Source organism: Streptomyces sp. NPDC029956 (genome assembly GCF_055574655.1).
In genome coordinates this window covers 2,326-49,817 of the sequence record NZ_JBVHZJ010000030.1, presented here as the reverse complement: position 1 = coordinate 49,817, position 47,492 = coordinate 2,326, and the positions used below count along the sequence as shown (strand labels likewise).

Here is a 47,492-nt window from a genome sequence, read left to right as displayed (position 1 = left end):
AAGAAAGAGACACACGCGGCAGACAAAACACCCCCCCCCCCCCCCGCCCCCCCCCCCCCCCCCCCCCCCCCCCCCCGCGTCGTGTTTTCCGGGTGGTCCGGGTGTCCGGGTTTACGGGTTTACGGGTTCCCGGGTTTGCGGGTCTCCGGTCTTCTGGCTCTCAGCCCGCCGCGGGCGTGCGGTGGCGGCCCGCTGCCGCGGCCGCCAGACGGCCCAGGGCCTCCGGCTTGGCGCAGGGGTGGGCGCCCAGTGCCGACTGGCGGGCGACGATCGCCCGCTCCGCGCGCATCAGACGCCAGCCGCGACGCAGCAGGAACGGGACGGACTTGCGGCCCTCGCGCAGGTCGCGGGCGAGCCGGCGGCGGAAGGTCGTCGAGGGGCGGCCGCGCAGGCAGAGCGCGTCGGCGAGGACGTCGAGCTCACGGCAGCGGGCCACGATCTCGGCCGCGAAGATCCCCTCCGCCACGAAGAGCGGCGTCCGCCCGATGTCCAGCCGCTCGCGGTCCACGCGGGAGCTGGTGGCGAGGTCGTACACGGGGACGTCGGTCCGCCCCGTGCGGCACAGTTCGACGATGGCGGCGACGGCCTCGTCCGCGTCCCAGGACCCCGGGGAGTCCCAGTCGATGTCCGAGCTTCCCTCGACGAGAGGGAGGGTCGGGTCGTCGGCCTCCTTGTAGAAGTCGTCGAGGCGCAGGACCGGGAGACCGGTGACGGCGGCGAGGGACGACTTGCCGGAGCCTGAGGGGCCCGCGAGCAGGACGACACGGGTCGGAATCGGTTGGGAACTCACGGGACACCAGTGTGAACCATTCCCCCGTGCAGGGGACCCCCGAGGAAGGCCGTTGGTATCGAGCATCACACCTCAACTACTGTCGGTGTCCGATCGGTTACCCCGTGAAAAGCTCGGAAGGATCATCATGGCGCGTCACGCACAATCCCGGAGCCCCCGTCGCAGCGCCCTGCTCTCGGCAGGTCTCACCGTCACGGCGGCGGGCGCGGCGGTGCTCGGCGCCGGTGCGGCGGCGCAGGCCGTGGCCCCGGTGCCGCTGCCCGTCGACTCGCTGACCAGGACGGACGCCGCCGCGGCCGGTGCGGGTGCGCTGTCCGGTGTCACCCACGGGATCGGCCCGCTGACCAAGCTCCAGCTCGACCCGCTGGCCAACACCGGCGTCGACCCGCTCGACAACGGCCTCGGCACCCAGGTCGCCGACTTCAAGCCGGTGGGCACCAACCTGGTGACCGACCACGTCACGAAGGGCGGGGCAGTGGCCGATCTGCCGGTGGCCGGTCCGCTGACGCGGGGGCTGCTTCCGTAGCGGAGCCGGCTTCGGGCCGCAGCGGGGTGTCCCGTACGAGCCAGGCCACGGCGAAGGCCAGGGCGGCGAGCAGTGCCGTGCCGAGCAGCACCCCGTGCACCCCGCTCGTCACCGCCGCCCCCAGGCCCTCCCGTACCGGCTCCGGCAGTCGCAGGGCCTGTGCCGGGGTCAGGTGGGTGTCGGCCCCGTCGAGGCGTGCGGTGAACACCGCGCCGAGGACGGCCACGCCGAGTGAGCCGCCGAGTGTCCGTACGAGTGTGACGGTGCCGCTCGCCGCGCCCATGTCGCGCGGCTCGGCGCCGTACATCGTGACGAGCAGTGTGGCCTGCATGAGGAAGCCCATGCCCGCGCCGACGACCACGGTGAGCCCGGAGGCGACGGCGACGGGGGTGTCCATGTCGAGCAGCAGCAGGGCGAGCGCGCCCGCCGTCATCAGCGCACCGCCGAGGACGGGGTACATCCGGTAGCGGCCGGTACGGGCGATGATCCGGCCCGAGGCCAGCTGCGCGGCGACCATGGCGAGCATCAGCGGGAGCAGCAGCAGCCCGCTCGCCGTGGACGACTGTCCACGGGCGAACTGCAGGTACTGCGGCAGATAGTTCAGGGCGGCGATCATGCCCGCGCCGACCAGGAAGCTCAGGATCTGCGCCAGCGTGAAGTTGCGGGTGCGGAAGAGCCGGGGCGGGATCACGGGCTCCTCGGCCCGCCGCTCGACCCGGACGAACCAGGCGAGCGCCACGGCCGCGATCGTGCCCAGGGCCAGGATCCGGGGTGAGGTCCAGGCGTGTGCGGTGCCGGCCCAGCCGGCGAGCAGGGTCAGTGCGAGGACCCCGGTGGTCAGCAGCAGGGCTCCCGCCCAGTCGACGCGGGCTCGGACGCGCGGGGTCCGTACGCGCAGGCCGAGCGAGACGATCAGCAGGGCGGCGAGGCCGACGGGCAGATTGACGTAGAAGGCCCAGCGCCAGTTCAGGTGGTCGGTGAGGAGGCCGCCGAGGAGCGGGCCGCCGGCGAAGGCCACCGGCAGCATCGTCCCGGTGATGCCCTGGACCCGGGCGCTGTCCTTCGGGGCCACCAGGGTGCCGATGAGTGCGAAGGCGCCCACCATCAGACCGCCGGCGCCGATGCCCTGGAGGGCGCGGAAGGCGATGAGCTGCCCCATGCTCTGCGCGAGGCCGGAGAGGATCGACCCGGCGAGGAAGACGCCGACGGCGGAGAGATAGCTGCCCTTGCGGCCGTAGAGGTCGCCGAGCTTGCCCCAGAGCGGGGTGGCGACGGCGGCGGTGAGGAGATAGGCGGTGACGACCCAGGACAGCCGGTCGAGGCCGCCGAGTTCGCCCGCGATGGTGGGGAGGGCGGTGCCGACGATCGTGCCGTCGAGGGTCGCGAGGACGATGCCGAGCATGAGCCCGGTGACGCCCAGGTAGGGGATGCGGGTCTCGGGCGCGGAGGTCTGATCGGTCGTCATGGCTCAGGCGGAGTAGGGCTTGTTGGCGCGGGCATTGCGAAGTGCCTCGCCCCACCAGGCGAGTTGGTCGAGCATCGCCTTCGCGGCGGTGTCGGTGGCGGTGTCGACGGCCCGGCCGTCCTCGTCGAACTGCCCCCAGATGCCCTGGAGTCCGACCGCCTCGCGCACGGTGACGGCGTGCAGCTCGGCGAAGACGCCCCGCAGGTGCTCGACGGCGCGAAGGCCGCCGGAGAAGCCGCCGTAGGAGACGAAGCCGACGGGCTTGGCATGCCATTCCTTGTGGTGCCAGTCGATCGCGTTCTTCAGGGAGGCCGGGTAGCTGTGGTTGTACTCGGGGGTCACCACGACGAAGGCGTCGGCGGCGGCCAGACGCGGTGACACGGCGGCGAGCAGCGCGCGGTCCTCGGCGCGCTCGGGGGCCTGGCCGAGCTGCGGGAAGACGGTCGGCAGCGGGGTCTCGGCCAGGTCGATCAGGTCGGTGGTCAGATCCGGGCGGTCGGCGGCCTGGGTGAGCAGCCAGTTCGCGACGGTGGGGCCGAGGCGGCCGTCGCGGGTCGAGCCCTGGATCACGGTGAGGTGGAGCGGAGCGGTCATGGGTTCCCCCTGGAACGTCGATGTGTACGTCGTATACCGACTGGTGTACAACGTACACATCGATGTGTACGTCGTCCACAAGGCATACGCTGTACGCGAGAGAGGGAGATCCGAGTGGCGAAGAAGGAAGAGGCTGACGACGTCTCGCTGTGGGAGCGCCTGGAGCGGCCCGCGGCGGCACCGCGGGCGTCCCTCAGCGCGGGGAGGATCGCCGAGGTCGCGATCGGCATCGCGGACCGCGAGGGTTTCGCCGCCGTGACGATGCGGAAGGTCGCCACCGAACTGGGCGTCGCGCCCATGGCCGCCTATCGGCACGTCAACGGCAAGGACGAGCTGTGGGCGCTCATGATCGACCGGGTCTCCGGCGAGCTGGCCCCGGTGGACGAGGTCTCCGGCTGGCGGGAGACGCTCCGCGCGTACGCGCTGCGGACCCGGGAGATGATGCTGCGCCACCCCTGGCTGGCCCGCATGCCGGCGCCGCTCTTTGCGCTCACCCCGACCCGGATGGCGGCGGCCGAGCGCCAGCTGGCTTCGCTCGACGGGCTCGGGCTCGGCGTCGACACGATGATGGCCGCGTTCCGGGCGGTCAACGCGTACGTCCACGGGGCCACGCAGTCCGAGGCCGCGCTGCGCCAGTACATGGAGGAGCAGGGCTGGCAGAGCGCCGACGAGACGCGGCGGGGGCTCGCCCCGCAGATGTCGTACCTGATGGAGACCGGGCGCTACCCGACCTACCGGCGGTACACCCGGGGGGCGGCGCGCAAGGACGACGCGGCCTGGCAGTTCGAGACGGGACTCGACTGCGTGCTCGACGGCGTGGCGGGGCTCGTGGAACGCGGCCGGGCATGACGACGGGCCCCCGGGATCACCCGGGGGCCCGTCGGACCGGACAGGCGCGCCTGCCGGAGCGGTCCGGTGCCTAGTACGAAGAGCCGCTCGCGCCCAGCGAACCCGTCGGGTGCCAGACGGTCTTCGTCTCCAGGAAGGCGGTCATGCGGTCCGTGCCCGGGGACTCCGTGAAGTCCTCGGTACGCGGGCGCAGGACGCGCTTCAGGTTGTCCGCCGCCGCGATCTCCAGGTCGCGGGCGAGGTCGCCCTCGGTCGCGCCCGTCAGGTCGATCGCGTTGACGTCCTGGTGGGCCGCCAGGTGCGGGCCCATCTCGGAGGCCTTGCCGGAGAGGATGTTCACGACACCGCCCGGCAGGTCGGAGGTCGCGAGCACCTCGCCCAGGGAGAGGGCGGGGAGCGGGGCCTTCTCCGAGGCGATCACGACCGCCGTGTTGCCCGTCGCGATCACCGGGGCGATCACGGAGACCAGCCCGAGGAAGGACGAGTCCTGCGGGGCCACGACCGTGACGACACCGGTCGGCTCGGGCGTGGACAGGTTGAAGTACGGGCCCGCCACCGGGTTGGCACCGCCGACGACCTGGGCGATCTTGTCCGTCCAGCCCGCGTACCAGACCCAGCGGTCGATCGCCGCTTCGACGACCACGGCCGCCTTCGACTTCGACAGGCCCTCCGCCTCGGCGACCTCGCGGACGAACTGGTCCCGGCGGCCCTCCAGCATCTCGGCGACACGGTAGAGGACCTGGCCGCGGTTGTACGCGGTCGCGCCGGCCCAGCCGCCGAAGGCCTTGCGGGCGGCGACGACCGCGTCACGGGCGTCCTTGCGGGAGGACAGCGGTACGTTCGCCAGCCACTTGCCCTTGGAGTCCGTCACCTCGTACACCCGGCCGCTCTCGGAGCGGGGGAACTTGCCCCCGACGTACAGCTTGTAGGTCTTGAAGACGCTCAGCCGCGTCGCCGACTCAGACATCGAGGTAGGCCTCCAGACCATGACGGCCGCCCTCGCGGCCGAAGCCCGACTCCTTGTATCCGCCGAACGGCGAGGTCGGGTCGAACTTGTTGAACGTGTTGGCCCAGACGACACCCGCGCGGAGCTTGTTGGCGACCGCGAGGATGCGCGAGCCCTTCTCCGACCAGATGCCGGCGGACAGGCCGTACTGGCTGTTGTTGGCCTTCGCGACCGCCTCGTCGGGCGTACGGAAGGTCAGCACCGACAGGACCGGGCCGAAGATCTCGTCGCGGGCGACCGTGTGCGCCTGCGTGACGTTCGTGAAGAGCGTCGGGGCGAACCAGTAACCGGCCTCGGGGATGTCGCAGGCGGCGGTCCAGCGCTCGGCGCCCTCCGCCTCGCCCTGCTCGACCAGCGAGGTGATACGGGCCAGCTGCTCCGAGGAGTTGATGGCGCCGATGTCGGTGTTCTTGTCCAGCGGGTCGCCGAGGCGCAGGGTGCTCAGACGGCGCTTGAGCGAGTCGAGCAGCTCGTCCTGGATCGACTCCTGGACCAGGAGGCGCGAGCCCGCGCAGCAGACCTGGCCCTGGTTGAAGAAGATGCCGTTGACGATGCCCTCGACGGCCTGGTCGATGGGTGCGTCGTCGAAGACGATGTTCGCGCCCTTGCCGCCCAGCTCCAGGGTGGCCTTCTTGTCCGTGCCCGCGATCGACCGGGCGATGGCCTTGCCGACGGCGGTCGAACCGGTGAAGGCGACCTTGTTCACGTCCGGGTGCGCGACCAGCGCGGCGCCCGTCTCCCCGTACCCGGGAAGGATGTTGACGACGCCCTTCGGCAGCCCGGCCTGGCGGCAGATGTCCGCGAAGAACAGGGCGGTCAGCGGGGTCGTCTCGGCCGGCTTCAGGACGACCGTGTTGCCGGTCGCGAGCGCCGGGGCGATCTTCCACGCCAGCATGAGCAGCGGGAAGTTCCACGGGATGACCTGACCGGCCACGCCCAGCGGCTTCGGGTTCGCCCCGTAGCCCGCGTGGTCGAGCTTGTCGGCCCAGCCCGCGTAGTAGAAGAAGTGCGCGGCGACCAGGGGGAGGTCCGCGTCGCGGGTCTCCTTGATCGGCTTGCCGTTGTCCAGGGTCTCCAGGACGGCCAGCTCGCGGCTGCGCTCCTGGATGATCCGGGCGATGCGGAAGAGGTACTTGGCGCGCTCGGAGCCGGGCAGCGCCGACCACTTCTCGAAGGCCTTGCGGGCCGCCTTCACCGCGCGGTCGACGTCCTCGGTGCCCGCCTGGGCGATCTCGGCGAGGACCTCCTCGGAGGAGGGGGAGACGGTCTTGAAGACCTTGCCGTCGGCCGCCTCGACGAACTCGCCGTCGATGAACAGGCCGTAGTTGGGTGCGATGTCGACGACGGACCGGGACTCGGGCGCCGGTGCGTACTCGAATGCAGATGCCATGTTGATCAGTCCACCGTCACGTAATCGGGGCCGGAGTAACGGCCGGTCGCCAGCTTCTGGCGCTGCATCAGCAGGTCGTTGAGCAGGCTGGAAGCGCCGAAGCGGAACCAGTGGTTGTCCAGCCAGTCCTCGCCCACGGTCTCGTTGACGAGGACCAGGAACTTGATGGCTTCCTTGGTGTTGCGGATGCCGCCGGCCGGCTTCACGCCGATCTGCACGCCGGTCTGGGCGCGGAAGTCGCGCACGGCCTCCAGCATGAGCAGGGTGTTGGCCGGGGTGGCGTTGACCGCGACCTTGCCGGTCGAGGTCTTGATGAAGTCCGCGCCGGCCATCATGCCGAGCCAGGAGGCGCGGCGGATGTTGTCGTACGTGGACAGCTCGCCGGTCTCGAAGATCACCTTGAGGCGGGCGCGGTCGCCGCACTCCGCCTTGATCGCGGCGATCTGCTCGAAGACCTGGAGGTAGTGGCCGGCGAGGAAGGCGCCACGGTCGATGACCATGTCGATCTCGTCGGCGCCCGCGGCGATGGCGTCCGCCGTGTCGGCGAGCTTCACGGGGAGGGCCGCGCGGCCGGCCGGGAAGGCGGTGGCGACCGAGGCGACCTTGACGCCGGAGCCCGCGAGGGCGGCCTTGGCGGTGGCCACCATGTCCGGATAGACACAGACGGCGGCGGTCGTCGGGGTCGTGCGGTCGGTCGGATCGGGACGGACGGCCTTGGCGGCGAGCGCCCGGACCTTGCCCGGGGTGTCCGCGCCTTCGAGCGTCGTCAGGTCGATCATGGAAATGGCCAGGTCGATGGCGTACGCCTTGGACGTGGTCTTGATCGAGCGGGTGCCGAGGGACGCGGCGCGCGCCTCCAGGCCGACGGCGTCGACGCCGGGCAGCCCGTGGAGGAAGCGGCGCAGCGCACCGTCGGACGCGGTCACGTCGGCGAATGCGGATGCTGCGGATGCAGTGGTGGGCATGGTCACCAGTCGAGCATATCTACGCGCGTAGCGACCTGTACAGGGGACGGGCTTCGCAGAGCCCGAGGTCACAGCCGGGCGGTCGGCGTGGTGGCGTGCGCCGGGAGGGCGGGTGAGCCCTGTCACAGGCCCGTGACAGGGAGTGGACAAGTCCTGAATACAAGATCAATAGATTTTCATCAGCAGCCGGCCAGACCTCGCCGAACCCCGAACGGACTGAGAAAAAGCGGCATGCGACTCACTCGTCCACCTGCCTGATCTCCAGGAGTCGTTATGCGCACCGCCCTTCGCACCGCGATCACCACCGCCCTCGTCGCGGGCGTCGCGATCACTGCCCCGGCGCTCACCGCCGGGGCCGCCTTCGCCGCCGCCGGACCGGCCACCGCCGCCCCGGCGGCCACCTCGCCGGCGTCGTCCGGCGCGAGGTCCGCCGACGTCAAGCCGTCCGACGAGGTTCCGGCCGAGGCCGGCACGGACACCCCGGACACGGGGAAGGCCGGGAAGGGCGGGAAGGCCGGAGGCGCTGAGAAGGCCGGGAAGGGCGGGAAGGCCGGAGGCGCTGAGAAGGCCGGGAAGGGCGGGAAGGCCGGAGGCGCCGAGAAGGCCGGGAACGCGGCGAAGACCCCGAAGGCCGGGACCACCGCTCCCGCCGCTTCCGCTGCTTCCGCGAAGGGCACCCTCGTCCGTACCGAGACCCTCGTGACGGGCACCGTCGCCAAGATCTACAAGGTCGACGAGCAGAACCACCGCGCCGAGCTGTTCCGCGAGGGCCACCCGGTCGGGGTCCTGGAGGCGGTCACCCGCTCCGTCGCCGGCCAGGACAACGGCGAGTTCTTCGTCCTCGACCCGAACGGCACCACCCACAACTGGGCCGGCAACATCGCGGGCCCCGAGGCCGGCGCCTACCGGCTCGCCGACGGCACCGTCCTCCAGCTCGGCAGGAAGGACGGCCGCTTCGGCCTCCAGCTGATCGAGAACGGCAAGGGCCGCGGCTACACCTACGTGGCCGGCGTCCGCTCCGTGTGGACCTTCGGCAGGGCCGTCGTCGTCCTGGAGCGGGACGGCCGGTTCGCCGCGTACATCCCCGGTTCGGCGAAGCAGGGCGCCCCGCAGCCGGTCGCCACGGGCGGCACGCGGGCCAAGCCCTCCACCGGGAGCGTCGTCGTCCTCGGCGCGTGCACCGCAAGCCGGACCGTCTCCATCGGCGCGGGCACCAAGGCCGAGCTGTTCATGACCCGGCAGGGTCCGCTGGCCGAGTTCAGCACCGCCGACGACAACGGCCGGGACCAGGTCTTCGCGGTGGTCGACCGGGCGCACCCCTCGCTGCCGAAGAGCGTCGGCATCGTCGGCCGGATCATCGACCCGAAGAGCGCCACGCCGTCGCTCCACACCCAGGTCGAGGGCGGTCAGGGCGCCAAGGGCGCCACCCACGCCTTCCCGAAGCTGCCGAAGGGCTGCACGTTCGAGACGGCCCCGGTCGGTGCGTCGAAGGGCGCCGCGGCCACCGGCACGGGCACCGGCATCACCACCCACGCCGGCCAGACCTCCGTCATCCCGAAGGGCGCGGTCGCCGCCGGTGCCGAGCTCGGCACCGAGGACGACAGCACCGCCCTGCTCGCGGCCGGTGCCGGGGCCTCGCTCGCCGCCGCGGGCCTGGGCTTCCTGGTCCTGCGCCGCCGGTCCGCCGCCGCCCGCGGCTGAGGCCGTACCCCGCGCGAGGCCTGAACCAACCACATCCGGGCGCCACAGGCCTCGCGCGCCCTGTCCGGCGCCACAGGCCTCGCGCGCCCTGTCCGGGCGCCACCGCGCCTCGCACCACAAGACTCCCTGCCCCTTGACCCGAGCGGGAGCGACACCCCACCCCCGGCCGGTCGCCGCGTCCCACGCGGCGCCCGGCCGGACCCCGTCCGCCGCCCCAGCCCCGCTTCCCGCCGCCGCCCCAGCCCCGCTTCCCGCCGCCGCCCCAGCCCCGCTTCCCGTCCGCCGCCCCCGGCCTCCCGCCCGCCGTCTGCCCGGAGCCCGCCCGTGAACCGCCGCCGCCACCCCGCCCGTATCGCCGTCCCCGTCCTCCTGTGCGCCGTCCTCGCCGCGCTCACCGGCTGCTCGGCCGGGGACGGGCCGCAGGCCGTCACCCCGCCCGCGCGGATCTCCGAGGCCACCGCCGCCCCCGCGCCGACCGCGGGCTCCGCCTCCGTCCGCCCGCTCGCCCGCTCCCTGCCCGTGCGCGTCCGGGTCCCCGCCGCCGGGGTCGACACCGGCCCCACCGGGCCCGTCCTGGAACTCGGGCTCACCGCCGACGGCACCGTCGAGGTGCCCTCGGTCGCGGACGCCGACCGGATCGGCTGGTACGGCAAGGGCGTCACGCCCGGGCAGACCGGCCCCGCCGTCCTCATCGGGCACTTCGACACCGCCCGCGGCCCCGCCGTGCTGAAGAACGTCTCCGAGGTCGCGGTCGGCGACGAGATCACCGTGACGCGGGCCGACGGCACCACCGCGGTCTTTCGCGTCAGGGAGCTGGAACAGGTCGACAAGGACGCCTTCCCGACGGCCAAGGTGTACGGCGACACCGACCGCCCCGAGCTGCGCCTGGTCACCTGCGGCGGCGAGCTGGTCGACGGCCACCGCCCCGACAACATCATTCTGTACGCGGATCTCGTGGCCACGCGGGCCGCCTGAGCCCCCACCGGCCCACTGAGGCACAATCGGCCCCATGACGACCCCCGAGCCGACCCCCGAGCCCAGCCACGAGCCGAGCCGCGAGTCGACCCCCGAGCAGCCGGCCGCCGGTAAGAAGCCTGCCGGGAAGAGGCCCGCGGGGAAGAAGCCCGCCGGGCAGCCGTCCGCAGGGCAGCAGTCCTCGGGTCAGGAGTCCCCCGACCGCGTCTTCCGGTCGCCGCTCGGGATCGCGAGCGGGGTGTTCCTGCTGATCCTCGCGGCCCTGTTCGCCGGTGACGTGCTGTTCCGCGGCGAGGGCCGGTCGCCCTGGCTCGCGCTCGCGGGCCTCCTCCTCGCCGTGCCGCTGATCGTCGCCTTCACGATCCGGCCCGCCGTGTACGCCAACGACGACCGGCTCCGGATCCGCAACCCGTTCCGGTCGATCACGCTGCCCTGGGCCGCGGTCGCCGACATCCGCGCCGGCTACTCCAGCGAGGTCTTTACCCAGGACGGCGCCAAGTACCAGCTCTGGGCCATCCCCGTCTCGCTGCGACAGCGCAAGAAGGCGGCCCGTCGCGCCTCCCGTGCCTCCCAGGACGACCCGCACGGCCGCACGTCGGTCAGCGCCGACGTCCGGGACAGCGCGTCGCGCACCGCGCCCACCGACCAGACCGTCGCCGATCTGCGCGAGCTAGCCGAGCGCCGCGCCGGCGCCCCGGGCGCGCGGGGCGAGGCGCGGGTGCGCTGGGCGTACGAGATCGTCGGCCCCGCGGCGGCCGGGCTGCTGCTCCTCGTGATCCTTCTCGCGACGGGCTGACCCTTCGCGGAACCCGACGGGCCGCCATTTCGCGGAACCCGGTGGCCCGAGCGATGCGGAACCCGACGGGCCGCCCGGCCCCTTCGCGGAACCCGGCGGCCCGACCTTCGCGGAATCGCCACGTCCGCAGCCGCCGCGGGGCGCTGATCCGGTCGGACCGTCCTGTTCCCCATGGGTCGTGCGCGCCGCCGGTGTCCTAGGGGCAACCTCCCGGTGAAGCGTGCGACCCGGCCATTGGTTTAGCACCCGGCAGTCACCCCGGTCTCAATAGATTGCGCTTGCCGAGACTGTGGGGGTGGGGGCGATGACCAAGGACACCGGTGTGTCCGGGACGCGTTGTCTGGTCGACATGGGGGCCGACGGACGCTACGGATGGCGACTCGTCGCGCAGAACGGGAGGGTCGTCGCGCGTTCGGGGGTCTGCTACGACGACCACGTCCGGTGCCGGGAGGCGTTCACGGCCCTCTGCGCCGGGCACGCGGACCTCGCCGGCGGCGTGCAGCACACCGCCGGCGGCAACGGCTGGGTGTGGGTGCTGCGCGATGCCGAGGGGCGTACCGCCGCCCTCTCGGGACGCTCCTACGAGCGTCATTCCACCTGTCGCACCGCCTATGCGCGGTTCCGTGCGCTGATCGCGTCCGAGGGGCCCAGATGGGCCTCGACTGTCTTACGGTGAACGGAAGTTGCCCCGCGCACGCCCCTCGTTCACATCGAGGGGAACACATGTCCACCGGGCGGGACTTACGTCCTTCCCGTGACGACCGAGACCCTTGACCCGCCGCCCGACACGCCGCGTCGGCTCCACGCCGACCCCGGCCTTCCCGACCGGGTCTTCCGCGCCGTCGCCCGCACCGGCGGCGGCTTCGTCCTCGCGGTCATGCTCCTCGTCGGCGGCTTCCTGCTCCTCCGCGCCTGGCAGGCCCTCGACCGCGCCGGGCCCTCCTTCCTCACCACCGAGAACTGGGAGCCCGACGCCGGACGGTTCGGCATCGCGGCCGTCCTCCTCGGCACCGTCCTGATCGCCCTCGTCGCGATCGTCGTGGCCGTGCCGCTGGCCACCGGAGCCGCGCTCTACATCTCCGAGTACGCGGCGCCCCGGCTGCGCCGCACCCTGATCTCCACGGTCGACCTGATGGCCGCCGTTCCCTCCGTCGTCTACGGCCTGTGGGGGGTCTTCTGGCTGGAGGAGTCGATCCTCCCGATCGCCCGCTGGATCGCCACGTACTTCGGCTGGATCCCTTTCCTGCGCGTCGACGGCGCCGACCCCGACGACCCGCTGGCCCCGCCGACCGTCTACACCTCGTCGACCTTCGTCGCCGGTCTCGTCGTCGCGATGATGGTCGCGCCGATCATCTGCTCGATCATGCGCGAGGTGTTCTCCCAGGCCCCCGCGGGCGAACGCGAGGGCGCGTACGCGCTCGGTGCCACCCGCTGGGGCATGATCCGCAGCGTCGTCCTGCCCTTCGGCAAGGGCGGCATGATCGGCGGCACCATGCTCGGCCTCGGCCGCGCCCTCGGCGAGACCATCGCCGTCTACATGGTCATCTCGCAGGTCTTCACCCTCCAGTGGCACGTCCTGCAGACCGGCACCAGCTCGGTGTCCTCCCTCATCGCCCTGCGCTACGGCGAGGCCACTCCCTTCGGCATGTCCGCCCTGATGGCGGCCGGCTTCGCCCTCTTCGTCATGACCCTGATCGTCAACTTCGCCGCTTCGTCCATCGTCGCGCGCAGTCGCTCCGGCGCCACCAGCGACGCCTAGCCCGTGTGCTCCTCAAGGGGGACCCGAACCCGATGACCATCGCCCCGGAGCGGCCGAGGCTGCGACCGCCCACCGAGAAGGCCCCGCCGCCTCCCGGCCCCGAACGCCGCCGCACCACCGGCACCACGCGCGCCTCCGACGTGTACGCGCTGCTCGGCGCCGCGGCCGCCTCGCTCGCCCTCACCTGGCTCCTCTTCGCCCGCCTGCTGCCCTTCAGCGGCGCCGTCGGCTTCGTGATCGTCGCGTACCTCCTCTTCCTCGGGCTGTACGCGCTCCTCGTCTCCTTCGACGAGGACGGGCCCGCCGTACGGGACCGGATCGCCGGAGTCGTCGTCCGCAGCCTCGGCCTGCTGCTCCTCGCCGTCCTCGTCTTCGTCGTCGCCTTCACCCTCTGGGAGGGCCGCACGGCCCTCGTCCACCTCAACTTCTTCACCGAGGACATGAGCCTGGCGGGACCCCTCGAACCGCTCGACGTCGGCGGCATCCTGCACGCCGTCGTCGGCACCCTCGAACAGGTCGGCATCGCGCTCGCGATCACCGTGCCCACCGGCATCGTCTGCGCCGTCTTCCTCACCGAGGTGCCCGGCCCCTTCGCGCGCCTGGTCCGCACGATCGTCGAGGCCATGACGGCGCTGCCCTCGATCGTCGCGGGACTCTTCGTCTACGCGACCGTCATCCTGGCCCTGGGCACCGAGCGTTCCGGCCTCGCCGCCTCGCTCGCCCTCGCCGTGATGATGCTCCCGATCATCATCCGAGCCTCCGACGTCGTCATCCGACTCGTCCCGGGCACGCTGCGGGAGGCCTCGTACGCCATGGGGTCCTCCCGCTGGCGCACGGTCTGGCACGTCGTCCTGCCGACCGCCCGCTCGGGGCTGACCACGGCCGTGATCCTCGGCACCGCGCGCGGGGTGGGGGAGACCTCGCCCGTGCTGCTGACGGCCGGGTTCACCGCCGAGCTGAACGCCCTGCCGACCTCAGGCGCGCAGGTCTCCCTGCCGCTCGCCACCTTCGAGCTCGTCAAGTCGCCCGAACCGAACATGATCGCCCGCGGTTTCGGCACCGCCGCCGTCCTCATGCTGCTCGTCCTGCTCCTCTTCGTCCTCGCGCGGATCGCGGGCGGGCGCGGACCGGGGCAGCTGACGAAGCGCCAGGAGCGGCGCAGGGCCCGCGCGTCACGGCAGGACGCGGCCCGGTGGGCCTCCGTCACCTCAGGGACCGCGCCGGCCTCCAGGACGACCCCGGCCTCCGGGGCCGCTTCCGCCCCCGGGGCCGCTTCCGCCCCCGGGGCCGCCGCCGCGCCCGCCGACCGATCCGTACCTCCGAGGAGTACGCCGTGAGATCCGCCGCCCCGCTCACCCGCACCGCCCTGGGGCTCGCCGCAGCCCTGTGCGCGCTGCTCGCCCTGCTCGCCCGCCCGCCCGCCGCGCAGGCCGCCGGATACACCAAGATCACCGGCTCCGGCTCCACCTGGAGCTCCAACGCCGTCGAGCAGTGGCGCCGCAACATCGGCGCCAACGTCGGCCTCACGGTCAACTTCAACGCCAACGGCTCCTCGCAGGGCCGCGAGCAGTTCAAGAACGGCACCGTCGACTTCGCCGTCTCCGAGATCCCGTACGGCCTCAACGACGGGGGCGCCACCGACGTACCGCCGCGCCGGGGCTACGCGTACATGCCGATCGTCGCCGGCGGCACCGCCTTCATGTACAACCTGCGGATCGGCGGCCGCCAGGTCACCAACCTGCGCCTCTCCGGACCCGTCCTCGCGAAGGTCTTCACCGGTCGGCTGACCATGTGGAACGCGCCGGAGATCAAGGCCGACAACCCCGGCCTGAACCTCCCCGCCCGCCGCATCGTGCCCGTCGTGCGCTCCGACGGCTCGGGCACGACGGCCCAGTTCACCACCTGGCTCGCCAAGGAGAACGGCTCCGTCTGGGACGACTACTGCCGTCGCGCCGGCCGCTCCACGCCCTGCGGCATGACCTCGTACTTCCCGGTCGTGCCCGGTACCACCACCGTCGCCAAGTCCGGCTCGCTCGGCGTCTCCGCGCACGTCCGCCAGCCGCAGGGCGAGGGCGCCATCACCTACGTCGAGTACTCGTACGCGATCAACGCGCACTTCCCGGTCGTCAAGGTGCTCAACGCCTCCGGCTACTACGTCGAGCCGACCGCCCAGGCCGTCGCCGTCGCCCTGCTCAAGGCCCGGATCGACGCCGACCGGAACTCGACGAACTACCTGACGCAGATCCTCGACGACGTCTACCGCTCCCGCGACGAGCGCAGCTACCCGCTCTCCAGCTACAGCTACATGGTCGTCCCCACCTCCGAGACCGCCCCGCACACCGCCGAGAAGGGCCGCTCGCTCGGCACCTTCGCCCGCTACTTCCTCTGCGAGGGCCAGCAGCAGGCCGAGGAGCTCGGCTACTCGCCGCTCCCGAGGAACCTCGTACAGGCCGGCTTCGAGCAGGTCCGCCGGATCCCCGGCGCGCCGACCGGGGCGGTGGACCTGTCCGACTGCCGCAACCCCACCTTCTCGGCCGACGGAACCAACACCCTCGCCAGGAACGCGCCGCGGCCGAAGGCCTGCGACAAGCGCGGTCCGACGCAGTGCGGTGACGGAACGGGTGGCGCGAAGGGTACGAACACGCAGGTGAACAACGGTGGTTCGACCGGCGGCGGGTCCGCGACGGGCGGCTCGACCGGCGGCGGGAACGGTCCGGGCGCGGGCGGCTCCGGCGGCACGACCGGCACCGGCTCCGGCGGATCCGGGTCCACCGGCGGTTCGGGCGGCGGTACGGGTGGGGCCACCGGATCCGGCACCGCCTCCGCCACGGGCGACAGTGGTTCCGCGAACGGCGGCACGGGCGGGAGCACGGGCTCCGGCGGCGGCTCCGCCACCGGCGGGGCCACGAGCGGCGGAGCCGTGGACCCCGACACCGGAGAGGTCATCGGCGACGGCGGCGGTACGGGCGGTGGCACCGGCGGCGGCCAGGACTCCGGCGGCAACCAGATCGTCGGCACCCCGGTCACCCTCGCCGCCGACACGGGCGGCGCCCTGCGGGGCGTCCTCATGGCCCTCTCCGCCTTCCTGCTCCTCGCCACCGTCATCGCCCCGCCGCTCGTCGGCCGCGTGCTCGCGGCCCGGGCCGGACGCCAGGGAGGCGGACAGTGAGGCCGACGCCCACCCGGAGGGCCGGACTCGGGTCGCTCCTCGTCGCCGTCGTGCTCGCCCTCGTTCCACTGCCGCGGGACACGCCCGCCGCGGCGGCGACCGGCCCGGCGTCGCAGAACTCGGCGGTGACGAAACGGGCGGCCAAGGGGCCGTACGACGACTTCTCGGCGCTCGAAGTGACGGTCCACCAGACGAGGAACCTGCGCTCGCAGGGGCTGCGGGTGACGTGGAAGGGAGGGAGGCCGACGCAGGGCCGGAACGCCGACTACCTGCAGATCATGCAGTGCTGGGGCGACGACCCGGCGGGTCCGAGGCGTGAGCAGTGCCAGCTCGGCGCCGGCGCCAGGGGCTCCGACTTCGGCGCCTTCATCGGCAGCCGTCTCCTCCCGGTCGGCTCCGACCCCCTGGAGAAGCAGTACGGCGAGCAGATCCCCAGCCCGGAGTACCCGGGGCAGATGACCGATCCGTTCGTTCCCTTCACCCCGGTCTCCGGCCCGGCCACGACCAAGCCCACCGACTGGACCTACTTCAGCCCCGGCGACAGCAACGAGGAGTTCTTCGCCACCACACAGCCCGACGGCACGGGGGAGGTGGGCTTCAACCTCCAGTCCACCCGTGAAGCCCCTCACCTGGGCTGCGGCGACCCGGTCGGGACGGGCGCGAAGGTGCGGGGCCGAGGCTGCTGGCTCGTCGTCGTGCCCCGCGGCTCCCACGACCCGGACGGGACCACGGGCAGCAGCGGGCGTCCCGTCACCTCCGCGTTCTCCACCACCAACTGGAACCAGCGCCTCGTCTTCCCGCTCGACTTCCTCCCGGTCCGTGAGCCCTGCCCCACCGACAAGGCCGAGCGCCGCATGACCGGATCCGAACTCGTCACGGACGCGCTGACCTCCTGGCAGTCGGCGCTCTGCGCCGACGGCAGCACCCGCTTCACCTTCACCCAGCGCGGTGAGGAGCTGGCCCGGGGCAACCTGCTGAACCCCACCTCCACCTCGCCCGGCCTCGCCTTCACCGTCGAACCCGTGGAGGGCGGGGAGAAGGCCGGCTTCGTGCACGCACCCGTCGCCGTCAACGGGCTCACCGTGGGCCTCTACTGGGAGGCGGACAGGATCGGGCTCGTCAAGGACCTGAGGCTGAACCCCCGGCTCCTGGCGAAGGTGCTGACCGGCTCGTACCCGTACGACGTACGGCTCCTCAGCGACAAGGCGCCCGTTCCCGACCATCTGAAGGGCAATCCGGAATCGATCCTCCGGGACCCGGAATTCCTGGAGCTGAATCCGAAATTCAAGGAGTTCCAGCAGGCGGTGATGAACTACCCGGGCGGAATTCTGCTCGCCGCGGACCGCTCGGACAGCACGCGGATCGTCTGGAACTATCTTCGTGCGGATCGTGAGGCGCGGGCCTTCCTCGAAGGAGGAGCGGATCCCTGGGGAATGAGAATCAACCGCTATTTCAAGGATCTCGGTCTCGCCTCGGACGGCTCCTACGAGTTCCCGAAGGCGGACCCCACGGAGACGAAGCTGACCGAGGGGGAGCTGAGCGTCGGGTACAGCATGGTCGACCGCTCCCCGTACGCCATCGACATGCACGATGCCGCACGCGCGGTCCGGCGGGGCACCAACGGCGCCAAGGACCGCTCGGCGCCCGACACGGCGACCGGCGGGCTGAAGCTCACGAGCGGCGAGGTCCCCCCGGGCTCCCGCCGCGCCTACGGCATCACCGACGCGGCCTCGGCGGCCCGCTACCAGCTCCAGATCGCGGCCCTGCCGAACGCCGACGGCACCTACGTCCACCCCACCACCTCCGCCATGCTCAAGGCGGTCGACCAGTTCGCGGACTCGTCCGTGCCGGGGGTCCTCACGCCCGACCCGGCCCGGGCCAGGAACGGCGCCTACCCGCTGACGGTGGTGACGTACGCCGCCGCCTCCACCGGCCTCCCGGCGGACGCCCGCAAGGACTACGCACGCGTGCTGCGGTACGCCGCCGGACCAGGTCAGAAGCAGGGCACCGCCCCCGGTGAGCTGCCCCTCGGCTACGCGCCGATGCCCGCGAAGCTGAAGGCCCGGGCCGCCGCCGCGGCCGACCGCCTGGAGCGCGGGGCGCCGACCGGACCCGGCTCCACGACGGGCGGCGCGACCGGCGGTTCGACCGGCGGTGCCGGCGGTGCGAGCGGAGGCCCGGACTCCGGCGGCGGTCAGGGAACGAGCGGTTCCGCCGGAGCCGCAGGCCCCGGCACCTCCGGCGGTTCGGGCGCCGGCGCGGGCGGCGGCTCCGCGAGCGGCGGTACGGACACCGGCGGGTCCTCCGGGACACCGTCCTCCGCGGCCCCGCCGCCGGCCACCGGCGGGAGCCGGAACGGCTCCGGCGGCGCCCCGGGCGAGCGGCTCGCCGACACCGGAAGCACCCCGTCGCAGATGCTCGGCGTCATCCGCTGGGTCCTTCTCTCGGTCCTGGTCGTCGGCGGTGTCGCCGGGGTCGCGGGCCCCGCGGTCCTGGCCGCCGCCGGCCGCCGCCGAATTCCCTCGGATTCACCTAGGACAGGAATTCGTCACCTGAAGAGCGACTGAACGTGGTGGCTGCCCCGGCCGCCCGTACGGAATTGTTGTTCCCGGCCGGTCGACGGACCGGCTTGTTGAAGAATCCGGATTCTGCTTGTGCGTCCATTCCATGACATCCGTTTCCACGGAGGAGATCAGAAGTGAACGTCAAGTCCCGCGCTCGTATCGGTGCCGCCCTCGGTGTGGCCGCCCTCGGCCTCGGTGTCGCCCTCGCCCCCGCCGCGCAGGCCGACCCCAACCCGGTCACCCAGTACCGCACCCTCGCCGGCACCGGCTCGGACACGACCCAGGACGTCCTGAACGGCCTGGGCAACGTCGTCGTCAACGCCCTCGGCCAGAAGATCATCGCGTCCTGGGACGCCACCGGCTCCGCCACCGTCAAGACCAAGGCGACCGGCTGTGTGATCAACCGCCCGAACGGTTCCTCGGCCGGCATCGACGCCCTGCGCAACGCCGTGGACACCAACTCCGGTTGCCTCGACTTCGCCCGCTCCTCGCGAGGCCCGGCCGACACCAGCACCACGGACCTGACCTGGATCCCCTTCGCCAAGGACGCGGTGTCCTGGGCGAAGCGCTCCGACAGCGCGCTGCCCTCCGACCTGACGGCGACGCAGCTGAAGAACATCTACGAGTGCAACCTCACGTCCCTCAACGGCGTGGCGCTCACCCCGATCCTGCCGCAGAGCAACTCCGGCACGCGTCAGTTCTTCCTCTCCTCCATCGGCGTGACCACCCCGGGCGCCTGCGTCCAGCAGGGTGTCCAGGAGAACGACGGCACCGTCCTCGACAGCGCCGGTGACGTCGCCCCGTACTCCGTCGCCTCCTACACGGCCCAGGAGAAGGCGGTCGTCACCGACCGCCGCGGCGCGGCCGTCCTCGGCTCCGTCGGCACCGTCGCCCCGCGCAACGCCGACAAGACGCTGAACCTGTCCTTCCCCTTCCTCCGTGACGTCTACAACGTCGTCCCCACGGCGAAGCTGACCAACGCCGCGATCGCCTCCACCTTCGTCGGCTCGACCTCCAAGGTCTGCGCCGCCACCACGACCGTCACCAACTACGGCTTCGGCTCCCTCGGCACCGCCTGCGGCGCCACGACCGTCAAGGGCGAGCGCTGATCACCACTGCTCCCTGACCGCACACCGGCCGGGCACCTTCGGGTGCCCGGCCCCCCGGCGTACCCGAAGCGCACCGTCGACCACCGTCCACCGCCCCGGAGGAACCGCACCCCATGAACCCGACCGCACACCTCAGATCGCCCGTGGCCCTGCTCACGGCACTCGCCCTCCTCTGCGGCACCCTGGCGATCGTCCTGGCCCTGTCCACGCCGGCCGCCGCCGTCACGCGGCACGGCACCCTCACCCTGACGCCGGCCTCCGGCACCGTCGCGGCCGGCCCGACCGCCGTGGCCGCCACCGCGGCCTGCCCGGCCCCCGCCGCCCAGGACAAGCCCTACGTCAAGGGCGTCCTGGCCCTCGTCAACCCCGGTGACCCGACCCTCAGCGCGCCGATCGCCGAGGTCGTGCCCGGCGGCCCGCTCGGCACCACCCCGATATCCGGCCCGCTCGGCGGATCCGGCGCGGGGTTCGCCTCCCTCCAGGACCGGCTGCGCGAGATCGTGCCCTCCGGGCCCCTCGACGGCCTGTACGAGCTGCGGCTCTTCTGCGAGACGGCGGACGCCGAGGCGCGCGCCGAGTACTTCTCCCAGCTGATCGAGGTCACCGGCGAGAACTGGGCCGTCACCAGCGTGCAGGCGACCAACGTGACGCTCTCCTCCGACAGCGACACCCCGCCCGCCGGGCGCCCCTTCCCGGTCAGGGCGGACGTCCAGCCGGCGACCGCGGCGGGGACGGTCACGTTCATCACGCTCGACGAGAACGGTGAGCCGCTCGAACTCGGGACGAAGGAACTCGTCGGCGGCAAGGCGGAGGTCACCCCCACCATGCACGGGACGGTCAACTCCAACTTCCCGGTCCTGGCGCAGTACACGCCCGCCGACCCCGCCGCGTACACCGCCTCCTCGGTTCTCGCCACGTTCGTCGCCGGCCCGGACACCACCCCCACCCCGACCGGCACCACTCCGACGCCGACGGGCACCGGCACCCCCACCCCGACCGTCGACCCCACCGCCACCGACACGCCCACACCGACCGACACGCCGACGGACGCACCCACCGACACGCCCAGCGGGACGCCGAGCGACACCCCGGGCCCGACCGGCACGCCCTCGCCGACCGACGGCGGTGACGCGGACACCACGGGCGGCACCGGTACGAGCGGCGGCACCGGCGGCGGCTCCGGCGGCACCGACACCGACGGCGGCACCGGCGGCCGCCTCGCCGCCACCGGCGCCTCCGCGGCCTCCGCCGCCCTCGGCTCCCTCGCGCTCTGCCTCCTCGGCGCGGCGGCCGTGATCCAGACCCGCCGCCGCAAGGCGGGCGCCCGCCCGTGACCACCGCACCGCCACCCACCGCCCCCCGCGCCGGGCTCGCCCTGGCCGGGGCGGCGCTGAGCGTGCTCGCCGCGCTGCTCATCGGCTTCGCCGCCAACCTCACCGTCGTCGGACACCTCCAGCACGCCCGCGAGCAGTCCACCGCCTACGACGACCTGCGCGAACAACTCGCCCTCGGCACCGCCCCGGTGGGGCAGCTGACCTACGAGGGGAAGCCCCTCGCGCCGGGCGCTCCCGTCGCCCTCCTCCACATCCCCGCGCTCGGACTCCGCGAGGTCGTCGCCGAGGGCACCACCTCCGAGGTCCTCATGTCGGGCCCCGGACACCGCCGGGACACCGCCCTGCCCGGCCAGGCCGGCACCAGCGTGATCATGGGCCGTAGATGGGGCTACGGCAGCCCCTTCAACGACGTGCACCGGCTGCCGGACGGCGCCCGCGTCGAGGTGACCACCGGTCAGGGCAAGGCCGTGTACGAGGTGACGGGCGTCCGGCACCCCGGCGACCCCAACCCCGCGGCCCTCGGCCAGGGCAGAGGGCGGCTCACCCTGATGACCGCGAGCGGCGGCGCGTACACCCCCGAGGACGTCGTCCGCATCGACGCCGAGCTCACCGGCGCGGCCTGGCCCAGCCCGCCCCGGCCGCTGCGCCCCGGCTGGATCACGGCCGCGGAGAAGCCCCTCGCGGGCGACCCCGACGCCTGGCCCGGGATCTTCCTCGGCGCCCAGGCACTGCTGCTCGCCGCCCTGCTCACCGTCCTCGCCCGCCGCCGCTGGGGAAACCGCCAGACCTGGGTCACCGCCGTCCCGGTCCTGATCGCCCTCGGCGTCCTCGTCTCCGGCGAACTGACCCGCCTCCTGCCCAACCTCCTCTGACCGCTGTGGAGTTCACGCCGTGACCGATCTCGTCGACACCGTCACCCCGCCGCCCGTGCCGGGCGGCGGCACGACGGCCCCGTCCCGGGCCGCCGCCCTCGAAGCCGACTCCGTCTCCGCCTGGTTCGGCGACCGCAAGGTCCTCGACCGGGTCTCGCTCGCCATGCCCGCCCGTGAGGTCACCGCCCTCATCGGCCCCTCCGGCTGCGGCAAGTCGACCTTCCTGCGCATCCTCAACCGGATGCACGAACTCACCGGCACCGCCTCGCTCGCCGGCCGGGTCCTCCTCGACGGCGCCGACATCTACGACCGGGGCCGTCGCATCACCCACGCCCGCCGCGAGATCGGCATGGTCTTCCAGAAGCCCAACCCGTTCCCAGCCATGTCCCTGTACGAGAACGTCCTCGCCGGACTCAAGCTCGGCGGCATCCGGGCAGGCAGGGAGGCGAAGGACGATCTCGTCGAGGAGTGCCTGACCCGGGCCGGCCTCTGGAACGAGGTCAGGGACCGGCTGCGGCAGCCCGGCGGGGCGCTCTCCGGCGGCCAGCAGCAGCGCCTGTGCATCGCCCGCTCGCTCGCCGTACGCCCCCGCGTCCTGCTGATGGACGAGCCCTGCTCGGCGCTCGACCCGACCTCCACCCGGCGCGTCGAGGAGACCATCGCCGAGCTGAAGTCGGAGGTCACCGTCGTCATCGTCACCCACAACATGCAGCAGGCGGCCCGCGTCTCCGACTCCTGCGCCTTCTTCCTCGCCGAGCAGGGCACCCCCGGCGTGATCGTCGAGCAGGGACCCACCGGGACGGTGTTCGGCTCCCCGGCCGACCCGCGCACCGCCGACTACGTGAACGGCCGCTTCGGCTGACGCCCCTGGAGGGCCCGGCCCAGGAGGACACGCCCGGCAGGACACGCCCGGCAGGACCGGCCCGGGAGGCACGCCCGGGACGGGCCGGCCCCGGGCGTACGCCCCCGGCGTGCGGGAGCCGGCTGACGTCATCTGCCGTACGGGGTTCACCCGGACGGCCGAAGGGCCGGTACGGAGAATCCGTACCGGCCCTTCGAACGCGGCTCTCGCGGCGGATCAGAGCCCGGCCGCGGCCGACAGGTCCCGCTTGATCGCCACCAGCACCTCGTGGGCCGTCGCCCGCGCCGGGGCGAGGTCGACCGCCGCGGCGACCGGCACCACGACCTCCAGGTAGCACTTGAGCTTGGGCTCCGTGCCGCTCGGGCGGACGATCACCCGGGCCTTGTAGTCGCCCTCCAGGTGGTAGCGCAGCCCGTCCGTCGGGGGCAGCGACTCCGTGCCCTTGGTCAGGTCCTCCGCCGACACGACCGTCAGACCGGCGAGCGAGACCGGCGGCCGCTCACGCAGCGCCGTCATGGCGTTCGCGATGACGCTCAGGTCCTCGACCCGCACCGACAGCTGGTCCGTGGCGTGCAGCCCGTGCGCGATCGCCAGGTCGTCGAGCAGATCGGTCAGCGTCCGGCCCTGCTCCTTGAGCACCGACGCCAGCTCGGTCACGAGCAGCGCCGCCGTGATGCCGTCCTTGTCGCGGACGCCCTCCGGGTCGACGCAGTAGCCGAGCGCCTCCTCGTAGCCGTACCGCAGGCCCTCGACGCGGGCGATCCACTTGAAGCCGGTCAGCGTCTCCTCGTAGCCGACGCCCGCGGCCTCCGCGATCCGGCCGAGCAGCGAGGACGACACGATCGACTCGGCGAACACGCCTGTCACGCCCTTGTGCACCAGGTGCGCGGCGAGCAGCGCGCCGACCTCGTCGCCGCGGAGCATCCGCCAGCCGCCCACGACGGTCGCGTCGGGCACGGCCACGGCGCAGCGGTCGGCGTCCGGGTCGTTGGCGATGACCAGGTCGGGGTCCACGGCCCGGGCCGCCTCGAAGGCCAGGTCCATGGCACCCGGCTCCTCCGGGTTCGGGAACGCGACCGTCGGGAACGCCGGGTCGGGCTCGGCCTGCGCGGCGACGAGCGCGGGCGGCGGGAAGCCGGCCCGGGCGAAGGCGGCCGTCAGGACGTCCTTGCCGACGCCGTGCATGGCCGTGTAGACGGTCCGCGCGGTGCGGGGGGACCCGGTGGTCAGGACGGCGTCCGTACGCTCCAGGTAGGCGTTCAGGACCTCGTCGCCGAGGGTCTCCCAGCCGGTCTCCGGGCGGGGCACGTCGTGCAGCGAGCGGATCGCGTCGATCTCGGCGGCGATCTCCGCGTCGGCGGGCGGCACGATCTGCGAGCCGTCGCCCAGGTAGACCTTGTAGCCGTTGTCGCGCGGCGGGTTGTGGCTCGCGGTCACCTCGACGCCGGCGACGGCGCCCAGATGCCTTATGGCGTAGGCGAGGACGGGCGTCGGCAGCGGGCGGGGGAGGAGCGCGGCGCGCAGCCCGGCGCCGGTCATCACGGCGGCGGTGTCGCGCGCGAAGTCGGCCGACTTGTAGCGGGCGTCGTAGCCGATGACGACGAGGCCGCCCTCCTGGCCCTTCGCCCTGAGGTACGCGGCGAGGCCGGCGGCGGCGCGGATGACGACCGAGCGGTTCATCCGCATGGGCCCGGCGCCGATCTCCCCGCGCAGGCCGGCGGTGCCGAACTGGAGGGTGCCGCTGAAACGGGCGGCGAGTTCGTCGGTCGCGCCGCGGTCGAGGAGCGCGGCGAGCTCCTCACGGGTCTCCGGGTCGGGGTCCTCGGCGAGCCATGCCTGGGCCTGGGCGAGGAGATCGTCCTGCGTCACGGTGTGCCTTTCGGGGAGTCGGCGGGTGCGGGGAGGGGGTGGTGCGGGTGGGCGGGGCTGCGGGCTGCCGCTGCGCGGAGCCTTCCCCCACCCCGCCCCTTCCCGAAACCGGGGGCGAGCCCCCGGACCCCGTAAGGCCTGCGGCCGTGCCCTCAAACGCCGGGCGGGCTGAAAATCCAGCCCCGCCGGCGTTTGAGGCGCGGGGTCCGGGGCGGAGCCCCGGTTACGGGAAGGGGCGGGGTGGGGAAGAAGCCCCGCGCAGCGGTCCCGGCCGACCGGCGGTCGGGACCACCCCGGTGCGAGGGGCGCGGAGGGAACTCAGATCCGGTCGAGGACCCGCGTCAGCAGCTCGCCCATCCGCGCCGCCGAGTCGCGGCCCGCCTGCAGCACTTCCTCGTGGTTCAGCGGCTCGCCCGAGAGCCCCGCCGCCAGGTTGGTGACCAGGGAGATGCCGAGGACCTCCGCACCCGCCTCGCGCGCGGCGATGGCCTCGAGGACGGTGGACATGCCGACCAGGTCGCCGCCGAGCACGCGGACCATGTTGATCTCGGCCGGGGTCTCGTAGTGCGGGCCGGGGAACTGGACGTAGACACCCTCTTCGAGGGTCTCGTCGACCTCCTTGCACAGCGCGCGCAGCCGCGGCGAGTACAGGTCGGTGAGGTCGACGAAGTTCGCGCCGACGATCGGCGAGGCGGCCGTCAGGTTGAGGTGGTCGCTGATGAGGACCGGCTGGCCGGGGCGCATGCCCTCGCGCAGGCCGCCGCAGCCGTTGGTCAGGATGACCGTCTTGCAGCCGGCGGCGACGGCGGTGCGGACGCCGTGGGCGACGGAGGCGACACCGCGGCCCTCGTAGAAGTGGGTGCGGCCGAGGAAGACGAGGGCGCGCTTCTCGCCGATCTTGTACGAGCGCACCTTTCCGCCGTGGCCCTCGACGGCGGGCGGCGGGAAGCCGGGCAGGTCGGTCACCGGGAACTCGGCCTCGGGGGCACCGAGGGCGTCGACGGCGGGCGCCCAGCCGGAGCCCATGACCAGGGCGACGTCGTGGTTCTCGACTCCGGTCAGCTCGCGAAGACGTGCGGCAGCGGCCTCGGCGGCCTCGTACGGGGTGGCAGTTGCGTTCACTGACTCTCTCGCCTCGGGGAGGGGGTCCGAGGCTGGCCCCGGACGGATTTGATACGCGCAGAAGCGTAGCCGGAGATTGCCTACGCGCGTAGATGACGATGCCGACGGACATGCGATCGTTGTCTTGTCGTTTCCGACGAATCGCACAGGGGAGGAGTCACCTTCGTCCCTCGGTGGTTCCCACACCCCCGGGCCGGCTTCACGCGGGCCTCAGCAGGGACGCTTGCGCAACTCCATCACGTAGTCGTGCGGCGCGCCCGCCGACTCGGCCGCGTCGGCGACCTCGCCCAGGTACCGCGCCGACGGCAGCCCGCCCTCGTAGGCGTTGAGGACGTACACCCAGGCCGGCTCCTCGCCGTCCAGGGTGTGCACCCGGACCCGCATCCGGCGGTAGATGTCGAGCCCGACGCCCTCCCAGCGGTCCATCGACTCCTCGTCCATCGGCGCGATGTCGTACAGCGCCACGAAGACCTGGGAGCGCGGGGCCTCCACGATGGTGGCCAGCGCGCCGTCCCAGCCCATCTGCTCGCCGCCGAAGGTGAGCCGCCAGCCGTTGAGCCACCCGGTGCCGCGCAGCGGGGAGTGCGGTGCGCGGCGGCTCATCAGCCGCGCGTCGAGGTTGCCGGCGAAAGCGGCGTAGAGCGACATGGGACCGAGGGTACGGGAGGGGGCGGGGTGTCCGGAGAACTCCGAGGTGAGGACCGCGGGGTACGTCCACGGGGCGCGCGCGCCCCTTCGGAGGCCCCGGCGTGAGGCCGCGCCGGGCGTGCGGGAGAATGGGGTACGCACTTGAAGCGTGCGGGACAATGGCGTACGCACTGCATCCCAGCGGGGGGACCCCCCGGCAGAACGAGAGCGCGAGGCGTAGATCCCAGTGACCCGGATCGTGATCATCGGCGGCGGACCCGGCGGATACGAGGCGGCCCTGGTGGGCGCCCAACTCGGCGCGGAGGTGACCGTCGTCGACTGCGACGGCCTCGGCGGCGCGTCCGTCCTGACCGACTGCGTCCCCTCCAAGACCCTGATCGCCACCGCCGAGGTGATGACCACCTTCGACTCCTCGTACGAGGAGCTCGGCATCATCGTCGCGGACGACACCCCGCACGTGGAGCAGGCCGCCCGTGTGGTGGGCGTGGACCTCGGCAAGGTCAACCGACGGGTGAAGCGCCTCGCGCTCGCCCAGTCGCACGACATCACCGCCTCCGTCACCCGGGCCGGCGCCCGGGTGCTGCGCGGCCGCGGCCGGCTCTCCGGCCGGCAGGCGATGGACGGCTCGCGCCAGGTGATCGTCACGGCCGCCGACGGCACGGAGGAGACGCTGACCGCGGACGCCGTGCTGATCGCGACCGGCGGCCACCCGCGCGAGGTGCCGGACGCCAAGCCGGACGGCGAGCGCATCCTGAACTGGACGCAGGTCTACGACCTCAAGGAGCTCCCCGAGGAGCTCATCGTGGTCGGTTCCGGTGTGACGGGTGCCGAGTTCGCCGGTGCCTACCAGGCGCTCGGTTCCCGGGTCACCCTGGTCTCCTCCCGCGACCGCGTGCTGCCCGGCGAGGACCCGGACGCCGCCGCCGTCCTGGAGGACGTGTTCCGCCGCCGCGGCATGAACGTCATGGCCCGCTCCCGCGCCGAGTCCGCCAAGCGGGTCGGCGACCGGGTCGAGGTCACCCTCGCGGACGGCCGGGTCATCTCCGGCACGCACTGCCTGATGGCGGTCGGCGCGATCCCGAACTCTGCCGGAATGGGTCTGGAGGAGGCGGGGGTCAGGCTGAAGGACTCCGGTCACATCTGGACCGACAGGGTCTCCCGTACGACCGCCCCCGGCGTGTACGCGGCGGGTGACGTGACCGGTGTCTTCGCGCTCGCCTCGGTGGCCGCGATGCAGGGCCGCATCGCGATGTACCACTTCCTCGGCGACGCGGTGGCGCCGCTCAACCTGAAGACGGTCTCGTCGAACGTCTTCACCGACCCCGAGATCGCCACCGTCGGCTACACGCAGGCCGACGTGGACGCGGGCAAGATCGACGCCAAGGTCGTCAAGCTGCCGCTGCTGCGCAACCCGCGCGCGAAGATGCAGGGCATCCGCGACGGCTTCGTCAAGATCTTCTGCCGTCCCGGCACCGGGATCGTGGTCGGCGGCTGTGTCGTCGCGCCGAAGGCGAGCGAACTGATCCATCCGATCTCGATCGCGGTCGACAACAATCTGACGGTCGAACAGATCGCAAATGCTTTCACCGTGTACCCCTCCCTGTCGGGTTCGATCGCAGAAGTGGCACGGCAGTTGCACACCCGGAAGTCCGCGGGCGAGGTCTGACAGCCCTCCGGGTGGTCCTCCGGCGTACGGCTCCCGCCTGCGGGAACGGTTCACCGACTCGGACAACCCCCGGCAAGGCGGGGCATAGCCCTGGCGCACGAGGGATCAACGACGGGGTCTCCCATATCACTTGGAGGCCCCGTCTGTGTGCATCTTCTGCAATTCGGCGCATAGTGCTGAAAACTATCGGCCGGTCACGTTACTGTCAGTTTCGTGTTCGCTGCAGAACGTCGCCAGTTGATCCTCGAAATGGTGCGAGCCAATGGGGCCGTGTCGCTCCGCGAGCTCGCCCGCGTCGTCCAGACCTCTGAAGTGACCGTACGGAGAGACGTACGGGCACTTGAGGCAGAAGGACTCCTCGACCGCCGGCACGGCGGTGCGGTGTTGCCGGGCGGATTCACGCGAGAATCCGGCTTCCCGCAGAAATCCCATCTCGCGACCGCGGAGAAGACGGCCATCGCCGACGTCGCCGCGAGCCTCGTCGAAGAAGGCGAGGCCATCGTCGTCGGCGCCGGGACGACCACGCAGGAGCTGGCCCGCCGGCTCGCCCGCGTGCCCGGCCTGACCGTGGTCACCAACTCGCTCCTGGTCGCCCAGGCCCTCGCCCACGCCAACCGGGTCGAGGTCGTGATGACCGGCGGCACCCTGCGCGGCTCCAACTACGCCCTGGTGGGCAGCGGCGCCGAGCAGTCGCTCCAGGGACTCCGGGTCTCCCGCGCCTTCCTCTCCGGGAGCGGGCTCACCGCCGAGCGCGGCCTCTCCACGTCCAACATGCTCTCCGCGAGCGTGGACCGGGCGCTGGTCCAGGCGGCGGCCGAGGTCGTGGTCCTCGCCGACCACACCAAGCTCGGCTCCGACACCATGTTCCAGACGGTGCCCACGGACGTCATCACCCGCCTGGTGACCGACGAGCCGCCCGCCCACGACGACCGGGCCGCCACCGAACTCCAGGCCCTCGCCGACCAGGGCGTACAGATCGCCGTCGCCGGGACCGGCGCCGCGGGCGGCCCCACGGGCGGTGACCAGGTCCCCCCGGGAGCCCGGCCCCGCCGTGACATGCCGCTCCCGGTGCAGCGCGGCCGGATGGCGGCAGGTCAGTTCCGGGGACCGGGCGGAGGGATGGCCGCAGAGACGCTGGAGCGCACGGCGCGGGTCGCGGACATGCGGCGCCGCTGAGACGGGGGGCCCTCCCCCAGGGGTCCCGCGCACCGCCGAACCTTCCCTGCCGCCATGGCAGTCGTCACCTCAGTCCTTGATGCCCCGAAGCGTCAGCGCGAGCAGGCGGTCGGCCAACTCCGCGTCCTCCGGGCACTGTTCCGCCGCCAGCGCGATCGCGTTGGTCAGCTGCATCAGGTCGCCGATCGACACGTCGGCGCGCACCTGACCCGCCTCCCTGGCGCGCCCGAGCAGCCGCTCACCCGCCGCGCGCAACGGCTCGCTGCACTGGGCGAGCGCCGAACTCCGGTCGTACGAGGCGGACATCAGCGCATGCGCGAGCCCCCGGTACTCGCCCGCGTGGGCGATCAGCGCCCGCAGCCACTCCACGAGCGCCCGGCACGGTTCCTCGGCCTCGGCCAGCTCTCCCGAGCGGTGCAGGAGCTCCGCGAGAGCCTCCTGGAAGACCGAGCTGAGCAGCTCGGCCCGGGTGGGGAAGTGGCGGTAGAGGGTGCCGATGCCCACGCCCGCGCGACGGGCGATCTCCTCGAGGGGCGCGTCGGCGCCCTGTGCGGCGAAGGTGGCGCGGGCTTCGATGAGCAGCCGCTCGTGGTTACGTCGTGCGTCGGCTCGCATGGCTTGTGGATCACCCTCCCCTCGACGAAGGGCCCGCAGGCGGCTGCCTGCGGGCCCTTCGTACCGTACTTCGTGACCGTGGCCGGTCCCGGAGCCGTCGGTCAGTCCTTGATGTCGCAGATCGCGGCGCCGGAGGTGATCGACGCGCCGACCTCGGCGGTCAGGCCCTTGACGGTGCCGGAGCGGTGCGCGTTGAGCGGCTGCTCCATCTTCATGGCCTCCAGGACGACGATCAGGTCGCCCTCCTTGACCTCCTGGCCCTCCTCGACCGCGATCTTCACGATCGTGCCCTGCATCGGGGAGGCGAGGGTGTCACCGGAGGCGGCCGGGCCGGACTTCTTGGCCGCGCGGCGCTTCGGCTTCGCACCGGCCGCGAGACCCGTGCGGGCCAGCGTCATGCCGAGCGAGGAGGGCAGCGAGACCTCGAGACGCTTGCCGCCGACCTCGACCACGATCGTCTCGCGGCCGGACTCGTCCTCGTCGGCGTCGGCGCCGGCCGGGGCGAACGGCTTGATCTCGTTGACGAACTCCGTCTCGATCCACCGGGTGTGGACGCGGAACGGGGCGGACGTGAACGCGGGGTCCACCACGACGGCCTGGTGGAACGGGATGGCCGTGGCCATGCCCTCCACCTTGAACTCGGCGAGCGCACGCGCGGCGCGCTGCAGAGCCTGCTCGCGGGTGGCGCCGGTGACGATCAGCTTGGCCAGGAGCGAGTCCCAGGCCGGGCCGATGACGCTGCCGGACTCGACGCCCGCGTCCAGGCGGACTCCGGGGCCGGTCGGCGCGTCGAAGAGGGTGACGGTGCCGGGCGCGGGCAGGAAGCCGCGGCCCGGGTCCTCGCCGTTGATGCGGAACTCGAAGGAGTGACCCCTTATGGCCGGGTCGTCGTAGCCCAGCTCCTCACCGTCGGCGATCCGGAACATCTCCCGGACCAGGTCGATGCCCGCGACCTCCTCGGTCACCGGGTGCTCGACCTGCAGACGGGTGTTGACCTCCAGGAAGGAGATCGTGCCGTCGGTGCCGACGAGGAACTCGACCGTGCCGGCGCCGACGTAGCCGGCCTCCTTCAGGATCGCCTTCGACGCCGCGTACAGCTCGGCGTTCTGCGCCTCGGTGAGGAACGGCGCGGGGGCCTCCTCGACGAGCTTCTGGTGGCGGCGCTGGAGCGAGCAGTCACGCGTGGAGACCACGACCACGTTGCCGTGGGAGTCGGCCAGGCACTGCGTCTCCACGTGCCGCGGCCTGTCCAGGTACCGCTCCACGAAGCACTCGCCCCGGCCGAACGCGGCGACGGCCTCGCGCACGGCGGAGTCGTACAGCTCGGGGACCTCTTCCAGCGTCCGCGCGACCTTCAGACCGCGACCGCCACCACCGAAGGCGGCCTTGATCGCGATCGGCAGCCCGTGCTGCTCGGCGAACGCGACGACCTCGTCGGCGCCGGAGACCGGGTCGGGCGTACCGGCGACGAGCGGGGCACCGGCGCGCTGCGCGATGTGACGCGCCGCCACCTTGTCACCCAGGTCGCGGATCGCCTGCGGCGGCGGGCCGATCCACGTCAGACCGGCGTCGAGGACGGCCTGCGCGAACTCCGCGTTCTCGGAGAGGAACCCGTAGCCGGGGTGGACCGCGTCCGCACCCGAGTCCTTCGCGGCCTGCAACACCTTCGCCATGTCCAGATAACTGGTCGCCGGAGTGTCACCGCCCAGAGCGAACGCCTCGTCAGCCGCCCGGACATGCAGAGCGTCCCGGTCCGGCTCGGCGTACACGGCCACGCTGCCGATACCCGCGTCCCGGCACGCCCGGGCCACACGGACAGCGATTTCGCCACGGTTGGCGATGAGCACCTTGCGCACGATGGCTCCCTCCTTGAAACAAGCTGAGTTTAGGGACTGCCGACACGGCCTTTCGACCCGTCCCCAGTGGTGAGCTTGCCCACACGGAGCGTGACCCCGGGCCTGCTCGGGTCGTGAATTCCCTTGTCGCACCACGGTACGCAGGGTTCCTTTACGGCACAGTAGCTCCGAGGTGTGGCGCAGGTCTCTGTTCGTGGGGCCAGTGGCCATTCGGGTTTCTTTGTCGAGTCCCTACGAATGGCCCAACGATTCTTTGCCCTGCCGTCCGCCGTCGCGGGTCGTGCGCGCACTCTTGTCCAGGGGTTTACCGGCCAGTAGCCTTCGCGCTGTCGATCGTACTGTCGGTAACAGTCGTATCCAGGGGGTGGCCGAGGATGGCCCGCAGACCGATAGCTCTCGTGACGGCAGCGGTGCTGTTCCTCGAAGCGCCCGGGATCGTCGCGATCAACGCGGTGATGGCACGCTTCGTCAAGATCCAGACGATGTCCCTCGACGGCATGGACCCCGACGCGATGTACACCGGCACCTGGGCGCTCGGCATCGCCTCCGGCATCGCGCTCGCGCTGTGCGGCCTCGTCGCCCTCCTCGCCGGCATCCGCGACCGCCGTCCCGGACGCGCCGGCCGGGGCCTGCTCGTCGGCTGCGCGATCGTGCACGGCATCCTCGGCGCGGTCACCGTCGGCCTGATCGGCTGGGGCGCGTTCGCCTTCATGATGCTCGTGCTCGGCCTGATCGTGCTCACTCTCGTGGCGTACGGCAAGGGGTACGAGAAGGGCGCCGAGCCCCGCGAAGGGGCGCCGGCTCCCGCGTAGGGGCACGGGCCGCCCGCGCAGGGGCCACGGGCACCACCGAATCGGTCCGCGCCCGCACGGGCGTACCGGCGGCCGCGCGGCGGCCGTCAGGTCCAGAGGTCGGTGATCTGCACGCCCAGCTTCCCGAGCAGCGTGCGCAGCAGCGGCAGCGACAGGCCGATCACATTGCCCGGGTCGCCGTCGATGCCGTCGATGAACGGCGCCGAGCGCCCGTCCAGGGTGAACGCCCCGGCCACGTGCAGCGGTTCGCCGCTCGCCACGTACGCCGCGATCTCGGCGTCCGTCGGCTCGCCGAAGCGGACCACGGTGGAGGCCGTCGCCGACTCGTAGCGCTTGGCGGCCGTGTCGTACACGCAGTGACCCGTCTGGAGGATGCCGACCCGGCCGCGCATCGCCTTCCAGCGCGCGGTGGCCTCCTCCGCGTCCGCCGGCTTGCCGAGGGCCTGCTTGTCGAGCTCAAGGACCGAGTCGCAGCCGATCACCAGCGCGCCGAACACCTCGGGGCGGGCGGCGACATGGGCGGCCTTCGCCTCCGCGAGGGCGAGCGCGAGCTCGGCGGGCGTCGGGGCGTGCATCTTGTCCTCGTCGACGCCGCTCACGATCACCTCGGGGGCGAGCCCGGCCTGACGGAGCAGGTTGAGGCGGGCGGGGGAGGCGGAGGCGAGCACGACACGGCGCGGATCAGCAGTCATGAAGGCAGCGTAGCCAGTCGTGGGCTCAGCGGGCGCTGACCACGAACATCGCCACCACCATCGCGAGGGCCAGCAGCACGCTCGCGCGCCGGAGCTTCGCCTGCATGTCGCGCATGAACTTCGGCGGCTGATTCTTCGGGTCGGACCACAGCATGCCTCCGATCCTGGGGGCGGGGCGGGCGGGACGCCTGAGTACGGATACTCAGGCGCCCCGGTGCCGAGGGACTATTCGCGGAGGAACGGAGGATCGCCCGGCGGCCGCGCCCGGGTGAACACCCGGAGGCCACGCACCCGGGAACACCCCGGCGGCCACGCCCGGATGGGCACCCGGCGGCTAGGCCCGGATGAACACCCCGTCCCGCGCCGCCGCGAGCGCCGCCGTGACCGCTCGTTCCGCCACGTCCGCCGTGATCTCCTCGCGGGTGACCGCGAAGCGGTAGTAGAGCGGCGCGGAGACGGCGCGGAGCAGTTCGGTCGGGTCCGTCTCCGCCGGGATCTCGCCGCGGGCGGCGCCCTTGGCGACGACGGGGGCCCATTCGCCGAGCCGGGTCCGGTAGAAGTCGGCGAGCGCGCGGGCGCAGTCCTCGTCGCAGGCGGCGGCCGCGATGACCGCGCGGAAGACGGCGCCCATCCGCACGTCGGTGAGGGTGGCGCGGACGAGTGCGGCGTTGGTGCGCAGGTCGCCCGCGAGGCTGCCGGTGTCGGAGGCGGGCAGGGACTGCTCGGCCATGTCGTGCAGGAGGTCGGTGACCAGGCCGACGGGGGAGCCCCAGCGGCGGTACACGGTGGTCTTGCCGACGCCCGCGGTCGCGGCGATCCGGTCCATGTTCAGGGCGTGGAAGCCGGTGTCGGCGAGCGCGTCCTGGGTGGCGTCGAGAACGGCTCTGCGGACCTTCGCGGTCCGGCCGCCGGGACGCAGGGTGCCGGGCGTGGCCGGCTGGCTCTCAGTCAAATGGGTCTCCTGTTCCATTAACGCCGTCGACTCTGCTACGGTACGGGACATCTTAACGGAACCAGTCTCCCATTAAGGGGTCGTACGCATGGTTGCCCTGGATCACCCCCAGCCCGTCGAACAGCCCGTGGACCGGACCGCCGGGCCCACGGACGCCCGTATGACCGGACGGATGCGGCTCGTCCTCGTCGTCCTCCTCGTCGCCCAGTTCATGCTCGCCGTCGACTTCTCGATCCTGAACGTCGCACTGCCCGTCATCGGTCAGGGACTCGGCTTCAGCCTCGGCGGCCTCCAGTGGATCGCCACCGCCTTCGCCCTCGCGGCGGCCGGATTCACCCTGCTCTTCGGGCGCGTCGCCGACCTCGTCGGCCGCCGCCGGCTCTTCCTCGGCGGCATGGCGCTGCTCGGCGTCTCCTCCCTCGTCGGCGGCCTCGCCACCGGCCCCGAGATGCTGATGGCCGCCCGTGTCGCCCAGGGCCTCGCCACCGCCGCCGTCACCCCCGCCGGGCTCTCCCTGCTCACCGCCTCCTTCCCCGAGGGCCCGCTGCGCGCCCGCGCGCTGGGACTCAACGGCGCCCTCATGTCCGCGGGCTTCACCACCGGCGCGATCCTCGGCGGCGTCCTCACCGACCTGCTCTCCTGGCGCTGGGCGTTCCTCGTCAACGTGCCGGTCGCCCTCGCCGTCCTCCTCGTCGCCCCCGCCGTCCTCACCGAGAGCCGCCCGGCCGTCCGCCCCCGCCTCGACGTGCCCGGCGCGATCACCGTCACCGGCGGACTCCTCGCCCTCGTCTACGGCCTGACCGTCAGCGGCGAACACGGCTGGACCGACCCGGCCGCCCTCACCGCCCTCGCCGTCGGCGCCGCCCTCCTGGTCGCCTTCGTCCTCGTCGAACGCCGGGCCGCCGCCCCCCTCGTACCGCTCCACATCCTCAAGCGCCGCACCGTCGTCTGGGGCAACCTCGCCGGGCTCGTCGCCTTCGTCACCGAGACCTCGCTGGTCTTCCTGATGACGCTCTACCTCCAGGACGTCCTCGACTTCTCCCCGCTCGCCGCCGGCCTCTCCTTCGGCGTCCTCGGCGCCGGCACGGTCCTCGGCGGAGTGTTCGCCTCCCGCTTCATCGGGCGCTTCGGCGCCCGGACGGCCCTGGTCTCCGGCGGTCTCCTCCAGACCGTCGCGACCCTCTCCCTGTACGGACTCGGCGAAGGCCCCGGCAGCCTCTGGCTGCTCCTCGCGGCGACCTTCGCCGGCGGCGTCGGCAACATGCTCGCGATCGTCGGCTTCATGGTCACCGCCACCTCCGGGATCCCCGACCACGAGCAGGGCACCGCGACCGGGCTCGCCACCATGACCCAGCAGATCGGCATCACCATGGGCACCCCGATCATGAGCGCCGTCGTCGTCACCGCGCCCGTGCTCCTCGACGGCATCGGCCTCGCGGTCCTCGTGAACGCCGCGATCGTCGCCGCCGGAGCGGTCCTGGCCGGCCTGTTCCTGCGCCGCACGTGACGGGTGGCGGGACAGCGCCTGAGCAGGACGCGAGAAGGGCCGGACCCCCACGGGGGGAGTCCGGCCCTTCTCTCCGTTCGACGGGCGGCTACACCGTTCGACGGGCGGCTACACCGGCCAGTACGACCGGGCCCAGGCCCGCGGGCCCGGCCGGGGGCGCACCGACCGCGCGATCCGGGACGGGTCCGACCAGCCCTCCGGGACCGCCGGGCCGCCGCTCCCGGCGGACGCCGCCGCCGTCGCCGCGGCCCGGGCCTGAACCACCGCCAGTGCGGCGGCCAACTCCTCCGGGGTCGGGTTTCCTCGTACGACCTTGATCATGTCGACTCCTTGAAGCATCAGGTCCGGGGAGGCCTAGAGCGGGATGTTGCCGTGCTTCTTCGGAGGCAGGGATTCCCGCTTCGTCCGCAGCTGACGCAGCCCCTTCACGATCTGCGGGCGGGTGTCCGACGGCATGACCACACCGTCGATGTAACCGCGCTCGGCCGCCGTGTACGGGTTGAGCAGGGCGTCCTCGTACTCCCGCATCAGCCGCGCCCGCTCGGACTCCTGGTCCTCCGCCTCGGCGATCGTCCTGCGGTGCAGGATGTTGACCGCGCCCTGCGCGCCCATCACCGCGATCTGCGCCGTCGGCCACGCCAGGTTCAGGTCCGCGCCCAGGTGCTTCGAGCCCATGACGTCGTACGCACCGCCGAAGGCCTTCCGCGTGATCACCGTGATCAGCGGGACCGTCGCCTCCGCGTACGCGTAGATCAGCTTCGCGCCGCGCCGGATGATCCCGCCGTACTCCTGGTCCACGCCCGGCAGGAAGCCCGGCACGTCCACGAAGGTGAGGACCGGGATGTTGAACGCGTCGCAGGTGCGGACGAACCGCGCGGCCTTCTCGGACGCGTCGATGTCGAGGCACCCCGCGAACTGCATCGGCTGGTTCGCGACCACACCGACCGGGAAGCCCTCCACCCGGCCGAAACCGGTCAGGATGTTCGGCGCGAACAGCGACTGCGTCTCCAGGAACTCACCGTCGTCGAGGACGTGCTCGATGACCTTGTGCATGTCGTACGGCTGGTTCGCCGAGTCCGGGATCAGCGTGTCCAGCTCGCGGTCCTCGTCCGACACCTCGGTCTCCGCGACCTCCGGGAAGGTCGGCGGCTCGGAGAGGTTGTTCGACGGAAGGTAGGACAGCAGGGACTTCACGTACTCGATGGCGTCCTTCTCGTCACCCGCCATGTGGTGCGCCACGCCCGAGGTCGCGTTGTGCGTCCGGGCGCCGCCCAGCTCCTCGAAGCCGACGTCCTCGCCGGTCACCGTCTTGATGACGTCGGGACCCGTGATGAACATGTGCGAGGTCTGGTCCACCATCACCGTGAAGTCGGTGATCGCGGGCGAGTACACCGCGCCGCCCGCGCACGGGCCGACGACCAGCGAGATCTGCGGGATCACGCCGGAGGCGTGGGTGTTGCGGCGGAAGATCTCGCCGTACATGCCGAGCGCGCTCACACCCTCCTGGATACGGGCGCCGCCGGAGTCGTTGATGCCGATGACGGGGCAGCCCGTCTTCAGCGCGAAGTCCATCACCTTGATGATCTTCTGGCCGTACGTCTCGCCGAGCGCCCCGCCGAAGACCGTGAAGTCCTGCGAGAACACGGCGACCGGGCGACCGTCGACCGTGCCGTACCCGGTGACGACACCGTCTCCGTACGGGCGGTTCTTCTCCAGGCCGAAGCTGGTCGACCGGTGCCGGGCCAGCTCGTCCAGCTCGACGAACGACCCCTCGTCGAGAAGCAGGGCGATCCGTTCGCGCGCGGTCAGCTTGCCCTTCGCGTGCTGCTTCTCCACCGCACGCTCCGAGCCGGCGTGGGTGGCCTCGTCGATACGGCGCTTGAGGTCCGCGATCTTGCCTGCGGTCGTGTGAATGTCGATCTCGTACTGCTCTGCCGGCTCGGACATCGGGATGCGGCTCCCTGCCTGGTCACGGGGGGTTCGTTGACTACGAATGGGCTACTGCTCAGCTACTGAGCCGTAGCGTATCGACGCCGATACGGTTCGGCACTGCGGTCTTTGCCACACCTAGTCTGGCTTGCATGACGTCCTCCCAAGGCTCCGGCGGACCCTGGTCCGACCTCGACCGGCCCCCACTGAACGCCCCCGCGCTGCGCCGCGCCCTCGTCCTCCCCGACGGACTGTGGACCTCGCTCGACGTGGTCACGAGCACCGGATCCACCAACAGCGACCTCGCCGCCCGCGCCGACGAGCTGCCCGAGGGCGCCGTGCTCGTCGCCGAGGAGCAGACCTCCGGCCGCGGCCGCCTCGACCGCAGCTGGACGGCCCCCGCCCGCTCCGGGCTCTTCCTCTCCGTCCTCCTCAAGCCGGAGGTGCCGGTCCACCGCTGGGGCTGGCTCCCGCTGCTCACCGGAGTCGCCGCGGCGACCGGCCTCGCCAAGTCCGCCGGGGTCGACATGTCCCTCAAGTGGCCCAACGACCTGCTGATTTCCGTCGCGGGCGAAGAACGCAAGACCGGCGGCATCCTCGCCGAGCGGGCCGGAGCGGACGGCATCGTCGTCGGCCTCGGCATCAACGTCACCCTCCGTGAGAACGAACTCCCCGTCCCCGCCGCGGGCTCCCTGCTCCTCGGGGGCGCGGTCTCCACCGACCGCGACACCCTCCTCCGGGCCGTCCTGCGCTCCCTCGCCGAGTGGTACGGCGACTGGGTACGGGCCGCCGGTGACCCCGCCGAATCCGGCCTCCAGGCGGCCTACGCGGCCGGCTGCGCGACCCTCGGCCGCCGCGTCAGGGCCGAGCTGCCGGGCGAGCGGATGCTGGAGGGCGAAGCGGTGGCCCTCGACGGCGACGGCCGCCTGGTGGTCGCCACCGAGGGCGGCGGCACGGAGGCGGTGGGAGCCGGCGACATCGTCCACCTGCGATCGGGCACCTGACCACCCGGTGCGGGCGAACGTTCCTCCCGGGGCCCCGGAACGCGGTCCTCGGGGGAGGAACGGCGGGCACACCCCACCGGCGCGCGGCGCCCTCCCTCCGCTCACCCCGAGGGTGCCGCGCGCCCACGGGGCCGTACGGCAGGAGGACACGCGCCCATGCCCGTACGACAGAGGGTGCCGCGCGCCCGCGGGGCCGTACGGCAGGAGGACACGCGAGACAGGCCCAGAACACGGGCGACAGCCTTCAAGGCGTGAGCCAAGCCACAGCTGTCGTATCGTGGACCGCGATCCAGGGCGACAGATCGGCAGGGCAAGTGGGCAGGGAACGGGCAGGAGGCGGCCGGTGACCGTCGACGACGAGAACGAGGGCGGCGCGCCCGAGCCTCCCACGTACCCCACCCCCCATCACGAGGTCGACCACACGGCCGAGCCGAGCGACGATCCGCTCGCCATCCGCCTCGAACAGCTCATCCTCGGCGCGGACCGTCGCTACACCCCGTTCCAGGCCGCCCGCACGGCCGGCGTCTCCATGGAGCTCGCCTCCCGTTTCTGGCGCGCCATGGGCTTCGCCGACATCGGCCAGGCCAAGGCGCTCACCGAGGCCGACGTCCTCGCCCTGCGCCGGCTGGCCGGCCTCGTCGAGGCCGGGCTGCTCAGCGAGCCGATGGCCGTCCAGGTCGCCCGCTCCACCGGACAGACCACCGCCCGGCTCGCCGAATGGCAGATCGACTCCTTCCTGGAGGGCCTCACCGAGCCGCCCGAGCCCGGCATGACCCGCACCGAGGTCACGTATCCGCTGGTCGAGCTGCTCCTGCCCGAGCTGGAGGAGTTCCTCATCTACGTCTGGCGGCGACAGCTCGCCGCCGCCACCGGCCGCGTGCTCGTCCAGGCCGCCGACGACGAGGAGATGGTCGACCGGCGGCTCGCGGTCGGCTTCGCTGACCTGGTCGGCTTCACCCGGCTGACCCGCCGCCTGGAGGAGGAGGAGCTCGGCGAGCTGGTCGAGGCCTTCGAGACGACCTGCGCCGACCTGGTCGCCGCGCACGGCGGCCGGCTCATCAAGACCCTCGGCGACGAGGTGCTGTACGCGGCTGACGACGCCGGTACGGCCGCCGAGATCGCGCTCCGCCTGATCGAGACCCTCAGCCACGACGACACGATGCCCGCGCTGCGCGTCGGCATCGCCTTCGGCACGGTGACGACCCGGATGGGCGATGTCTTCGGCACGACCGTGAACCTGGCGAGCCGGCTCACCTCGATAGCGCCGAAGGACGCCGTCCTCGTCGACGGCGCGCTCGCGGAGGAGCTGTCCAGGACGGGCGAGGCGCCCGTCTCGGAGACCGAGGCCGCCGAGGACGCCGCCCGCGCGGAGAAGGAGGGCCGCCAGGCCGCCACGTACCGCTTCGCGCTCCAGCCGATGTGGCAGCGCCCGGTCCGAGGTCTCGGCGTCGTCGAACCCTGGCTCCTGACCCGCCGCCCGACCTAGGATCTCCCGTGAACGCCTGTTAACAGCCGTTAACAGGCTCTGAATCGGGAGGGTGCGGTCATGTCCGAGCAGCGCTTCGGTGAGTTCGTGGTGGTCCGGAAGGACGGGAACGGGCACGTCGCCGAGCTGGTCCTCGACCGGCCCAAGGCGATGAACGCCGTCTCCTCCGAGATGGCCCGCTCCCTCGGCGCCGCCTGCGACGCGCTCGCCGCCGACCCCGCGGTCCGCGTCACCGTGCTGACCTCCTCGAACGACCGTGCCTTCTGCGTCGGCGCCGACCTCAAGGAGCGCAACTCCTTCACCGACGCCGAGCTGGTCCGGCAGCGGCCGACCGCCCGCGCCGCCTACACCGGCGTCCTGGAGCTGCCCATGCCGACCGTCGCGGCCGTGCACGGCTTCGCCCTCGGCGGCGGCTTCGAGCTGGCGCTCGCCTGCGACGTGATCGTGGCCGACGCGACCGCCGTGGTCGGCCTCCCCGAGGTCTCCGTGGGCGTCATCCCGGGCGGCGGCGGTACGCAGCTGCTGCCGCGCCGGGTGGGTGCGGCGCGCGCCGCGGAGCTGGTCTTCACGGCCCGCAGGGTGGAGGCCGCGGAGGCCCGCGAGCTGGGCCTGGTCGACCTCCTGGGGGAGGACGCGCGGACGGCGGCCCTGGAGCTGGCCGGTCGGATCGCGGCGAACTCGCCGGTCGGCCTGCGGGCGGCGAAGAAGGCCATGCGGCTGGGTCAGGGTCTGGATCTGCGGGCGGGCCTCGAGGTCGAGGACGCGGCCTGGCGTTCGGTGGCGTTCTCGGGGGACCGCGCGGAGGGTGTGGCGGCCTTCAACGAGAAGCGGAAGCCGAACTGGCCGGGCGAGTAAGTTCTACAGTTCTGTACCGAATGTCACTTACGGTGACGTCTCGAAGGTGAAAACAGATCAAACCTCCCTAAGCTGGAGGAATGGGTGAGGACGGACGGCTGCGGGCCGTAGTGGCGCTGGCGCAGGGGATGGCGGCGGCGCACACTCCACGCGAGTTCTGGCGGGCGGCGGCGCTCGGGTCCTGCGAAGGGCTCGACGGCACCTTCGCCGCCCTCTCCGTCTGGCAGCGGGACCACGGACGCCTCAAGGTCCTGGTGAACGCCGGGGAGCGGGCTCTGGGCGAGGAGGAGTTCCCGGACTCGGAGACGTATCCGGTGCACCAGTTCCCCGAGATCACCGAGTTCCTGCACGAGCAGTGGGCGGGCGGCGGCGAGCCGGACGCCTGGGTGGAGACCGCGGAGGACCCGGTCCCGACCGGCCGGGTGGCCGGTCTGCGGCGGCGGGGGCGCGGCTGCTGTGTGGTCGCCCCGATCGTGCTGCACGGGCGCGCGTGGGGGGAGCTGTACGTGGCGCGCCCACCGCAGGAGAAACCTTTCACCCGCGCGGACGCCGACTTCGCCACGGTGCTCGCGGCGGTGGTGGCGGCGGGCATCGCCCAGGCGGAACGCCTGGAGGAGGTCCGCAAGCTCGCCTTCACGGACCCTCTGACGGGACTGGCCAACCGGCGGGCCGTCGACACCCGTCTGGACGAGGCCATCGAGCGCTACCGCGTGGACGGTTCCGTGGTCAGCCTGATGGTCTGCGACCTGAACGGCCTCAAGCGGGTCAACGACACCCACGGCCACGCGGTCGGCGACCGGCTGCTCGAACGCTTCGGCTCGGTGCTCTCACGCTGCGGCGCCATGCTCCCGGGCGCCCTCGCGGCGCGCCTCGGCGGTGACGAGTTCTGCCTCCTGACGGTCGGCCCGACGGCGGACGAGGTGGTGGCGGTCGCCGAGGAGCTGTGCGTACGGGCGGCGGAGCTGGAACTCGGCGAGGGCGTGGCCTGCGGGGTGGCGTCCACCGGGGACCCGATCGGCCCGCTGAGGTCGGCCCGCCGACTCTTCCGCCTGGCGGACGCGGCCCAGTACCAGGCGAAGGCGGCCCGCTCGGCGAAGCCGGTGGTCGCGGGCCGCGACGGCGCGGTCGTCCGCTTGGCCGACGCCCCGCCCGGAGCCCGGGACCGCCGCCGCTTCAGGGACGCACCGCCGGTGGAGCCGCCTGGGGTGGAGGGGCGGGGGTGAGGTGTCGAGGGTGGTCCGGCTTTGTGAGTGTCAGGTGCGGCCGCCCTCTTTCCGAGAGTGGCGGCCTCCACCACCGCGTCAAGGGCGCCTTCGGCGTCGCTGCGCGATGGGCTGCGCCCACCCTTGACCCGGCGGCGGAGGCCGCCTTTTCACACTCGGAGGGCGCCCGGGGGGCGCGGCCACGCGGGGCTTCGGGCAGTGGCCGGGGTCGGAGTGTGCGTCCGTCGGCCGGTGGGTGGGGGCGCGGCTAGCGGTCGGGGCCGGTGGATCTGCTTGCCTTGGTTCGGGGTGCGCGGTTGTTGAATGGGGCGGCCCGGCGGCGCTTAGCGGCCGGCCGAAGTCCTCGGGTCGGACTTCAGGCCCCGCTGGTCGCTGTTGGTGGGTGGTGGGGAGCGGGTCGCGGGAGTTTCCTGCACTTTCACCGCCCGAAAAGGGCGATTAGGCGTTTCTGTCCGTATATCCAGGGGTGTGTTACTCGGCGTAATGCGCAGTTACTCACGCCCCACCCACCAGGAGTGACCAGCGGGGCCTGAAGCCCCACCCCGGACAACCGAAACTCGCTGAACCGAGCCCGACCGCCCCATCCAACAACCGCGCACACCGAACCCACCGACACCAGCCCACCCCACCCCCGCCACAAACCAAGCCCCCACCCACCGACCGGCACACGCCCCCCCATCCCGGCCACTGCCCGAAGCCCGGCGCGGACCCCGCCCCCGGACCGCCCTCCGAGAGTGTCTTCGCTCCTGGAGGTGGTGGGTCAAGGGTGGGCGCAGCCCATCGCGCAGCGACGCGACCGCAGGGAGCGCCCTTGACGCACCGCCGGAAGGAGCGACTCTCGGAGAGAGGGCGGTCCCACCAGAAACCCACACGGCACGCCCACCCCCAGAACCCCAAAGACCCGCACCACCCACCGAGTGTCCTTCCGGGCAGCTCAGGCGCGGCAGTCGGCGCAGAGTGCCTCGTCGGCGACGGGCCTGAAGAGCATGGGCTGGGTGTGCGCGCCGCTCGCGCATTCCCGCGCGCCTTCGAGGCGCGACGAGAGCCGGGGCGCGGACGGTGGCGTGGACGGTTCGGGTCGGGGGAGGGCGCGGGGAGGGACCTCGCGAAGCAGGTACCGCACGAGCCCGCCGGGCCGCTGTACGGGGGTTCCGGCGCCGGGCAGGCCGCGCAGGACGTGCTCGTGCACGTCGGCGGAAGTGTGTCCGGCGGCGAGCCAGCGGGCGGCGAGTCGGGTGAGTTCGTCGCGCATGCCGGGCGGGATGCGCCGGAGGGCGGGCGAGAGGAGAGGCAGGACGCCGACGAGGGCGCGGGCTTCGTCGAGCCGCGCGTCGAGCTCTGCGTCGAGCCGCGCGTCGACCTGGACTTCGGGTCGAGTGGGGGCCACGGCGTCGTCGGCGGGCTCGGGTGGCTGCGGTTGCCGCCCGTCCCCGAGCTTCCGCTCCGGCGCCGGCCAGGGCCCGGGGTTCGTTCCGGTCTCCGGCTCCGACTCGCACCTCGACTCCGGCTCGACCGCCGGACCACGCTCGTCCCCCTGCTCCGGCGGAAGGATGGAGGTGTTTCCCCTACGGTCTTTCTCTGGATGACCGTCGGTCGACGGGGGCGTCGGTCGACCGACGGTCGGTCCCGCGTCACTCGGTCCCACCTGCGGATACACCCGCTCGGTGCCGGTGTGGACCGGCATGCCGCCGAAGATCCTCGCGGCTTCCTCGGGGCGCAACGCCGTGCTGGAGACGAGTTGTTGGGTGATCCAACGCCCGCCGCCCACCTGGACCCGCCGCTCGTGCACGTACCCCTCGGCCTTGAGTTGCCGCTTGGCCGTGATGAAGGAAGTCGCCCCGATCCGGGCGCGCTTGGCGGATTCCGACAGGGATTCGCGTGCGTGCGCGGGGAGGGAGAGTTGCCAGGTGAGGAGCCGCGCGGCGTGGGAGTCGAGGCGCGGATGCCGGATGATCTCGTGCGAGAACTGGCTGAAGGCGCGAGGGGGCGCGATAAAGTTGCGGTAGATCACGGGTGGACTGCTTCCACTGGTGGTTCAGGCCCTCGCGATGGTTACCGCCGTCGACGGGGGCCGCTTTATTTGCGAACGTAGCGCAGGGGCATATGCCCGTAACGCCAGGCAGAGTGAAGATCGCCCGTACGAGTGACGCGCGCTTATCGGGGGCGAGTTGCTCGCCGGTCATTGCAGTCGGGGAGAAAGCAGTGGTCGTTCGCCCGGCTGCGCTGACACGATCCCGGTGTGACCACTCTGTTCCTGATGGTCGGCCTCCCGGGGGCCGGAAAGACCACGAGGGCCCGGCAGCTCGCCGAGGAGCACGGCGCGCTGCGCCTGACGCCCGACGACTGGATGATCCCCCTGTTCGGCGAGGCGGAGCCGGACGGCAAACGCGACGTGCTGGAGGGCCGGATGCTCTGGCTCGCCGTGGAGGCGATCAGGCTCGGAACCGACGTGGTGGTGGACTACGGCTGCTGGTCCCGGGACGAACGGTCGGCGATCCGCTGGCTCGCGGAGGCCGAGAAGGCGCGATTCCGCATGGTCTACCTGCCGGTGGACGACGAGACCCAACGCGCCCGGATCGCCCACCGCCAGGCCACTGCTCCTCAGGAGACGCTGCCGATCACCGAGCCCGACATCCTGGACGGACGGGCGCAGTTCGAGGAGCCCGACGCCGCCGAGCTCGGAGGTCACGGAGTCCCGGAGCCGCCCCCCGGCTGGTCGGACTGGCGGGAGTGGGCGGCCGATCGGTGGCCGTCGTTCGTGCCGCCCTCATGACCGGCGGTCTCACCGCTTCCGGCTCGCCCCTCACCCGTAGTCGTCACTTCGCGCCGGTGCGGAGGTGCTGATGACGCGGACGGCTCCGCGCGGGGTCAGGCTCGCGCGTTCCTGCGGGCTCGCCGTCCAGCACTCGTCCGTCGCCGCTTCCCAGAGGTATCCGCTGGGGCGGACCAGGGTCAGCAGATTCCCGTGCACGTACCGCACCTGCCCGGTGAGCGCGCGCTGTGCGTCGGTCACGACGTCCCCGACGCGGTACCTCACGGAGCGGCCCGTCGTGCGTCGCGGAGGAGGGCGGTGAGCCGCTTGGCGCCGCTCACGCCGACGACCCCGAGGCCGTACCGGTGGACGTCGCCGCCGGGCGAGCGCGTCACGTCCCGGTAGAGGCCGCTGGTGGAGAGCCCGGCGGTGTCCATGGCGGCTCTGAGGTCCCGGAACACCTGGGCGGCCTCGGGTTCGGAGACGGGACGGACGGGGGGTGGGGTGGGGGGTGTGCGCATGGCGGGCTCACTTTCTGATGGATCTCCTCCGGACCGCCTCCACGATGGCGCGTACCGCCCTACGCTCACCAGGAGTTGGGCTCCCGACGTGCAGGTGAGGAACGAGGCATATGCCAGGGGCGAAGGAACTGGACCCCGGGGACAGCGTCGAGCAGTACCTCGGAAACGTGGTGCGCGAGGCGCGGCTGGCCCTGGGGCGCGAGTGGACGCAGGCGTACGTCGGGGCGAAGGTCTTCAGCAGCGGGAGCCGGATCTCCGCGATCGAGCTGGGTGAGGATCCCCCGGACCGCGACCTCGCGAAGAAGCTGGAGGTGGTCCTCCGGCTTCCGGCCGGCACCCTCGTGAACCTCGTGAAGATCCTGACCGAGCAGAACGTGCGTGACTACGCGAAGACCTACATGCGACGGCAGCTCGAAGCCACCGCCATGCACGAGTTCTCCATCGTCGTGCCGGGTCTGCTCCAGACCGGCGGCTACGCGCGAGCGGTGATGGGGGCGGGGCTCGCGGGCGACCCGGCCCAGATCGGCGACTACGTGCGCAGGCGGCTTGAGCGCCAGTCCGTCCTCGACCGGCCCGACCCGCCGTGGATGATGATCGTGCTCGACGAGGCCTGCCTGCGCCGCGACATGGGAGGCGGCCAGGTGATGCGGGAGCAGATCGAGCACCTTCTCGCCATGTGCGAACGCCCCCACGTGAACGTCCAGGTGCTCCCCATGAAGGCGGAGCCCGTGGCCGGCTCCGTCGCGCTCCTCACGCTCTCCAAGGGGGAGCGGGGGGCCTACACGGAGGGGTTCAGCACCGGCAACTACACAGAGGAACCAACGGAGGTGATGCGTTTCCAGCGTGTCTATGATCTGCTGCAACAGGGTGCCCTGGGCGTCCGGGCATCCCTTGAACTGATGCGCGCGATCGCGAAGGAACACGATGACTGAGACCTCGCCGAACTGGCACAAGAGCACGTACAGCGGCAACGACAACGACGCCTGCATCGAGGTCGCCGACAACCTCCCCCGGGTCCGCGTCCGCGACACCAAGGACCACGCCGAGGGCGAGCTCACCGCCGCCCCGGCCGCCTGGGCCGCCTTCACCGCCTTCGTGCGGAACCACGCCGTCTGACCTACTGCACGCTCCAGCGCGGCGGGTGTGCCGGATCGGCGGGGCAGCCGAAGACGTTCAGCTCGCCGTGGTTGCCCACGACGACCCCGGTGGGCAGGGCCGCCGGGTGGGGGTGGAGTCCCTGGTCCTCCACCGGCGTCCAGCTTCCGCTGCCCCCGTCCCACTCGGACGTGTCCACGGTCAGCAGCAAAGCCATGGGTGTCGCGCAGGTCCGGCAGTCCATCGCATACGGGTCCGTCTTGTGCCAGGACGCGAATCCGCCCGCCCGCCAGCCGGGCGGGATCGACAGGTCGTACTGGTACGCGACGGGATCGGCCGCGTCCTCGTCCTCCTGCTCCTCCGCCTCCTCCTCCAGTGCCTCCTCCCACGCGTCGATCCGCGCGCACAACTCCTCGGGCAGCAGCCCGGCGAAGGGGTACGTGACCACCTGCTCCGGCTGCAGCGTGCAAGGGTCGGGGACGTATCCCTCGTAGCCGACGACCCCCGGCTCCGGCGGCGACGCCAGCACGTCGACGACGTCCGCCGCCCTGCGCCAGCGCAGGTGGAGCAACATGCTGTACCCGGTGGGGCGGTGGGCGTCGAAGGGGCACCAGAAGACCTGGAGCAGGTCGGCTCCGTCCGGGCCCGCCGGGAGGTCCGGGACATCGCGCGCGTACAGCTGCGCGAGGCCGATCAGGGGCACCGGGTCGTCCTCGCCCGCCCCGGGCACCCGGTGCTCGCGCCTCAACTCCTCGACGAGCCGCAGTTCCTCCTCCGTCAGGCCCGTGTACGGTTCCCGCGCCCACGCGGAGGCCAACACCGCGCGCTCCTCGCGGATGTCCGCCAAGCGCCGCCCGCGCCCCCGTCCGTGGACCTCGGTGCACACCGGCCACGGCTCGGGGGGGGGGGGGGGGGGGGGGGGGGGGGGGGGGGGGGGGCGGGGGGCGGGGGGGGCCCGGGGGGGGGGGGGGCGGAGGGGGTGGTTT

Annotated in this window: 45 protein-coding genes; 25 read left to right on the top strand and 20 right to left on the bottom strand. The window is 72.5% G+C overall.

Going from position 1 to position 47,492, the window contains the following annotated elements; all coding sequences use genetic code 11:
* Positions 1-160: 160 nt before the first annotated feature.
* Complete coding sequence (locus tag ACZ4XX_RS23345; RefSeq protein ID WP_468509796.1) at positions 161-856, bottom strand: uridine kinase family protein; 696 nt, start codon at positions 854-856, stop codon at positions 161-163.
* A 61-nt stretch (positions 857-917) separates the two neighbouring features.
* On the opposite strand from ACZ4XX_RS23345, the gene ACZ4XX_RS23340 reads away from it, so the two are divergent.
* Positions 918-1,316, top strand: coding sequence for a hypothetical protein (locus ACZ4XX_RS23340; RefSeq protein WP_468509795.1), 399 nt, complete (start codon positions 918-920; stop codon positions 1,314-1,316).
* Here ACZ4XX_RS23340 and ACZ4XX_RS23335 read toward each other — a convergent pair.
* Positions 1,249-2,781 (bottom strand): MDR family MFS transporter, encoded by a 1,533-nt coding sequence (locus ACZ4XX_RS23335; RefSeq protein WP_468509794.1) that lies wholly within the window; start codon positions 2,779-2,781, stop codon positions 1,249-1,251. The two genes, ACZ4XX_RS23340 and ACZ4XX_RS23335, sit on opposite strands and share 68 nt — an antisense overlap.
* A gap of 3 nt (positions 2,782-2,784) precedes the next feature.
* The gene (locus tag ACZ4XX_RS23330) at positions 2,785-3,375 is read right to left on the bottom strand and encodes an NADPH-dependent FMN reductase (RefSeq protein ID WP_468509793.1); all 591 of its coding nucleotides are present in this window, start codon (positions 3,373-3,375) and stop codon (positions 2,785-2,787) included.
* Between the two features lie 114 nt (positions 3,376-3,489).
* Between ACZ4XX_RS23330 and ACZ4XX_RS23325 the strand changes: the two genes are divergently transcribed.
* A complete protein-coding gene (locus ACZ4XX_RS23325) occupies positions 3,490-4,224 on the top strand; it encodes a TetR/AcrR family transcriptional regulator (RefSeq protein ID WP_468509792.1) in 735 nt (244 codons plus the stop codon).
* Between the two features lie 70 nt (positions 4,225-4,294).
* Here ACZ4XX_RS23325 and ACZ4XX_RS23320 read toward each other — a convergent pair whose 3' ends face one another.
* Genes ACZ4XX_RS23320 through deoC form a run of 3 tightly spaced genes read right to left on the bottom strand, consistent with a single transcriptional unit; the run spans position 4,295 to position 7,585 of the window.
* Positions 4,295-5,191 carry an aldehyde dehydrogenase family protein gene (locus ACZ4XX_RS23320; protein WP_468509791.1) on the bottom strand — a complete coding sequence of 299 codons (897 nt, stop codon included), beginning with the start codon at positions 5,189-5,191 and terminating at the stop codon, positions 4,295-4,297.
* Positions 5,184-6,620, bottom strand: coding sequence for an aldehyde dehydrogenase family protein (locus tag ACZ4XX_RS23315; RefSeq protein ID WP_468509790.1), 1,437 nt, complete (start codon positions 6,618-6,620; stop codon positions 5,184-5,186). The genes ACZ4XX_RS23320 and ACZ4XX_RS23315 overlap by 8 nt, the downstream gene beginning before the upstream one ends.
* 5 nt (positions 6,621-6,625) lie before the next feature.
* Positions 6,626-7,585 (bottom strand): deoxyribose-phosphate aldolase, encoded by a 960-nt coding sequence (gene deoC / locus ACZ4XX_RS23310; RefSeq protein ID WP_030318333.1) that lies wholly within the window; start codon positions 7,583-7,585, stop codon positions 6,626-6,628.
* Between the two features lie 273 nt (positions 7,586-7,858).
* On the opposite strand from deoC, the gene ACZ4XX_RS23305 reads away from it, so the two are divergent.
* The 12 genes from ACZ4XX_RS23305 (at position 7,859) to ACZ4XX_RS23250 (ending at position 22,726) form a co-directional block, all read left to right on the top strand.
* The gene (locus ACZ4XX_RS23305) at positions 7,859-9,286 is read left to right on the top strand and encodes a hypothetical protein (RefSeq protein ID WP_468509789.1); all 1,428 of its coding nucleotides are present in this window, start codon (positions 7,859-7,861) and stop codon (positions 9,284-9,286) included.
* Between the two features lie 324 nt (positions 9,287-9,610).
* Positions 9,611-10,261, top strand: coding sequence for a class F sortase (locus tag ACZ4XX_RS23300; protein WP_468509788.1), 651 nt, complete (start codon positions 9,611-9,613; stop codon positions 10,259-10,261).
* Between the two features lie 34 nt (positions 10,262-10,295).
* Complete coding sequence (locus ACZ4XX_RS23295) at positions 10,296-11,057, top strand: PH domain-containing protein (RefSeq protein ID WP_468509787.1); 762 nt, start codon at positions 10,296-10,298, stop codon at positions 11,055-11,057.
* A gap of 304 nt (positions 11,058-11,361) precedes the next feature.
* A complete protein-coding gene (locus ACZ4XX_RS23290) occupies positions 11,362-11,733 on the top strand; it encodes a hypothetical protein (protein WP_468509786.1) in 372 nt (123 codons plus the stop codon).
* 78 nt (positions 11,734-11,811) lie between these two features.
* Positions 11,812-12,816 carry a phosphate ABC transporter permease subunit PstC gene (pstC, locus tag ACZ4XX_RS23285; protein WP_468509785.1) on the top strand — a complete coding sequence of 335 codons (1,005 nt, stop codon included), beginning with the start codon at positions 11,812-11,814 and terminating at the stop codon, positions 12,814-12,816.
* Positions 12,817-12,848: 32 nt separating this feature from the next.
* Positions 12,849-14,153 carry a phosphate ABC transporter permease PstA gene (pstA, locus tag ACZ4XX_RS23280; RefSeq protein WP_468509784.1) on the top strand — a complete coding sequence of 435 codons (1,305 nt, stop codon included), beginning with the start codon at positions 12,849-12,851 and terminating at the stop codon, positions 14,151-14,153.
* A complete protein-coding gene (gene pstS / locus ACZ4XX_RS23275) occupies positions 14,150-15,985 on the top strand; it encodes a phosphate ABC transporter substrate-binding protein PstS (protein WP_468509783.1) in 1,836 nt (611 codons plus the stop codon). Before pstA ends, pstS begins: the two co-directional genes overlap by 4 nt.
* Positions 15,982-18,552 (top strand): hypothetical protein, encoded by a 2,571-nt coding sequence (locus ACZ4XX_RS23270; protein ID WP_468509782.1) that lies wholly within the window; start codon positions 15,982-15,984, stop codon positions 18,550-18,552. Before pstS ends, ACZ4XX_RS23270 begins: the two co-directional genes overlap by 4 nt.
* A 131-nt stretch (positions 18,553-18,683) precedes the next feature.
* Positions 18,684-19,658, top strand: coding sequence for a substrate-binding domain-containing protein (locus ACZ4XX_RS23265; RefSeq protein ID WP_468509781.1), 975 nt, complete (start codon positions 18,684-18,686; stop codon positions 19,656-19,658).
* A gap of 113 nt (positions 19,659-19,771) precedes the next feature.
* Positions 19,772-20,992 (top strand): hypothetical protein, encoded by a 1,221-nt coding sequence (locus tag ACZ4XX_RS23260; RefSeq protein ID WP_468509780.1) that lies wholly within the window; start codon positions 19,772-19,774, stop codon positions 20,990-20,992.
* Complete coding sequence (locus tag ACZ4XX_RS23255) at positions 20,989-21,864, top strand: sortase (protein ID WP_468509779.1); 876 nt, start codon at positions 20,989-20,991, stop codon at positions 21,862-21,864. The genes ACZ4XX_RS23260 and ACZ4XX_RS23255 overlap by 4 nt, the downstream gene beginning before the upstream one ends.
* A gap of 55 nt (positions 21,865-21,919) precedes the next feature.
* Positions 21,920-22,726, top strand: a complete 807-nt coding sequence (locus ACZ4XX_RS23250; RefSeq protein ID WP_468509842.1) for a phosphate ABC transporter ATP-binding protein — start codon at positions 21,920-21,922, stop codon at positions 22,724-22,726.
* A 216-nt stretch (positions 22,727-22,942) separates the two neighbouring features.
* On the opposite strand, the gene ACZ4XX_RS23245 is transcribed toward ACZ4XX_RS23250, so the two are convergent.
* The 3 genes from ACZ4XX_RS23245 to ACZ4XX_RS23235 all read right to left on the bottom strand — a co-directional run bounded on the left by ACZ4XX_RS23245 (position 22,943) and on the right by ACZ4XX_RS23235 (position 26,365).
* Entirely contained in the window at positions 22,943-24,595 is a 1,653-nt protein-coding gene (locus ACZ4XX_RS23245; RefSeq protein WP_468509778.1) for a phospho-sugar mutase, read from the bottom strand.
* Positions 24,596-24,913: 318 nt separating this feature from the next.
* Complete coding sequence (locus ACZ4XX_RS23240; RefSeq protein WP_030323930.1) at positions 24,914-25,717, bottom strand: purine-nucleoside phosphorylase; 804 nt, start codon at positions 25,715-25,717, stop codon at positions 24,914-24,916.
* A gap of 210 nt (positions 25,718-25,927) precedes the next feature.
* A complete protein-coding gene (locus tag ACZ4XX_RS23235) occupies positions 25,928-26,365 on the bottom strand; it encodes a gamma-glutamylcyclotransferase family protein (protein WP_030323932.1) in 438 nt (145 codons plus the stop codon).
* 226 nt (positions 26,366-26,591) lie between these two features.
* On the opposite strand from ACZ4XX_RS23235, the gene ACZ4XX_RS23230 reads away from it, so the two are divergent.
* Both ACZ4XX_RS23230 and ACZ4XX_RS23225 read left to right on the top strand, forming a co-directional pair.
* Positions 26,592-28,031, top strand: coding sequence for an NAD(P)H-quinone dehydrogenase (locus ACZ4XX_RS23230; RefSeq protein ID WP_468509777.1), 1,440 nt, complete (start codon positions 26,592-26,594; stop codon positions 28,029-28,031).
* A 249-nt stretch (positions 28,032-28,280) separates the two neighbouring features.
* Positions 28,281-29,207 carry a DeoR/GlpR family DNA-binding transcription regulator gene (locus tag ACZ4XX_RS23225; protein WP_055603827.1) on the top strand — a complete coding sequence of 309 codons (927 nt, stop codon included), beginning with the start codon at positions 28,281-28,283 and terminating at the stop codon, positions 29,205-29,207.
* 69 nt (positions 29,208-29,276) lie between these two features.
* On the opposite strand, the gene ACZ4XX_RS23220 is transcribed toward ACZ4XX_RS23225, so the two are convergent.
* Together ACZ4XX_RS23220 and ACZ4XX_RS23215 are read right to left on the bottom strand one after the other, a co-directional pair.
* Positions 29,277-29,822, bottom strand: coding sequence for a TetR/AcrR family transcriptional regulator (locus ACZ4XX_RS23220; protein WP_468509776.1), 546 nt, complete (start codon positions 29,820-29,822; stop codon positions 29,277-29,279).
* A 101-nt stretch (positions 29,823-29,923) separates the two neighbouring features.
* Positions 29,924-31,678, bottom strand: coding sequence for an acetyl/propionyl/methylcrotonyl-CoA carboxylase subunit alpha (locus ACZ4XX_RS23215; protein WP_468509775.1), 1,755 nt, complete (start codon positions 31,676-31,678; stop codon positions 29,924-29,926).
* A 374-nt stretch (positions 31,679-32,052) separates the two neighbouring features.
* On the opposite strand from ACZ4XX_RS23215, the gene ACZ4XX_RS23210 reads away from it, so the two are divergent.
* A complete protein-coding gene (locus ACZ4XX_RS23210) occupies positions 32,053-32,490 on the top strand; it encodes a hypothetical protein (protein ID WP_468509774.1) in 438 nt (145 codons plus the stop codon).
* An 86-nt stretch (positions 32,491-32,576) separates the two neighbouring features.
* On the opposite strand, the gene ACZ4XX_RS23205 is transcribed toward ACZ4XX_RS23210, so the two are convergent.
* The 3 genes from ACZ4XX_RS23205 to ACZ4XX_RS23195 all read right to left on the bottom strand — a co-directional run bounded on the left by ACZ4XX_RS23205 (position 32,577) and on the right by ACZ4XX_RS23195 (position 34,185).
* Positions 32,577-33,182, bottom strand: a complete 606-nt coding sequence (locus ACZ4XX_RS23205) for a nucleoside triphosphate pyrophosphatase (protein WP_468509773.1) — start codon at positions 33,180-33,182, stop codon at positions 32,577-32,579.
* Positions 33,183-33,207: 25 nt separating this feature from the next.
* The gene (mmpB, locus tag ACZ4XX_RS23200) at positions 33,208-33,336 is read right to left on the bottom strand and encodes a morphogenic membrane protein MmpB (protein ID WP_468509772.1); all 129 of its coding nucleotides are present in this window, start codon (positions 33,334-33,336) and stop codon (positions 33,208-33,210) included.
* A gap of 180 nt (positions 33,337-33,516) precedes the next feature.
* Positions 33,517-34,185, bottom strand: coding sequence for a TetR/AcrR family transcriptional regulator (locus ACZ4XX_RS23195; RefSeq protein WP_468509771.1), 669 nt, complete (start codon positions 34,183-34,185; stop codon positions 33,517-33,519).
* A gap of 37 nt (positions 34,186-34,222) precedes the next feature.
* Between ACZ4XX_RS23195 and ACZ4XX_RS23190 the strand changes: the two genes are divergently transcribed.
* Positions 34,223-35,641, top strand: a complete 1,419-nt coding sequence (locus tag ACZ4XX_RS23190; RefSeq protein ID WP_468509770.1) for an MFS transporter — start codon at positions 34,223-34,225, stop codon at positions 35,639-35,641.
* Between the two features lie 108 nt (positions 35,642-35,749).
* Here ACZ4XX_RS23190 and ACZ4XX_RS23185 read toward each other — a convergent pair whose 3' ends face one another.
* Positions 35,750-35,962 (bottom strand): acyl-CoA carboxylase epsilon subunit, encoded by a 213-nt coding sequence (locus ACZ4XX_RS23185; RefSeq protein ID WP_468509769.1) that lies wholly within the window; start codon positions 35,960-35,962, stop codon positions 35,750-35,752.
* Positions 35,963-35,995: 33 nt separating this feature from the next.
* Positions 35,996-37,588: an acyl-CoA carboxylase subunit beta gene (locus ACZ4XX_RS23180; protein WP_468509768.1), complete on the bottom strand. Its 1,593-nt coding sequence runs from the start codon at positions 37,586-37,588 to the stop codon at positions 35,996-35,998.
* Between the two features lie 134 nt (positions 37,589-37,722).
* On the opposite strand from ACZ4XX_RS23180, the gene ACZ4XX_RS23175 reads away from it, so the two are divergent.
* The 4 genes from ACZ4XX_RS23175 (at position 37,723) to ACZ4XX_RS23160 (ending at position 42,138) form a co-directional block, all read left to right on the top strand.
* Positions 37,723-38,574, top strand: a complete 852-nt coding sequence (locus tag ACZ4XX_RS23175; protein ID WP_468509767.1) for a biotin--[acetyl-CoA-carboxylase] ligase — start codon at positions 37,723-37,725, stop codon at positions 38,572-38,574.
* A gap of 343 nt (positions 38,575-38,917) precedes the next feature.
* Complete coding sequence (locus tag ACZ4XX_RS23170) at positions 38,918-40,060, top strand: adenylate/guanylate cyclase domain-containing protein (protein ID WP_468509766.1); 1,143 nt, start codon at positions 38,918-38,920, stop codon at positions 40,058-40,060.
* A 60-nt stretch (positions 40,061-40,120) separates the two neighbouring features.
* Positions 40,121-40,915 carry an enoyl-CoA hydratase/isomerase family protein gene (locus ACZ4XX_RS23165; protein ID WP_468509765.1) on the top strand — a complete coding sequence of 265 codons (795 nt, stop codon included), beginning with the start codon at positions 40,121-40,123 and terminating at the stop codon, positions 40,913-40,915.
* Between the two features lie 80 nt (positions 40,916-40,995).
* Complete coding sequence (locus ACZ4XX_RS23160; protein ID WP_468509764.1) at positions 40,996-42,138, top strand: GGDEF domain-containing protein; 1,143 nt, start codon at positions 40,996-40,998, stop codon at positions 42,136-42,138.
* 934 nt (positions 42,139-43,072) lie between these two features.
* Here ACZ4XX_RS23160 and ACZ4XX_RS23155 read toward each other — a convergent pair.
* Positions 43,073-44,149 (bottom strand): hypothetical protein, encoded by a 1,077-nt coding sequence (locus tag ACZ4XX_RS23155; RefSeq protein WP_468509763.1) that lies wholly within the window; start codon positions 44,147-44,149, stop codon positions 43,073-43,075.
* Positions 44,150-44,377: 228 nt separating this feature from the next.
* Here ACZ4XX_RS23155 and ACZ4XX_RS23150 point away from each other — a divergent pair, with 228 nt between their 5' ends.
* The gene (locus ACZ4XX_RS23150; RefSeq protein ID WP_468509762.1) at positions 44,378-44,911 is read left to right on the top strand and encodes a P-loop nucleotide/nucleoside kinase family protein; all 534 of its coding nucleotides are present in this window, start codon (positions 44,378-44,380) and stop codon (positions 44,909-44,911) included.
* 30 nt (positions 44,912-44,941) lie between these two features.
* Here the strand turns inward: ACZ4XX_RS23150 and ACZ4XX_RS23145 are convergent, their stop codons facing one another.
* Entirely contained in the window at positions 44,942-45,151 is a 210-nt protein-coding gene (locus tag ACZ4XX_RS23145; protein ID WP_468509761.1) for a hypothetical protein, read from the bottom strand.
* A 20-nt stretch (positions 45,152-45,171) separates the two neighbouring features.
* Positions 45,172-45,411 (bottom strand): hypothetical protein, encoded by a 240-nt coding sequence (locus tag ACZ4XX_RS23140; protein ID WP_468509760.1) that lies wholly within the window; start codon positions 45,409-45,411, stop codon positions 45,172-45,174.
* A 110-nt stretch (positions 45,412-45,521) separates the two neighbouring features.
* On the opposite strand from ACZ4XX_RS23140, the gene ACZ4XX_RS23135 reads away from it, so the two are divergent.
* Together ACZ4XX_RS23135 and ACZ4XX_RS23130 are read left to right on the top strand one after the other, a co-directional pair.
* Positions 45,522-46,343, top strand: a complete 822-nt coding sequence (locus tag ACZ4XX_RS23135) for a helix-turn-helix domain-containing protein (RefSeq protein ID WP_468509759.1) — start codon at positions 45,522-45,524, stop codon at positions 46,341-46,343.
* Entirely contained in the window at positions 46,336-46,527 is a 192-nt protein-coding gene (locus ACZ4XX_RS23130) for a DUF397 domain-containing protein (RefSeq protein ID WP_468509758.1), read from the top strand. Before ACZ4XX_RS23135 ends, ACZ4XX_RS23130 begins: the two co-directional genes overlap by 8 nt.
* 1 nt (position 46,528) lies before the next feature.
* Here the strand turns inward: ACZ4XX_RS23130 and ACZ4XX_RS23125 are convergent, their stop codons facing one another.
* Positions 46,529-47,326, bottom strand: coding sequence for a hypothetical protein (locus ACZ4XX_RS23125; protein WP_468509757.1), 798 nt, complete (start codon positions 47,324-47,326; stop codon positions 46,529-46,531).
* Positions 47,327-47,492: the final 166 nt, after the last annotated feature.

Excerpts from the sequence above, each read along its gene's own strand:
- ACZ4XX_RS23345 (WP_468509796.1), bottom strand. The coding sequence starts at position 856 with ATGCTCGATACCAACGGCCTTCCTCGGGGGTCCCCTGCACGGGGGAAT.
- ACZ4XX_RS23340 (WP_468509795.1), top strand. The coding sequence starts at position 918 with ATGGCGCGTCACGCACAATCCCGGAGCCCCCGTCGCAGCGCCCTGCTC.
- ACZ4XX_RS23335 (WP_468509794.1), bottom strand. The coding sequence starts at position 2,781 with ATGACGACCGATCAGACCTCCGCGCCCGAGACCCGCATCCCCTACCTG.
- ACZ4XX_RS23330 (WP_468509793.1), bottom strand. The coding sequence starts at position 3,375 with ATGACCGCTCCGCTCCACCTCACCGTGATCCAGGGCTCGACCCGCGAC.
- ACZ4XX_RS23320 (WP_468509791.1), bottom strand. The coding sequence starts at position 5,191 with ATGTCTGAGTCGGCGACGCGGCTGAGCGTCTTCAAGACCTACAAGCTG.
- ACZ4XX_RS23315 (WP_468509790.1), bottom strand. The coding sequence starts at position 6,620 with ATGGCATCTGCATTCGAGTACGCACCGGCGCCCGAGTCCCGGTCCGTC.
- deoC (WP_030318333.1), bottom strand. The coding sequence starts at position 7,585 with ATGCCCACCACTGCATCCGCAGCATCCGCATTCGCCGACGTGACCGCG.
- ACZ4XX_RS23305 (WP_468509789.1), top strand. The coding sequence starts at position 7,859 with ATGCGCACCGCCCTTCGCACCGCGATCACCACCGCCCTCGTCGCGGGC.
- ACZ4XX_RS23295 (WP_468509787.1), top strand. The coding sequence starts at position 10,296 with ATGACGACCCCCGAGCCGACCCCCGAGCCCAGCCACGAGCCGAGCCGC.
- ACZ4XX_RS23290 (WP_468509786.1), top strand. The coding sequence starts at position 11,362 with ATGACCAAGGACACCGGTGTGTCCGGGACGCGTTGTCTGGTCGACATG.
- pstA (WP_468509784.1), top strand. The coding sequence starts at position 12,849 with ATGACCATCGCCCCGGAGCGGCCGAGGCTGCGACCGCCCACCGAGAAG.
- ACZ4XX_RS23260 (WP_468509780.1), top strand. The coding sequence starts at position 19,772 with ATGAACCCGACCGCACACCTCAGATCGCCCGTGGCCCTGCTCACGGCA.
- ACZ4XX_RS23235 (WP_030323932.1), bottom strand. The coding sequence starts at position 26,365 with ATGTCGCTCTACGCCGCTTTCGCCGGCAACCTCGACGCGCGGCTGATG.
- ACZ4XX_RS23225 (WP_055603827.1), top strand. The coding sequence starts at position 28,281 with ATGGTGCGAGCCAATGGGGCCGTGTCGCTCCGCGAGCTCGCCCGCGTC.
- ACZ4XX_RS23220 (WP_468509776.1), bottom strand. The coding sequence starts at position 29,822 with ATGCGAGCCGACGCACGACGTAACCACGAGCGGCTGCTCATCGAAGCC.
- ACZ4XX_RS23210 (WP_468509774.1), top strand. The coding sequence starts at position 32,053 with ATGGCCCGCAGACCGATAGCTCTCGTGACGGCAGCGGTGCTGTTCCTC.
- ACZ4XX_RS23205 (WP_468509773.1), bottom strand. The coding sequence starts at position 33,182 with ATGACTGCTGATCCGCGCCGTGTCGTGCTCGCCTCCGCCTCCCCCGCC.
- mmpB (WP_468509772.1), bottom strand. The coding sequence starts at position 33,336 with ATGCTGTGGTCCGACCCGAAGAATCAGCCGCCGAAGTTCATGCGCGAC.
- ACZ4XX_RS23195 (WP_468509771.1), bottom strand. The coding sequence starts at position 34,185 with ATGTCCCGTACCGTAGCAGAGTCGACGGCGTTAATGGAACAGGAGACC.
- ACZ4XX_RS23190 (WP_468509770.1), top strand. The coding sequence starts at position 34,223 with ATGGTTGCCCTGGATCACCCCCAGCCCGTCGAACAGCCCGTGGACCGG.
- ACZ4XX_RS23185 (WP_468509769.1), bottom strand. The coding sequence starts at position 35,962 with ATGATCAAGGTCGTACGAGGAAACCCGACCCCGGAGGAGTTGGCCGCC.
- ACZ4XX_RS23180 (WP_468509768.1), bottom strand. The coding sequence starts at position 37,588 with ATGTCCGAGCCGGCAGAGCAGTACGAGATCGACATTCACACGACCGCA.
- ACZ4XX_RS23175 (WP_468509767.1), top strand. The coding sequence starts at position 37,723 with ATGACGTCCTCCCAAGGCTCCGGCGGACCCTGGTCCGACCTCGACCGG.
- ACZ4XX_RS23165 (WP_468509765.1), top strand. The coding sequence starts at position 40,121 with ATGTCCGAGCAGCGCTTCGGTGAGTTCGTGGTGGTCCGGAAGGACGGG.
- ACZ4XX_RS23160 (WP_468509764.1), top strand. The coding sequence starts at position 40,996 with ATGGGTGAGGACGGACGGCTGCGGGCCGTAGTGGCGCTGGCGCAGGGG.
- ACZ4XX_RS23140 (WP_468509760.1), bottom strand. The coding sequence starts at position 45,411 with ATGCGCACACCCCCCACCCCACCCCCCGTCCGTCCCGTCTCCGAACCC.
- ACZ4XX_RS23135 (WP_468509759.1), top strand. The coding sequence starts at position 45,522 with ATGCCAGGGGCGAAGGAACTGGACCCCGGGGACAGCGTCGAGCAGTAC.
- ACZ4XX_RS23130 (WP_468509758.1), top strand. The coding sequence starts at position 46,336 with ATGACTGAGACCTCGCCGAACTGGCACAAGAGCACGTACAGCGGCAAC.